Annotated in this window: 51 protein-coding genes, 1 tRNA gene and 1 pseudogene; 10 read left to right on the plus strand and 43 right to left on the minus strand. The window is 35.2% G+C overall.

The window, feature by feature from the left end; all coding sequences use genetic code 11:
- Positions 1–345: 345 nt before the first annotated feature.
- Positions 346–1,050 (plus strand): hypothetical protein, encoded by a 705-nt coding sequence (locus BMW29_RS10885; RefSeq protein ID WP_092653288.1) that lies wholly within the window; start codon positions 346–348, stop codon positions 1,048–1,050.
- A gap of 463 nt (positions 1,051–1,513) precedes the next feature.
- Here the strand turns inward: BMW29_RS10885 and BMW29_RS10890 are convergent, their stop codons facing one another.
- The 3 genes from BMW29_RS10890 to BMW29_RS10900 form a co-directional block, all read right to left on the minus strand.
- Positions 1,514–2,005 carry a YehS family protein gene (locus tag BMW29_RS10890; RefSeq protein WP_092653290.1) on the minus strand — a complete coding sequence of 164 codons (492 nt, stop codon included), beginning with the start codon at positions 2,003–2,005 and terminating at the stop codon, positions 1,514–1,516.
- Between the two features lie 24 nt (positions 2,006–2,029).
- Positions 2,030–2,794, minus strand: a complete 765-nt coding sequence (locus tag BMW29_RS10895) for a nucleotidyltransferase domain-containing protein (protein WP_092653292.1) — start codon at positions 2,792–2,794, stop codon at positions 2,030–2,032.
- Between the two features lie 206 nt (positions 2,795–3,000).
- The gene (locus BMW29_RS10900) at positions 3,001–3,846 is read right to left on the minus strand and encodes a YwqG family protein (protein WP_092653294.1); all 846 of its coding nucleotides are present in this window, start codon (positions 3,844–3,846) and stop codon (positions 3,001–3,003) included.
- 302 nt (positions 3,847–4,148) lie between these two features.
- On the opposite strand from BMW29_RS10900, the gene BMW29_RS10905 reads away from it, so the two are divergent.
- Both BMW29_RS10905 and BMW29_RS10910 read left to right on the plus strand, forming a co-directional pair.
- Positions 4,149–4,598: a MarR family winged helix-turn-helix transcriptional regulator gene (locus BMW29_RS10905; RefSeq protein WP_177165754.1), complete on the plus strand. Its 450-nt coding sequence runs from the start codon at positions 4,149–4,151 to the stop codon at positions 4,596–4,598.
- Positions 4,588–5,994 (plus strand): DHA2 family efflux MFS transporter permease subunit, encoded by a 1,407-nt coding sequence (locus tag BMW29_RS10910; protein WP_092653298.1) that lies wholly within the window; start codon positions 4,588–4,590, stop codon positions 5,992–5,994. The genes BMW29_RS10905 and BMW29_RS10910 overlap by 11 nt, the downstream gene beginning before the upstream one ends.
- A gap of 54 nt (positions 5,995–6,048) precedes the next feature.
- On the opposite strand, the gene BMW29_RS10915 is transcribed toward BMW29_RS10910, so the two are convergent.
- The 6 genes from BMW29_RS10915 to BMW29_RS13995 form a co-directional block, all read right to left on the minus strand.
- On the minus strand, positions 6,049–6,993 hold the full coding sequence (locus BMW29_RS10915) for an alpha/beta fold hydrolase (protein ID WP_092653300.1): 945 nt from the start codon (positions 6,991–6,993) through the stop codon (positions 6,049–6,051).
- A 6-nt stretch (positions 6,994–6,999) separates the two neighbouring features.
- Entirely contained in the window at positions 7,000–7,704 is a 705-nt protein-coding gene (locus BMW29_RS10920) for an ABC transporter permease (protein ID WP_092653302.1), read from the minus strand.
- The gene (locus BMW29_RS10925; protein ID WP_092653304.1) at positions 7,704–8,429 is read right to left on the minus strand and encodes an ABC transporter ATP-binding protein; all 726 of its coding nucleotides are present in this window, start codon (positions 8,427–8,429) and stop codon (positions 7,704–7,706) included. Before BMW29_RS10925 ends, BMW29_RS10920 begins: the two co-directional genes overlap by 1 nt.
- A gap of 75 nt (positions 8,430–8,504) precedes the next feature.
- On the minus strand, positions 8,505–9,143 hold the full coding sequence (locus BMW29_RS10930; RefSeq protein ID WP_177165755.1) for a TetR/AcrR family transcriptional regulator: 639 nt from the start codon (positions 9,141–9,143) through the stop codon (positions 8,505–8,507).
- 41 nt (positions 9,144–9,184) lie between these two features.
- Positions 9,185–9,760, minus strand: coding sequence for a GNAT family N-acetyltransferase (locus BMW29_RS10935; RefSeq protein WP_092653308.1), 576 nt, complete (start codon positions 9,758–9,760; stop codon positions 9,185–9,187).
- A 91-nt stretch (positions 9,761–9,851) separates the two neighbouring features.
- Complete coding sequence (locus tag BMW29_RS13995) at positions 9,852–9,998, minus strand: hypothetical protein (protein WP_177165756.1); 147 nt, start codon at positions 9,996–9,998, stop codon at positions 9,852–9,854.
- Positions 9,999–10,223: 225 nt separating this feature from the next.
- On the opposite strand from BMW29_RS13995, the gene BMW29_RS10940 reads away from it, so the two are divergent.
- Genes BMW29_RS10940 through BMW29_RS10950 form a run of 3 tightly spaced genes read left to right on the plus strand, consistent with a single transcriptional unit; the run spans position 10,224 to position 13,971 of the window.
- Complete coding sequence (locus tag BMW29_RS10940; protein WP_092653310.1) at positions 10,224–10,610, plus strand: YbaN family protein; 387 nt, start codon at positions 10,224–10,226, stop codon at positions 10,608–10,610.
- The gene (locus tag BMW29_RS10945; protein ID WP_092653312.1) at positions 10,607–12,325 is read left to right on the plus strand and encodes an ABC transporter ATP-binding protein/permease; all 1,719 of its coding nucleotides are present in this window, start codon (positions 10,607–10,609) and stop codon (positions 12,323–12,325) included. The genes BMW29_RS10940 and BMW29_RS10945 overlap by 4 nt, the downstream gene beginning before the upstream one ends.
- The gene (locus BMW29_RS10950; RefSeq protein WP_092653314.1) at positions 12,322–13,971 is read left to right on the plus strand and encodes an amino acid ABC transporter ATP-binding/permease protein; all 1,650 of its coding nucleotides are present in this window, start codon (positions 12,322–12,324) and stop codon (positions 13,969–13,971) included. The genes BMW29_RS10945 and BMW29_RS10950 overlap by 4 nt, the downstream gene beginning before the upstream one ends.
- Positions 13,972–14,038: 67 nt before the next feature.
- Here the strand turns inward: BMW29_RS10950 and BMW29_RS14000 are convergent, their stop codons facing one another.
- The 12 genes from BMW29_RS14000 to BMW29_RS11005 form a co-directional block, all read right to left on the minus strand.
- Positions 14,039–14,182, minus strand: a complete 144-nt coding sequence (locus BMW29_RS14000) for a hypothetical protein (protein ID WP_177165757.1) — start codon at positions 14,180–14,182, stop codon at positions 14,039–14,041.
- A gap of 71 nt (positions 14,183–14,253) precedes the next feature.
- Entirely contained in the window at positions 14,254–14,802 is a 549-nt protein-coding gene (locus tag BMW29_RS10955) for a hypothetical protein (protein WP_092653316.1), read from the minus strand.
- A 362-nt stretch (positions 14,803–15,164) separates the two neighbouring features.
- Positions 15,165–15,548, minus strand: a complete 384-nt coding sequence (locus BMW29_RS10960) for a DUF956 family protein (protein ID WP_092653318.1) — start codon at positions 15,546–15,548, stop codon at positions 15,165–15,167.
- Positions 15,549–15,684: 136 nt separating this feature from the next.
- A complete protein-coding gene (locus tag BMW29_RS10965; RefSeq protein ID WP_092653320.1) occupies positions 15,685–16,602 on the minus strand; it encodes a PTS system mannose/fructose/sorbose family transporter subunit IID in 918 nt (305 codons plus the stop codon).
- A gap of 21 nt (positions 16,603–16,623) precedes the next feature.
- Positions 16,624–17,439, minus strand: a complete 816-nt coding sequence (locus tag BMW29_RS10970; RefSeq protein WP_092653322.1) for a PTS mannose/fructose/sorbose transporter subunit IIC — start codon at positions 17,437–17,439, stop codon at positions 16,624–16,626.
- A 33-nt stretch (positions 17,440–17,472) separates the two neighbouring features.
- Positions 17,473–18,471: a mannose/fructose/sorbose PTS transporter subunit IIA gene (locus BMW29_RS10975; RefSeq protein WP_092653324.1), complete on the minus strand. Its 999-nt coding sequence runs from the start codon at positions 18,469–18,471 to the stop codon at positions 17,473–17,475.
- A 133-nt stretch (positions 18,472–18,604) separates the two neighbouring features.
- Positions 18,605–19,093 carry a PTS sugar transporter subunit IIB gene (locus BMW29_RS10980; protein WP_092653326.1) on the minus strand — a complete coding sequence of 163 codons (489 nt, stop codon included), beginning with the start codon at positions 19,091–19,093 and terminating at the stop codon, positions 18,605–18,607.
- A gap of 159 nt (positions 19,094–19,252) precedes the next feature.
- Positions 19,253–22,060 carry a sigma-54-dependent transcriptional regulator gene (locus BMW29_RS10985; RefSeq protein ID WP_092653328.1) on the minus strand — a complete coding sequence of 936 codons (2,808 nt, stop codon included), beginning with the start codon at positions 22,058–22,060 and terminating at the stop codon, positions 19,253–19,255.
- Between the two features lie 256 nt (positions 22,061–22,316).
- Positions 22,317–23,258, minus strand: a complete 942-nt coding sequence (locus BMW29_RS10990; protein ID WP_092653330.1) for a DUF4767 domain-containing protein — start codon at positions 23,256–23,258, stop codon at positions 22,317–22,319.
- 155 nt (positions 23,259–23,413) lie between these two features.
- Positions 23,414–24,154, minus strand: a complete 741-nt coding sequence (truA, locus tag BMW29_RS10995) for a tRNA pseudouridine(38-40) synthase TruA (RefSeq protein WP_092653332.1) — start codon at positions 24,152–24,154, stop codon at positions 23,414–23,416.
- 49 nt (positions 24,155–24,203) lie between these two features.
- Positions 24,204–24,683: a 23S rRNA (pseudouridine(1915)-N(3))-methyltransferase RlmH gene (rlmH, locus tag BMW29_RS11000; RefSeq protein WP_092653334.1), complete on the minus strand. Its 480-nt coding sequence runs from the start codon at positions 24,681–24,683 to the stop codon at positions 24,204–24,206.
- A gap of 64 nt (positions 24,684–24,747) precedes the next feature.
- Positions 24,748–24,930, minus strand: coding sequence for a CxxH/CxxC protein (locus tag BMW29_RS11005; RefSeq protein ID WP_092653336.1), 183 nt, complete (start codon positions 24,928–24,930; stop codon positions 24,748–24,750).
- Positions 24,931–25,126: 196 nt separating this feature from the next.
- On the opposite strand from BMW29_RS11005, the gene BMW29_RS11010 reads away from it, so the two are divergent.
- Complete coding sequence (locus BMW29_RS11010) at positions 25,127–26,053, plus strand: alpha/beta fold hydrolase (RefSeq protein WP_245706274.1); 927 nt, start codon at positions 25,127–25,129, stop codon at positions 26,051–26,053.
- A 43-nt stretch (positions 26,054–26,096) separates the two neighbouring features.
- On the opposite strand, the gene BMW29_RS11015 is transcribed toward BMW29_RS11010, so the two are convergent.
- The 7 genes from BMW29_RS11015 to yycF form a co-directional block, all read right to left on the minus strand.
- A complete protein-coding gene (locus BMW29_RS11015) occupies positions 26,097–27,272 on the minus strand; it encodes a S1C family serine protease (RefSeq protein WP_425431602.1) in 1,176 nt (391 codons plus the stop codon).
- A gap of 601 nt (positions 27,273–27,873) precedes the next feature.
- Entirely contained in the window at positions 27,874–28,266 is a 393-nt protein-coding gene (locus tag BMW29_RS11020; RefSeq protein WP_092653340.1) for a hypothetical protein, read from the minus strand.
- 161 nt (positions 28,267–28,427) lie between these two features.
- A complete protein-coding gene (locus BMW29_RS11025; RefSeq protein ID WP_092653342.1) occupies positions 28,428–29,240 on the minus strand; it encodes an MBL fold metallo-hydrolase in 813 nt (270 codons plus the stop codon).
- A gap of 107 nt (positions 29,241–29,347) precedes the next feature.
- Entirely contained in the window at positions 29,348–30,184 is an 837-nt protein-coding gene (locus BMW29_RS11030; RefSeq protein ID WP_092653344.1) for a two-component system regulatory protein YycI, read from the minus strand.
- Positions 30,174–31,496 carry a YycH family regulatory protein gene (locus tag BMW29_RS11035; protein ID WP_177165758.1) on the minus strand — a complete coding sequence of 441 codons (1,323 nt, stop codon included), beginning with the start codon at positions 31,494–31,496 and terminating at the stop codon, positions 30,174–30,176. Before BMW29_RS11035 ends, BMW29_RS11030 begins: the two co-directional genes overlap by 11 nt.
- Positions 31,493–33,328, minus strand: a complete 1,836-nt coding sequence (gene walK, locus BMW29_RS11040) for a cell wall metabolism sensor histidine kinase WalK (protein WP_092653348.1) — start codon at positions 33,326–33,328, stop codon at positions 31,493–31,495. The genes BMW29_RS11035 and walK overlap by 4 nt, the downstream gene beginning before the upstream one ends.
- Positions 33,329–33,334: 6 nt before the next feature.
- Positions 33,335–34,039 carry a response regulator YycF gene (gene yycF / locus BMW29_RS11045; RefSeq protein WP_092653350.1) on the minus strand — a complete coding sequence of 235 codons (705 nt, stop codon included), beginning with the start codon at positions 34,037–34,039 and terminating at the stop codon, positions 33,335–33,337.
- A gap of 272 nt (positions 34,040–34,311) precedes the next feature.
- Between yycF and BMW29_RS11050 the strand changes: the two genes are divergently transcribed.
- On the plus strand, positions 34,312–35,046 hold the full coding sequence (locus BMW29_RS11050; RefSeq protein ID WP_177165759.1) for a DUF5105 domain-containing protein: 735 nt from the start codon (positions 34,312–34,314) through the stop codon (positions 35,044–35,046).
- 39 nt (positions 35,047–35,085) lie between these two features.
- On the opposite strand, the gene BMW29_RS11055 is transcribed toward BMW29_RS11050, so the two are convergent.
- The 5 genes from BMW29_RS11055 to BMW29_RS11075 all read right to left on the minus strand — a co-directional run bounded on the left by BMW29_RS11055 (position 35,086) and on the right by BMW29_RS11075 (position 39,366).
- Positions 35,086–35,892 (minus strand): Cof-type HAD-IIB family hydrolase, encoded by an 807-nt coding sequence (locus tag BMW29_RS11055; RefSeq protein WP_092653354.1) that lies wholly within the window; start codon positions 35,890–35,892, stop codon positions 35,086–35,088.
- 74 nt (positions 35,893–35,966) lie between these two features.
- The gene (locus BMW29_RS11060) at positions 35,967–36,866 is read right to left on the minus strand and encodes a sensor histidine kinase (protein ID WP_092653356.1); all 900 of its coding nucleotides are present in this window, start codon (positions 36,864–36,866) and stop codon (positions 35,967–35,969) included.
- Positions 36,867–36,893: 27 nt separating this feature from the next.
- Entirely contained in the window at positions 36,894–37,697 is an 804-nt protein-coding gene (locus tag BMW29_RS11065) for a hypothetical protein (RefSeq protein ID WP_092653358.1), read from the minus strand.
- Positions 37,690–38,607: an ATP-binding cassette domain-containing protein gene (locus BMW29_RS11070; RefSeq protein ID WP_092653360.1), complete on the minus strand. Its 918-nt coding sequence runs from the start codon at positions 38,605–38,607 to the stop codon at positions 37,690–37,692. The genes BMW29_RS11065 and BMW29_RS11070 overlap by 8 nt, the downstream gene beginning before the upstream one ends.
- Positions 38,608–38,697: 90 nt before the next feature.
- On the minus strand, positions 38,698–39,366 hold the full coding sequence (locus tag BMW29_RS11075; RefSeq protein ID WP_092653362.1) for a response regulator transcription factor: 669 nt from the start codon (positions 39,364–39,366) through the stop codon (positions 38,698–38,700).
- A gap of 246 nt (positions 39,367–39,612) precedes the next feature.
- On the opposite strand from BMW29_RS11075, the gene BMW29_RS11080 reads away from it, so the two are divergent.
- Both BMW29_RS11080 and BMW29_RS14080 read left to right on the plus strand, forming a co-directional pair.
- Positions 39,613–41,688, plus strand: coding sequence for a WG repeat-containing protein (locus BMW29_RS11080; protein WP_092653364.1), 2,076 nt, complete (start codon positions 39,613–39,615; stop codon positions 41,686–41,688).
- Positions 41,689–41,719: 31 nt separating this feature from the next.
- Positions 41,720–42,328 carry a hypothetical protein gene (locus BMW29_RS14080; RefSeq protein WP_218139665.1) on the plus strand — a complete coding sequence of 203 codons (609 nt, stop codon included), beginning with the start codon at positions 41,720–41,722 and terminating at the stop codon, positions 42,326–42,328.
- Between the two features lie 123 nt (positions 42,329–42,451).
- Here the strand turns inward: BMW29_RS14080 and BMW29_RS11090 are convergent.
- The 10 genes and pseudogenes from BMW29_RS11090 to BMW29_RS13880 all read right to left on the minus strand — a co-directional run.
- Positions 42,452–42,524: transfer RNA gene (locus BMW29_RS11090), tRNA-Lys, on the minus strand.
- 370 nt (positions 42,525–42,894) lie between these two features.
- Positions 42,895–43,110: a hypothetical protein gene (locus BMW29_RS11100; protein WP_092653367.1), complete on the minus strand. Its 216-nt coding sequence runs from the start codon at positions 43,108–43,110 to the stop codon at positions 42,895–42,897.
- A gap of 85 nt (positions 43,111–43,195) precedes the next feature.
- Complete coding sequence (locus BMW29_RS11105; RefSeq protein WP_092653369.1) at positions 43,196–44,488, minus strand: adenylosuccinate synthase; 1,293 nt, start codon at positions 44,486–44,488, stop codon at positions 43,196–43,198.
- A gap of 219 nt (positions 44,489–44,707) precedes the next feature.
- A complete protein-coding gene (gene dnaB / locus BMW29_RS11110; RefSeq protein WP_092653385.1) occupies positions 44,708–46,096 on the minus strand; it encodes a replicative DNA helicase in 1,389 nt (462 codons plus the stop codon).
- Positions 46,097–46,640: 544 nt separating this feature from the next.
- A complete protein-coding gene (rplI, locus tag BMW29_RS11115; RefSeq protein WP_092653371.1) occupies positions 46,641–47,093 on the minus strand; it encodes a 50S ribosomal protein L9 in 453 nt (150 codons plus the stop codon).
- Position 47,094: 1 nt separating this feature from the next.
- Complete coding sequence (locus BMW29_RS11120) at positions 47,095–49,113, minus strand: DHH family phosphoesterase (protein ID WP_092653373.1); 2,019 nt, start codon at positions 49,111–49,113, stop codon at positions 47,095–47,097.
- Positions 49,114–49,274: 161 nt separating this feature from the next.
- The gene (gene rpsR / locus BMW29_RS11125) at positions 49,275–49,511 is read right to left on the minus strand and encodes a 30S ribosomal protein S18 (protein WP_092653375.1); all 237 of its coding nucleotides are present in this window, start codon (positions 49,509–49,511) and stop codon (positions 49,275–49,277) included.
- A 42-nt stretch (positions 49,512–49,553) separates the two neighbouring features.
- Positions 49,554–50,105 carry a single-stranded DNA-binding protein gene (ssb, locus tag BMW29_RS11130; RefSeq protein ID WP_092653377.1) on the minus strand — a complete coding sequence of 184 codons (552 nt, stop codon included), beginning with the start codon at positions 50,103–50,105 and terminating at the stop codon, positions 49,554–49,556.
- Between the two features lie 40 nt (positions 50,106–50,145).
- Complete coding sequence (gene rpsF / locus BMW29_RS11135; protein WP_092653379.1) at positions 50,146–50,445, minus strand: 30S ribosomal protein S6; 300 nt, start codon at positions 50,443–50,445, stop codon at positions 50,146–50,148.
- 333 nt (positions 50,446–50,778) lie between these two features.
- Positions 50,779–50,934, minus strand: a pseudogene (locus BMW29_RS13880) (IS110 family transposase); the annotation flags it as partial.

Raw genomic sequence — 50,934 nt, forward strand, 5'->3', positions numbered from 1 at the left:
AATATCAATACCAAGATAGAGCATAGAAACACCTTCTAAGGGTAAAATTTTGGATTGATTGCCACTCGTCTGAAAAGCGTCACTACCTTGTTCTAGATACGGAGTAAGGCATTAATACCTTCAACATCTAACTCATTCGCAAACAGCCAATCAGAGAGAGGTGCCAGTCTTTCGAGAACGAGTTCAAAGACTCAAGGAATGAACGGCACAACCTCTCAATCCAATAGTTATATTATCTCAGATGAACTGAGTTAATACCAAATGAAAATTACAATGGTTCATAAGGTTCTCCAATTATAATCGGAAGATAAAAACCTTAAATATAATATACAAGGAATGAAGATGATGAATTTTTTTAACCTTTCAAATGCCACAGAATCTCAAAAAGAAAATTTTTATTCACAATTTGATAATATTTGGCAGAAGAAACACTTCGTTAAAACCATCAACTACAAAGTGAATCCAAATTTTGACATTTCAATTGATTACTACCACTACACTGAACAAAAAACAGCGAATTTTTGGCGTTCTATAGATTGCCAGCAAATCACACTATTTAAAAATAAAAAGAAAATCTATCTCTATAAAAATTATGATGGATTCATAAAATTCTCTCTTATCACAACACCCCAAGCAAATCTGATATTTGGTACAAGTGATTTGTCTGCTTATTTTTTATTTGATTTAAATAGTGAAAAAGGCTATGAGTACTTAGCAAAATCTGTGATTGATGGTGAAGGTATCCCCATTGATTATTGGAAAATTGATGAAATCGTTTATAACGAATCTAACAAACTACTGTTTATTAATGGTAAGGATACAATGAATTGTGCAACTACTTCTATTGTTAATCTCAGCATGTTGTACCAGCTACCCTACCCAGTTTATGACATTCCTACTTATGTTCATCAACAATATAATGAGTATGCTTGTACAGCCATTCGTTGGGAAAATAATACAACTCTACAGCTTGAAATTGGAGAAGAAAATCAGTTAACAACAGCATTATCAATTTCAGAAATCATCAACCACTGTGATAGGTATTCATAAAAGAAACACACAAAACCACTGAGCCACATTAGCTTCCATCGTTAGATATTTCAAGTATTTTTACATTACTAGCTAATAGACAACTACTTCTTTGGAAATTACCTCTCTTTGACAATTTTATTTCGCCATGATATGATGATGGAGAAGAGAAGAATTTAATGCGATAAACACCAAAACACTCAGAAGGCTTTTTCTGAGTGTTTTTTTGGCGTGTCGCCTTCATTATTCCTTGCGGTTGTTCAAATAGTATTCGAACAATGCAATGATGGTGCCAGAAATCAAAGCAACCGCAAACGGAGCAAGAAAAGAATTTAGCACGATAAACACCTCCCCTCTGTCGCAGAGGGATCAGGCGACACTTTATCTTAGCATCTTTTCATTGTGAATTATAGACGATTTCTCTTTATTTTGTTGAGGATATTTTCACGAATTTTCCAATATCATGCGTACTTACATTGTTTGATTAATCACGATAACGCAATGCTAACCCTTTAAGGAAATTCCTGGCATAACGGTCACCGCATTCTTTAAAGTTGCGATGCCCTTCTTTCCTTAACACCGCACTTAATTCACTATTTGAAATCCGGACACCTGCTGAATCTAGAATCTCCAGCATATCTTCACTTGTTAATGTCAACGCAATCTTCATTTTTTTCAATAATACGTTGTTCATATATTTGATTTCACCAGTTGGTTGTGGTTCTTTATCTGATTTACCACGTTGCGAGATAATCAAGCCATTGAGAAAGGTATCCAGTGTTTCATTATCGCAATCTCTTACATAAATATTTGGTGTATGAGTTTCTTTACGTGCATTTTCTACTTTTTTTGCCAGCATTTCTTTCACTTCTGGTTTGGTCATTTCTTTTCCTGCCATTTTGAAAACCTCTACCATATCTGCATCAGTTAGGCTTAAAGCATATCTTAATCGGACTAATCTATCATTATTATTCACAAGTTTCCCCCATTTTTTAGTGCCCTACTCAGCTATATATTTTCTGAATAGGCTATCTAATTCTTTGATTTCAATTTTTTCATTTTGCGCAACGGATGCTGCATACTGTTCATAGTGTGCAATTTTTTCTTCTATAAAATGATTTAATACACCATTTTTAGGTGCTAAATCTAGCTCTTCACTTGCTAACTTTTTATCTAATAATACTTGAATTTCTTGTAAAACAAGTGCGGGTATATCATTCTCTGTTAATAAATCCTGAAATAAAATAGGTGGATTCTTTTGGTATTTTTCAATAGACATACAAGCCAGTATTGGACGTAAGACATAAAAATATTTTTTCATCTTCACATTTTCTTTTTGTAGATATTCTCTAAAATTACCTTTTGCCATGCTTAAATAGTGATAAACCAAGTGCTTTAATGAAATATGCTGTGCAACAAGCTCCCGCATTTCAACCTCTAACGTATTTGAGGCCTTGTAAACAATTGGCGAATGCAACCATTCTATTAAGGAAGGATTACTTTTTTGTAGCAATTGTAACGCTTTTCTTAAGTCCCAGCCATTAATATCTAGCAGATCATTAATAGGGTATTCTATCACATCTCTTTGATCAAATACGGATAAATACCATTCTTGCGGGTGGGTATAGATAAAACGAACATCATAATCACTATCTTTTGAAGGAAATCCCCAAGCGCGACTACCTGATTCAACAGCATACCATATTTTAACCTGTTGCGCTTTTTCGATGCGCGCAATTTCTTTTTGTATTTCTGCTTTTTCCATTCATAATCACCTCTTTTTTGCTTTGTTATTAACACTTACCTAGCATTTAGTAGATTGAATCCTCTTAAAAGTATAAACTGAGTCACTTATTTTTATATTATCGCATATCTGGTTAATTTGACAATCATTCATCCAAAATAATAGAAACGACAAAAAAGATTAAATACAAATTTTGTACTTAATCTTTTTACCCATAAGGCTGATCATCAATAGCATTGTAAAATAAGCCAACTATCATCAAATTGTTTGTTTTTAAGATTTTCTTCTGTTATCCAAAGATAGAGCTTTCCACTATCCCCCCAGAACATCCCTAACTCTTCATTACTATCAATTTGTAATAACAATGTCCAATTGGTGATATTTTTTTCAAGTTTTTCTCTTTCAGGACTATTATAGCCACTACTATCCCCACAATATAGCCCATTTGTTACCAGTTCACATTCTAATTCCATACCATCTTGTATATTGTTTGAATGACCTAAAACTTTATTTTCTACATCATCCATTACTTCTTCTTTCAATCGCCAATAGTCATCATATCCGTCTGCTGACAATGATTGTTTACTCACTAAACTACTTGTATAATCCGGTAACTCCATTTGTGTATAAAAAGAAAGTTTCGCTACCTCAAAAAGACTATCTTCTGCTAGATTTTTTCTTTCTAATGTGTCTAAACTTCCTTCATAAAAAAATATTTTTCTTCCAACAACATCCTTAGGATCATATCCCCACGACATCGCATCTTCACTACAATCATAAAACAAATAAAGGATCCCTTTTTCAGGTAATTTATCTGCTGTATCAAAGGGCTTTAGTTCTGCAAAATTCAGTTGTGCAATAAACGCCATTGGATTTTTTGTTTCTTCATTGTTAAACCAGTCTACATCTTTAGGTAAATCAGGTAAGCCACCAATTTTTGAGGCACCTATTTCTATATTGTTTTCTTCAACTTCCATCATTTCTATATGTATTGCATTTTTTGCATGAGATTTTATTTTGTCAAAATAACTGCCCAACTCATAATCTTGATATAACTTTTTTAATTTTTCCATTTAGATTCCTCCTTTTTTTATGCTAAAAATCGTTAAATCTATGCTATTTATAAACAATCTATCTTCTATTATTCTACCATTTTTCTCTATTCATTTGAACAAAAAAAGAAATCTTTCAAACTAGGCTCAATCTGTATCATGTCTCTAAAGGTTAAAACCCCTAAGAGGAAAAAGTCTTTTATTTTTTTTAAACGAGCAAAATATTAGCATCTTGCCCAGTTTTTTATTGACAAATTACCTCCTTTACCTATAAAATAGTTCTTACACGAACAATTCGCATAAGAACTATGAAGGAGAAAATCATGGAAAACCAACTCATCCGCGATATTTTAATAACCTCAAGAGAGTTTAGAAAGCTGACCCAGCATTTTTTAGAAATCCAAGCCTCAAAATGGAACATCACAACAACGCAGCTTCTTGTTGCAACCATTCTAAAAAAGAATCCCACTTTAACATTAAATGAGCTAGCTGATAGCCTTAATTTAAGTAAAAGTACAACTTCAGGTGTGGTCGACCGCATGGTAAAGGGCGGTTATTTGAGTCGTAAACAAGATGAAAATAACAAAAGATTTGTGCAAGTTACCCTCACACCATCAGGAGAATTCATTGCCAATCATGTCTATAACAACTATTTAGACGGCCTCACACCTATTTTAAATATCTCCAAAGAAGAACTAGAGCAGATGCTGGAAACCCAGCGCAAAATGATTACGTTATTAAAGGAAAGAAAGAAGGAATTGGATGATCTCTAATCATCAGCGAACAAAAGTTTTATTTATTTTATTATTTGGGACATTTTTAACGGCCTTAAATCAAACCGTTATGACCGTAGCTTTACCAACAATTATGAGGGATTTCCATATTACAGCTGGACAGGGACAATGGCTTTCCAATGGTTATATGCTAGTCAACGGCATTATGATCCCCGCTACAGCTTTTTTAATTGAACGCTTTAAAACCAGACACCTCTATATGTTTGCCATGTTTGTCTTTACAGCAGGTACAATTGTTGCAGGCCTTGCACCAAATTATACCTTTTTAATCGCAGGACGCATGATTCAAGCTATTGGCGCGGGAATTATTGCACCACTATTAACTGTGGTTGTGTTAAACCTTTTTCCACCAAATAGACGCGGGATTGCCATGGGTTATATTGGCTTAGCCATGAACTTTGCACCAGCGATTGCGCCGACATTATCTGGTTGGATTGTGCAACAATATAATTGGCGCTATTTATTCTACATTGTTTTTCCTCTTGCCATTATTAACCTGATTGCTGCTTATTTCATTTTACAAAACGTCGGGAAGCAGACTTTCCCTAAATTTAATGTATTAGGAATTATTCTTTCAACTATCGGATTAGGCTCGCTATTACTTGGCTTCAGTAACGCTGGAGATACAAACTGGATGAGCTTTAATGTTCTTGGTTATATTTTAATCGGTACAATTGTCACAGCCTTATTCATTTTCCAACAGCTTAGAAGTCATACCCCACTGCTCAACTTTTCTGTTTTTAAATTCCATAGCTTTAGTTTAGCTGTGATTATTAATTTCTTTGTGATGATGGGGCTATATGGCGGTATGCTATTACTACCAATCTTCTTACAAAATGTTAAAGGCATTTCTCCACTGATTTCAGGCTTAGTGATGTTACCTGGTGCCTTATTAATGGCAATTCTATCTCCAATTGTTGGTGGTCTATTTGACCGAATGGGCGCCAAAATCTTAAGCTGTACCGGCTTAATCGTGGTGGCTTTTGGGACCTTCCTATTTAGCCTAGTTGATGCCAATACAAGCATCCTCTATGTTTGCTTAGTCCAAACCTTGCGTTCTGTCGGATTGGCTTTTGTGATGATGCCACTACAAACAGAAGCGTTAAATGTCTTACCATTAAAATTAGCTGCACACGGATCTGCGATGTATAATACCATCAGACAAATTGCTGGTTCTATTGGAACAGCTGTCTTAATTACAGTTATGAGTCGGACTGCGATTAGTTATTCTCATACAGCGATTGCAACGGATGCTGGTACCATTCATGGGATAAAAGTAGCTTACCTCGTTTCAGCTATTTTACTTTTAGTAGGTGCATTTTTAACATTACGATTGAAAAAAGTAAAAGAAACCGTTATAGCAGAAAATCATTAATCATCAAAGAGCACTAAGAAAAATCATGATTTTTCTTAGTGCTCTTCTCTATTATCAAACTAATTTCATAAACTGTTTCTTTCCTTCCAAGTGGGGTGAATGTGCTGCATTTGGAAAAATGACGAGCTGCTTATCAGATGACTTGATGTGATGAAAAAAATCCGTCACAGTCTCTTTGGAAACCTGTAAATCCTTCTCACCATGAATCAAATAGATAGGAATATCAAAATCCAATGTTCCCTCATACAAATTGGCTTTCAGCAAAGCCGGAAACAGCATACGACCAGAATAAAGCAAACCTCTCAAATAATTCATTTTTTCACCTAAAGTATAGCCTTTAAAACGAAATAAGCGCTTCAAAAATTTAAATTTAACTTGCGAATTAAAAAATACACCGCCATGATACCTTTCTACCAGCCTACTTTTCACTTTTCCAATATAATCTTGTGATGGAAAACTACTTTTCTCTTTCATCGCTGTTAGCTGCTTCAACACTTTTACATTTTGTTCTGCTGCTGCCAACTGATATAATTCCTGATAAAGTGCTTCTTCTGATAGACACACATCCACGACTTGACTAATCCCATAATAAGCAGAAAATTCAACTTGACCAGCTTGAAGCACCTTCATCCCAATATAACTCCCATAAGAATGTCCCATTAAAATCATTTGGTCCATTTGATATTTTTCTTTTAAATAGGTAGCTACTGTTGCTACTTGTTCAACTAGCAAAGCTTCCGTCACTTCTTTTGTGGTAAATGATAAACCTGAGCCAAGAAAATCTAGATAGCAAATCGCATATTTTTCATCCAAAAATCCATCTAACAATTCATTTTCAAAAATAGAAAACTCAGGACTACCTGGCCCTCCATGTAAAAATAAAATAATTTGTTCTGCTTGCGGATTCTCAACAAAAAACCAACCACTTTGATAAGCACCAAACCTTACCTTTTCTTTTACCACTTTCTTTCCTCTGATTTCTAACACTTCATTTACCATATTTTGCTACACCTCCAATGCGTTAATTTTATTCCCTTGAAAATAAACAACAACTACTGCGATACAACAAACAGCAACAACACTTATGAGAGAAACCATTAAGTTATCTAGCACAAACATATTTGATAAAACGGCTGCAAAAACAATCGCACTACTCACAGTAACTGCAATTGAACGTTTATATAAACCGATGGCCATTGAAAAAATACCAACCATTGCCGCTAAAACTGAAATGATCAACAAGCTCACTGCTAATTTTAAAACTAAACTACTATCAAATGTATCAGGAACGATTGAAAAAAGTGATTCGCTAAAATGGAATAGAATAAAGGTCAATCCAGTTCCTACAATTGTTAAAAGAATACTGACAACCATACCAACAATCGTTTTCACTAAAAAGAGATGCTTTCTATTTACTGGATAAGAAAATAACAGATACGTTTTTTCAGTTGTATACTCTTCTACAATCAAACGGCTATTAACAATTGAAGAGACTACCGAGAAAATACACAGCGCCAGAAGTGTCCCCATTTGATAAATAAATTGATACGTGCCAATCTCAGAATTATTTTTCACCTCTTCTGGCTTTGCAAGAGAAACACCAGCAAAGAAATACATAAATACAAGCAATAAAACCATACAGATAGGTAACATCTTCAAACAACCACGTACATTCACTTTTTTTATTTCACCTTTAATTATATTCATCATTATTTTACATCCTCCATTAGATAGATTAATTTTTCTCTTAACTGTTCACCATAAGTTGCTTTAAGCTGTGTCAAAGCTTCATCCACCACAATATTTCCACCATTTAGCAATAAGACTTTATCCGATATTTCTAAGGTCTGATGAAGCAAATGACTGGAAATAATAAAGCTCATTCCTGCTTTTTGTGCAAGCTCTTTAATTAATACACCAATATCGTCTATACCTTTTGGGTCAAGTCCGTTAAATGGTTCATCTAGAATAACAAACTTCGGTTGATGAACGATTGCGCGTGCAATGGCTAATCGTTGCTTCATGCCTAATGAATACTCTTTTAAGCGCATATCCTTTTTGGCTAATAATCCAACTTGATCTAAAACTTCCTTTACTTCACTTTCGGTTTTCTTAACCCCCATATATGTAAGATGCAGCGCTAAATTTTCTTGACCAGATAGGTGTTCATAATATTTGGGATTTTCAATTGAAAAACCTAGCTGACTTAGCGAAGCTGGAAAAGCCTCTTCAATAGCGCGCCCCAAGAACTGAATGTCTCCCGAATTTTTTTTATTCAACCCTGCAATCATTTTTAATAATGTTGTTTTTCCTGAACCATTTTTCCCCAGTAAGGTGCAGACAGTTCCTACACCAATTGAAAAACTCGCTTTTTTAATTACCTCTGTTTGTGTATAATTCTTTGATACATTCATTACCTTTAATATATTTTCCATTTTTCTCTCCTTTTCTCTAAATAGACTAACGGTCTATTTAACTGTTATTAAAAAGTATTAAATCAATAATACTTTTTAACGACTCTTTATTTTTTGATAAAAATACTGTAACTCATTTAGAAGCTGGTCATCTAGCAATGCCATCCCTTGGGAAGCAAAAACTTTTTGATAAAAAGATAGTTTCTTTTGAAATTTATCAGCTTCGATAAAATAGACTTGAAGTCCCAACCAAATACTAAAAAATTCAACAATTAATTCTGAAAGCTCATTAGGAAAATCAGATTGGATAGAACCATCTTCGATTCCTATGTTTACCAATATCTCAATATTGGGCACTTGATATTTCATATTCATTAAATAAATTTCTCCAAAGATTTTTGGCTCAGTAAACAAAGATTTTGCTGAACACATAAGCTCAATTTTTCGTTCATTTTTCAAAGTCAGTTCTAATAACTTTTGAATTTTGGCTAACCCTGATAAGCTGTCATCGTTCATCACTTGTGTGAAATCTTGTGCTGTTGTATCAATGTTTGACATAATCTTTTCGAAAATTTCTTTCTTTGATTTGAAATGATAATAGATAACGCCTTTACTTAGCCCTTGATTCACAATATCTTGCATTGTTGTATGATCGTAGCCTTTTTCAAAAAATAATTTTTGTGAAACTTCTAAGATTTTTTCGATGGTCTTTTCTGGATATTTATTTCTAACCATAACTTCCCTCCTAACGTATTTCATTCAAACAAACCGCCGGTCTATTTGAATGATAACATGCATTTTTTAAATGTACAACCTTTTTTTGTCTCTTTCCATTCATCCCTTAAAATAGAATAGTTCTCTAAATTTTGAAATTTTCCAAATCTAAATATTTCATTGCGCAAAGATCCTTCATGTTGAAATCCAAGTTTTTCATAAAGCTTGATTGCTTTTTTATTAAATGAAAACACTTGAAGTTTAATCTTTTCCATTGGTAAATAGTAGAAAATAAAATCAATCACAAGCTTGATACTCTCAAAACCAATCCCAAGATTTTGGTAGTTTTCAGAAATTGATAGACCAATCTCACAATTTAAGTTTTGTAAATCAACATGATAGATTGAAATGTTTCCAACTATTTGATTATTTTCCTTTAAATAAATACCAAACACTCGCTCTGGATCTTCTGTATGTATAAATTTTAGCAGAGATTCTTTTGTTCTAGGGTAAGGTACTTCATCATCACCTAAAATAATGAGCGAAGATTGATTTTCTATCTCTAGCAATGCATCTACATCGTTTTCGCTGATTGATTTTAATATAATTTTGTCTCCTGTTAAATAAGGATATTTCATTGTATTCACTCCTAGCTGTCTAATTTTATAAGCTTACCGTTTTTTGTATTATCTTTAAAGGAACTGCAATTTCTTAAAGACTCTCTTATACTCATGATAGGTACTTTGAACCAGCTTCATAAACAATATAACCATTCATTTCTACACCTTGCTTCTCCAAGCCTTCCACTGGTAACGTGACACTTTCACTACTTTTACCTTTTCTAATGCTTCTTTTTATTTTTTTCGTTATGCCCACCTCAACAGTCACTCTAATTGTCCATTATCATATCATTCTTTAACGGTGATGTGAATCTTTTATTTCATTGATTTAATCATAGCAAAATCACAATTCCTCACTGAGAATCATTATCATTATTTTGATTTTCTGTTATACTAAGTAAAGTGCTTTTTAAGGCATTTTATTTCAATTATTCATATAAACTCACGATAAAATAGATTATCTCTAAAGGAGGCATACACTTTGAAAAAATATCTCTATATTGGTTTAGGCTTTCTAAGCTTTGGGCTTGGCACAATTGGCTTATTTTTACCGATTTTACCAACAACACCTCTCTATCTTTTAACTGCTTTCCTTTGGCTTCGCAGCTCTGAAACGTTACATCAAAAATTTATTCAATCTGACAAATATAAAAAATATGTGGGGGATCCTTTGGTGAAGAAAAAAATGACAAATAAAGGCATGGTCAAAATGTTCGTAATGATGCTGATTGTCTTCGCTATTCCAGGTATCTTAGTCGATAATACCATAATGCGTATCAGCTTAGTTGTGGTTTATCTGGCGCATTTAATTTTCCTCACCTGGTATTTACGTCGCAAGGATAAGGTGAAGGTTGGTGAAGCTGAATGATTGATAAACGCTTGTTTCAATTAGTAGATAAAAAACCATTGTTTCAATTGGTCGCTTTACGTCTCGTTCATTTACTGCTCTCAATGAGTACTTGGCTATGCTTTGCATTTGGCATTGCACAGTTAATCGAAAAACAGCAGTTATCTCAACCAGTATTATTAGGTGCTAGCATTATCCTTTTGTTAGCAGGCAAAACCGTTCTTCATTATTTAATGGAAAAACGAGTCTATGACTCTTCTGCTCAGTTACGTTTAAATATGCGTGAAAAGGTTATGGCGAAAGCTTTCCGACTAGGGGATACAAATGGTCAGTTACCTGCTTCTACGCTATCACAGCTCGCAATTGACGGGATTGAACAGCTAGAGATTTATTATGCACGCTTTTTACCGCAATTATTTTATTGTGTATTTGCTTCATTGATTATTTTCTGTACCCTAGTCTTTTTCGCTTGGCAACCAGCAGTGATTTTATTAATTGGGATTCCGTTGATTCCAGTGACCATTATGTTGGTCATGAAAATTGCGAAGAAGATTTTACATCATTATTGGGGGAAATATACCAATTTAGGCGCAAGTTTCTATGAAAATCTACAAGGCTTTCGAGTGTTAAAGGCGTTTAACTTTGATGGTATAAAAGAAGCTGAAATGGTGCAAGAGGCAGAAGGTTTCCGGAAGATTACCATGCGCTTACTCTCTATGCAATTAAATTCGATTACAATTATGGATTTAATCTCTTATGGTGGCGCAGGCTTAGGTATCGGCTTCGCATTGAAGGCTTTTATTCAAGGTCAAACAAGCTTGATGGGCATGCTCCTCTTTATTTTACTCAGCGCAGAGGTTTTCATCCCAATGCGTCAGCTAGGCTCGCTGTTTCATGTGGCAATGAATGGCATTAGTGCTTGTGGTCGCTTATTTGATTATTTAGAAATTCCTGAAGTGACCTATGGTACGCAGCACTTAACTGAAACTTTAACGACCATTTCAAGCGAAAATCTTTCTTATGGTTATGAGGAAGTAGATACTGCGCTAGCAGACATTGAACTGACTTTGAAAAAGGGTCAATTTACTGCTTTTGTTGGAAAATCAGGTAGTGGAAAAAGTACATTAGCTAAAATCTTAGTGGGGCGCTTTTTAGATTACCAAGGAAACTTACAATGGAACCAAACTGATATTCATGCCTTTAGCCGAGATACTTTGCGTAACAAAGGTGTCTTAGTAGATAGTCATGCTTATTTATACCCAACTACGATTAAAGAAAATTTGCTCTTAGCAGATGCCACTGCATCAGATGAACGATTAGCGTCAGTCTTAACTCAAGCTGGATTATTGGATGAAATAATGGCTATGCAAAATCAAATGCAGACGCTGCTTGAGGAAAATGCAAGCAACTTATCTGGTGGTCAACGTCAGCGATTAATCGTTGCCCAAGCCTTGCTTAAAAATGCTGATTTTTACGTTTTTGATGAAATTACTTCTGGTGTGGATCAAAAGAGTGAAGAACAATTACTAGCAACGGTTCATGCATTGAGTAAGGAAAAAATTGTGCTGTTTGTTTCACATCGATTATATAATACTTTAGATGCAGATCAGGTTTATGTCCTTGAAAGCAGTAAGATTGTCGCTCATGGTACACCACAGCAACTATTAGAAAAAGAAGGCTTTTTCAAGGAATATTTCCACTCAGAAAATGAACTTTTAAGGGGGCAAAGCAGATGAATAAATGGCGTTTATTAACCTGGTTACTCGGCTTTGTGAAGCCTTTAAAGGGCAAAATGGTCGTTGCAATTTTACTAGGAATTGTGAGCAATCTTGCAATTGTTGCGATTCCAGTGATTGGGTTCCAGCAGGTTATCTTGTACCTAAATGGGGGAACGATTCAGGTTGGACCAGTCATTTTCTTATTAGTTGGTTTGGGCATTTTACGTGGAATTGCGCGATATGGGGAGCAATATTGTAATCATGATATTGCCTTTCGTTTGTTAGCCTTACTGCGTCAAAAAATGTTTCACCAACTGCGTTTATTAGGTCCTGCTAAGCTAGCTGGGGTAAAAAGTGGAGATTTTATTACCACGATCACATCAGACGTTGAAGCACTAGAAGTCTTTTTTGCTCATAGTGTATCACCATTCTTTATTTTCCTAGGTACAACTCTTGCTACAGTTGGCTTTCTAGCAACACAGGCTTGGCAATTAGCTCTTGTTTTAGTCCTTGCTTTATTGATTGTTGGGCTGCTGATTCCTTTAATGAGTTATAGACGCTATGAACAAGTCGCTGCAGTTCATCAGCAACAATTTGTTGCCTTAAATCAGCAGGCGATGGAAAGTATCACAAGTCTTAGTAATATCGAGCAGTTTCATTTGGGAGAGGCAAAATTACAAGAGATGCACCAAACAGGTGAGGCATTAAACCGCTCCTATGGCCAAAAATTACGTCAAGGAACCCAGCTTTTAGTGAGTAATGAAATGCTGCTGACACTGACCGCACTCTTGATTTTTCTAATCGGGTCTCTGTTTCAGGTAAATGGAGAATTGATTGGGCTAGGCGTGATTTTATCCCTTAGTGCGTTTGGTCCTGCTTTTGCTTTGTCTGGGCTTGGGAACGCACTGTTAACAACCTTTGCAAGTGGTGAACGAATTTATCAGTTATTTCAGGAAGAACCACAGGTTCTTTTTCCGACACAGTCGGAAAAAGAAGTGTCTACGCTTGAGCAAGTAACTTTTGAGCAGGTAGATTTTACTTATCCAGATAGCGATAAAACGATTCTTAGCAACATCGATTTATTAATTCCTCAGGGAAAAACAATAGGCATTAGCGGGCCATCTGGGATTGGAAAAAGTACGTTGATTAAGCTTTGTATGCGTTACTGGGATCCGAAAAGTGGGAAGATTATGCTAAATCAGAAGGAGCTAAAGCGTTTCTCCGAGGAATCTATTCATCGCTTAGAAGGATTTTTTGAGCAGACAACGTTTTTATTCGAGGATACAGTTGAAAATAATATTCGGATTGGTAAGGAAAAGGCTTCTATGGAAGAGATTCAGCAGGCAGCTAAGAAGGTAGCAATTCATCCATGGATTGAAAGTTTGCCAGAAGGTTATCAGTCTAAAATTGGTGGCTTAGAACGTCAGGTTTCTGATGGGGAGCGGCAACGGATTGGTTTAGCTCGCTTATTCTTACAGAATGCCCCTTTACTTTTACTTGATGAACCAACAAGTAATTTGGACTTTTTAAATGAATTGGCCATCTTGGAAAGTTTTAAAGTCTTACAGGATAAAGCAATTCTTGTTGTTTCCCATCGCGAGACCACTTTGAGTATTGCAGATGAGTCGTTTGAGCTGGTTGAAGGAAAGTTAAACAAAATATAGGTAGCGTAAAACCACATGGTCCTAATTTATAGGCCATGTGGTTTTTTTATGATACCTAAAAAACACTTTATTTTTCTTCTAAATAGATAATCAATTCATCAATACTTATCTCATTTCTTTCTAAAAAAGAATTGAGTGGGTTTCGCCATTTTTTTATACCAGAAGATTCTGTATGCCATTCATCCTTTAGGATATCATAAGTAGTTGTCATTTTTGTCCCATCACCTATTATTTTATGATACGCAATTATTTCAGCTGGCTTTCCTTTTTTATATCTTGCTTCTAGCCAAATCCGCTATTATTTAGTGAATGGGGATCATCTTTTTTAGTAATCATAAATTCTCCGGGACTATCTCTGATTGTATATTCTGTGTATTCTTCTTTATTTAATTTATCTAACACTTTTTCAACTTTTTTACTAATTACTTTCCGGCTATCTGGTAAGTCTTTTCTACCAAAATTCGCCATTTTTTCTGAAATTTGCTTTTCATTCAACCCCAATTGCTTAAATACTGACTGAAATTTTTCTTCATAAATTTTCTTTCCTTTTTTTGAATTCTCATATATTTCAGTATAAGATGACTTAGTCTTTAATGTGTTACTAGTTGGCTTAGTACCATTAATATAATAGATACTCATCTCAACATCGTCTTCTTTTTGTATTTCCTCGAAAATATACATTTCTTTTCCATTATTGAGCCAACAATAAGAAGTATCCCCGCTTTTAGTAGTTAATTGGAGCTCAAGAATTTGGCCATACTTATTCATATAAGCAATAAAATAATAGTTATGTAAAGCAGAATGATTATTTTCTTCCTGGTCTGGCTCCAAAGTGATAATAATCTCTGAGCCATTAAGATTTTCTAACGTATTACCTATACCAAATGACCAATTTTTGGGCGGTTTTTTTCTTCTAGATGATTATAATAAAGTAAAGTACCTAAGAGAATACTTAATACAATAGCTATACTGATTTTTTTCATATTATCCCCTTTTTATTTTTTGCTGACTACATACATGACATTTTGCGATTGATTTAAAAAAAATTTCTATTTTATCTTTATGATATCATGTTTTTAATTACCACATAACTCACCTAAAAATACCCGCCAAAAACCTTCTGTTTTTGGCGGGTAGATTGATTCATATTAAAAGCGGAGAATTGGTCTCTAGTCAATCATCATAAAGAAGAGTTAGCTAGATTTTTTTTTATTTCCCTTTGATTTAAAAGCACGTTTGATAATATCCCAGAAGCTTAGGGACTGGACCATATGCGCAGGATCAACATATTCACGGATGGCTCTTAGAACTTTTTTTGGCTCTTTAGAAGAAAAAGTAAAGCTACCATTTTTCTTTGTTTTAATGGCATATCTTGGAATCCATTTTCCTTTAAACATCACAGAAGCAATCACTTGATCGACTTCCTCCCACGGAATTTGAATAAATTTCCTTTTATCACGGGCATTATAAAATTCAAAGCCTTGATCACCAATCATAATTTTCCCATAGTCTGTGAGACCTGTAAAAGCAGTGGCATCGATGACTAAATCGACTTTGGTATTGATTGACTGAACCATGAAATCCGCTCCATTTCTTTTATCTGATTTTATGCTTGCAATAAAACTGGCTACTAGCTAAAGTGATCCAAACTTTTTAAGGGAGCTAACATTGGATGTAACAGTCTAGCAACTTTAGTATAGGTCACACAATTTTTTATAGAATTAAGAAGTAATGTCCAACCACACCTACGATAAACAAGCCAAGAATGATTAGGATTGGGCTGACTTTTTTCTTAAGCAACCACATACATAAGAAAGTTAACAATAACGCAGCTAATCCTGGGATTAATTGGTCTAAGTTATCTTGTAAGGATGTTACTTTTTCAGCTGTCATTGATAAGCCAGCATTGACTTTTTCAAAGGCTAGACGGATACCTTCGCTACCACTTGGTAATTCATCCCAATGAATATAAGCTTTTTCATCTAACTGAACGGTAGATACGATTGGCAAGAATTTAATCGTTACCCATCTTTGAACCAGCCCTGCGAGTACAAACATTCCGAGGATTGATGCACCTTTTGTGACATCTTGTAGTACACCACCAGAAAGATCTTCTGTAATTTTTGAACCTGCTTTATAACCAAATTCTTGTGTATACCACATGAATCCCCAACGAATAATATTCCAAGCTAGGAAGAAAATAATTGGTCCAAGAATGCTACCACCCATTGCAAGTGATGCACCTAAAGCACCTAACATTGGACGAACTGTAAACCAGAAAACTGGATCACCAACACCTGCTAAAGGTCCCATCATCCCAACTTTAACCCCTTGAATCGCTACATCATCAACTGGCGCGCCATTAGCACGCTCTTCTTCAAGCGCTAATGTTACCCCAAGAATGGGTGAAGCAATATATGGATGGGTATTAAAGAATTCTAAGTGACGTTTTAAAGCTGCAGAACGATCTTCTTTTGATTTATATAATTTTTTAATTGCTGGAATCATTGAAAATGCCCAACCACCATTTTGCATCCGTTCATAGTTCCAAGAACCTTGGATAAATGTAGAGCGCCATGCAACGGCTAAACGATCTTTTTTCGATAAATGAATTTTTTCTGTTTCTGCCATTTTTCTTTTCCTCCTCTAAATTTAATAATCGTTTAGGATGTCACCAAGTGGATCGCCAGAGTTTCCCCCACCGCCATTTGAAGAGCCACCCATTTTAGATAGGTTCAAGTAAATAAGTGCTAAAGCGACACCTATCGCACCAAGTGCAATCAGTGTTAATTGTGAAATAGCTGCAACAACAAAACCAAGAATGAAGAATGGCCATACTTCTTTTGTTGCCATCATGTTGATAACAAGTGCATAACCAACGGCTACAACCATACCACCACCGATAGCCATACCTTCAGTTAACCATTCTGGCATCGATTCTAATGCAGTTTGTACGGTTTCAGCTGGAATGAATAAAAGTGCTGCTGCTGGAAGTGCAATACGAATTCCTTGCATACATACAGCTGAAATGTGTAACCATTCAATTTTTCTAATATTTCCTTCTTCTGCTGCGCTATCCATCATATGAACAATTGGAACAGCTAGTGTACGAACGATCATTGTTAAGAATAAACCTGCTACTGCAAGTGGTACTGCGATTGCGATTGATGAAGAAACGGCATCTTTAATTGAAATGCTTTCTGCACCTAAGGCTTTCACTAAAATAATTGCTGATGCTACGGATGCTAATGCTGCATCTGGTGCTACTGCTGCACCAATGTTCGCCCAACCAAGTGCGATCATTTGTAAGGTTCCACCTAAGATAATACCGGCTTCTAAATTACCTGTAACTAAACCGATTAAAGTACATGCCACTAACGGTTGGTGAAACTGGAATTCATCAAGAATCCCTTCCATCCCTGCTAGAAAGGCAATTAAAATTACTAAAACAATTGATATAATAGACATGATGAGCCTCCTATTTTCATTTAAATTTTTGTCTTATTTTGATGATGCTTCTGCTAACTCATTCTTCGCTTTTTTAAGAATTTCATTCATATTCGCACTCGAATCATTTGGTACTTTACGAACATCGAATTTAACGCCTAATGCTTCTAATTTTTCAAAAGCTTCAACATCTGCTTGTCCCATAGACAACACTTTGCTGACAACCACTTTACCAACTGAATGCGCCATAGAGCCAACATTTACTTCTTTGATTTCTACGCCACCTTCTACTACTTTTACCACATCTTCTGGATTTTCAAATAATAATAAAGCTTTAGTGTTGCCAAAACGTGGGTCTTTAGCAATTTCAATCATTTTGCTAATTGGAATCACATTTGCTTTGACACCTGGAGGCGCTGCTTGCTCAATTAATTTTTTACGCAGGTCATCTTTTGATACTGCATCTGAAACGACAATAATACGGTTTGGTAACACTGATTTTGTCCAGGCTGTTGCCACTTGTCCATGTAATAAACGAGAGTCTACACGTGCTAAAACAAATTTAATTTTGCCATCCCCAACAACCGTTCCTGCTGGTAATGCACCTTGTGGTTGTGCATCTGCAACTACTGCTTTTGGTGCTTCTGCAGGTTCTAACTCTTCTGGTTTGATTCTTACGCCTTCCTTAGCTGTTTCAAGGATATGCGCTGCAATTTCTTGCGCTGATGTCATTGAAAAACGAGAGGCATATGCTTCAATCACCATTGGTAAATTCATACCTGCAACAATTGCCCATTTATCTTTGTGCTCTTCATACAAGCTATTTGCCTGATTGAATGGTGTGCCACCCCATAGATCAACTAAGAATAATACTTCATCTTGATTATCAAAAGACGCAACTGCTGCTTCCATTTTTGCTTTGACATCTTCTGGGCCTTCACTTGGCATTAAAGTAATCGCTGCAACATTTTCTTGCTCTCCAAAAATCATTGCGCCAGATTGTTTAATCCCTTCAGCGAATTCGCCATGGCTTGCTAGGATAATTCCTACCATCTCTCTACCTCCTAAATAATTTGTCTTTACTTTTCCCTGAGTTTTTGCTTGTTTTAATAAGGAATTGTTTTCCCTTAACAAACCGCCCCCTCTCAATGTTAGCCACTATCCAATAGATTAAAACGTCTCTTTTTTAATACTTTTTCAGCACGCTCATCAAATTTTGCTTACTATCTGTAATAACTTTACGAATCTCCAGCTCTATTCCTTGTTTTTCTAAATAGTTAAATGCTTCCAAATCAGCTGCATCAACGGCAATGGTATTGGATATCATTTTCTTGCCTGTGGTGTAACCCATTGCGCCAATATTGACACTTGGAAAAACAACCCCTGCTTTGACAACCGCGGCAACTTCAATTGGATTTGTAAACAGCAAAATCACACGAACATTGTTAAATAATTGATTTGAATAAATTTCAATCATTTTAGCAACGGGAATCACATTTACTTTAATTCCAGGTGGTGCTGCTTGCTGGAGTAGGGTTTTTCGCAAATTATCTTTGGTTACTGCATCGCTTACAACAATGATTCGCTGAATATCTAGTCGCTTTGCCCAAACAGTTGCAACCTGTCCATGGATTAGCCGGTCATCAATTCTGACTAATCGGATATCAATCCCCATTAAGCACTCCTCCTTTATTTGATTCACTGTACTATAATTATTAGCAATTTTCGTGCCAACTCTAGTGTATTGTTATAAAAGCTTTTAATAGCCGGATTTTAATTAGTAGTACAACAAAAAAACAATACACTAATCAGTGTATTGTTTTTTGTTGATACGCTATTTTCTTTCTGTTGCTAGTGTATTATTGATAATCTGCCAGATATAGTAGATTTCTCCTGGAGGAATGGTGATAAACAACAATTCCTCAAGTTTTTTGGCTACTTGCTCGACTGCTTCAACATGTGGCAGGACTTCACTTGTTAGCTGATCTTCGGTAACAGTTAAAACATCTTGACGTAAAACTCGTTCTACTACACCACCTAAATGGGTGATTAAGTTAATCGTAAATGCTTGATTGGCTTCTTTTAGAAAAAGAGTTGTCAGCTCTTCTACAAATGTCCAAAAAGGAGCCATTACCTTTTCTGGATTGATAAAAGTAAAGTTAGCACGTAAATATTCTTCACAAATTTGCCATGTTTTTTCTTCATCTAAGACAAGAGGTTCAAAATGATTTTCAGCATCTAGTAACAGCTCTTGAATTAACTGCTTGGCTTCTCCTGAAAATAGTAGCTCCATTGGGATATATTGAACATCAATTTTAGGATCAACAATCCCTGTTACTGCAATTAACTGATAGTCTGTCTGTAATATCTTTAGGACTGAGGCCATTTCAACAATGGATATAGGCAATACTTCTAGATCCTTCTCTCCAATTTCCGCTAAACAATTTTCAATGATTTCCTTCATTCGCTTCGCTGTTCCTTTTCCTGAAGCACAAATTGCCACAATGGCTCTCTTTAGGTCTGGATTTTTTTGCGTTTGAACAAGTTCAACACCTTGATTTAAAGCATTACCGTATCCTCTAAAGCTTTTCAATGAGTGAAAGAGCTTATCTAAATCTGTATCCAGTAATTCCGTCTTTCTTGCCACTTCTAAAACCAATGCTGTTGTGACCATATCAATGGTTCGAACCTGAATCCCTGTACGTCTATGAATTTCTTCACTAAAGGTACCTAATGACCCCATGTCCACTAATAGAATCACACCACTACCATGATTAACTAATTCTGTAGCCTTGATAATTTCTTCTAGAGCAACCCGTGGCTTCATTTCAATGGGCATATCTACTGCTACTAGATTATCACTGCCAAACAGCTGCTTCACCACTTGAACCATACTCGAGGCAGTGCTATTGCCATGAGCAGCCACCACAATCCCAATTCGACCAGTTGCTTTTTCCTTTTTCAAAGAAACCAATAAAACCGTTAAATAGTCTACTTCTTCAAGTGGAATCGTGATTTGATAGTCTTCAAAAATTAAGTCTTTAATCATTAAAGCTACTTCATATTCATCTGGATATTCTTTTACCATTTTACGAATACTATCATTACTGCTTAATTCACCATGACCTTCTATTTGATGACGTTTTAAAAACGAACTAATATGCAAGCTCATCGCATAAATAAAGTTTACCTGAAAGCTATCATTTAACTTATTTTTTGCCATTTCATAGATTTTTTTGGTTAAATCAATGACTTTTTGCTCGACGATTTCAGCTAATTTATTTTCAATATCAAAGGTTAAACGATGGTCCTTATAAAAGGATTTCAGATGCACATTAATATCTGTCATAATAAATTGATTAATAGACTCTTGGTCAACACCATCATCTTTTAATAAGGCCGCTTTTTCATCAATTATTTCATATAAATTATAAGGCAACTCATAGGAATCCACTAAGGGACGTAAGACATTTTGATCAGGATAAACCTCCATAATAGGCTCTAAGCCTTGAGCTAAATCTGCCAGAATTTGACGATCATCAGCTAATTGACTTAAGCCAACTTTAATTTCTTCAGTTAAATCCTCTAGCGTAATTAAAATATCATCTTTGTCCATATGACTTAAAAAGCTTCTCGCACAAATCAACTGAATATTTGATTTGAGTTGACCCACATTTCCATAAGTGACACTGCCAATTAAGGCTTTTACCACATCTTCTGTTAATGAAATTTTACGCTGAATTCGTTCCGCTTCAATCCCAACCATCAGTCTTACCAATTCAACTTTTTCTTGGGTTTGTCGTTGATTAAAGCTAGGAAGATGAATGCTAATCGGGATACGGCGTACAAAGGTACTTAATAAATAAGAGCTCGCATCTTCTGAGGTTGCACAAATAATACGCACATCTGCTTGTTGTTCCTTTGCCGATTCACCTAATTTACTATAACGCCCATTATCCATAAAATAAAAAATCATCTCTTGCCCTTCAGGAGGCAAACGGTGAATTTCATCTAAAAAGAGCATGCCGCCATCTGCTTTAGCGATTAAGCCTTCTTTTTCCTTTGTTGCACCAGTAAAAGCCCCTGCTGCATAGCCAAAAAGGTGGCTCATAAGCAACTCTGAGTTATGGGCATAGTCCGCACAATTAAAGACAACAAGCTCTTGCTGATTCTGAATGAGTCCTTTTTCCTGCGCAAATTCAAACATAATATGAGCAAAATGCGTTTTCCCAGAACCAGTAGCACCTGTTATCAAGCAGTTCAATCCTTTAGGAGGATATAAAATAGCTGCCTTCGCCTGTTCAATAGGGACTTTCATACTACCTTTTCCACCAATGATTTTTTTAAATACATCTGTTTCATCTTTTACATGAGGCGTTCCTGCTGCTCCTTGCATTGATTGTTGTTGATGAATATGTGGTACTAAACTGCTGTCAATATACTGAACGGGTCTGCCCCCAACTTTAACTAATAAGCCATCTTTAACGAGTTCATTTAAATCCTTGCTTGCATTTGTACGTTGAATGCCAAAAGCTGCTGCTACTTCTTTGGTTGTAATGCCAAATCCTGAAGCTATCTCTTCTTTACCGAGCTCCTTTGATTTCTGACTCACAAATAAAAAAACCTTCTCTATTCGCTTCATTCTTCCCCCACCCTCATTTCAAGCATCATTCCTCATCTACAAACTTGATACAACACCTATACCCGTCTATCCTACCATATCCTTGTGGCGATTTGAATTAATAAGTAAAGCATATGCGTTTATTACCTAATCACTCAATCAAGATGAACTCAAAAAATCGTAAATTTCAGCTTTAAAAATTTACGATTTCCTATGAATTATTTTTTTAATAACAAACACCGTTCTGAGCATCAAGGCCCTACATCAAAAAATTTTCTTACTCTGCAATAATCTGAGCAAACCCATTTCTCAACTCTGTATTTTGTGTTTCCGTAAAATAAATGAGATTTTCAGCATTCCCCTGATTCTGCATCGTAATCAAGACCATTGGTTGCCCATTCACAAGAGTAAATAAATACAAATGACGCTCCATATTTGTAGTTGTTTCAACATCTGAATAAATCGCAACAACATTGTAGACATTATTTCCAGTGCCATCTCCAGACCAATTGATAGCTGCACGAGCGCCATTCACAGCAATATTATTTTGTGCAAAGGTACTTGGAAAATTCACACCATAGAAATTCACATCTGCTCCTGGGGAATATTCAATATAAGACTGCCCCATTTTTTGTCCCCAAGTATTCATATAGGCTGCTAAAGCTATTTTTTTCTGAGAATTCCAAGGCATATATGTACCATTTGTAGCTGGCTCTGGCGCCTCTATTTTGGCTTGTTCCTCTGCCTTAGCTTTCTCCGCTTCTTTTTCTTGTTTTGCTTTCTCCGCTTCTTTTTTACTTTCATCACTTTCTTTGATAACAAGTTGTGTGATTTCTTTTTTTAATTCTTTTGCGTACTGTTTAAGCTCTGGCGATCCATCCTTAGTATCAGCTAAGGCTTCTAATCTATCAATTGCCTTTGCATATTCCTTTTTCTCATTGAAAAAAACACCATCTCTATATAATTTAGCTTGTACAATTAGAGCTTCAGCTTCCTTGTTACCTTCTTTATATTTAAGTGCCATTTGAAAAGCTGAAATAGCCTTCGTCATATTCTTATCAATCAGGGCTTCCTTACCTTTTTTCATTGCTGCATCATACTCTTTTGAGGTTACCTGACTACTTGTTTCAGCCTCATCTGTTTTCTTTTTATCATTAGAAGAACAACCTGTGATGCCAATCAATAAAAACAAACTGACACCAATTATTAACTTTTTCATTTGATACACTCCTCGTATAATACGAACTTTTCTCTCCTTATATTATCTATGAATTGTCTGGTTAAAACAAGGTTCATTTTAAGCTGTTTATTCCAAGTCCTCTGTCATCAAAAAAAGATGTATCTTTTTAATGAGATACATCCTTTCTTGGCGATTTATTCATAATAAACTTCATCAAGAAAAAGTCCTTGAGAAGGGACTGTTTCCCCTGCATTTTGTCTTATCTTATGTTCAAATATCTCTTCAATAGCTTCTAACTTCATCTCGCCTGCACCAATTTCTAAGACTGTGCCCATGATAATTCTGACCATATTATATAAGAAACCATTACCTACAAAAGTAAAATGGAGGAGACTCCCTTCTTTTTGAATAGAAAGTTCATTGATGGTTCTAACAGTTGATTTTTTCGTCTTTTTAAGAGAAGAAAAACCAAGAAAATCATGCTTTCCTACTAATTTGCGACAAGCCTCATTCATTTTAGCAAGATCTAATTCTTGAGGATAATGGAAGCTATAATAGCGTTCAAAAGCTGAAGGAATCACATCATTCCAAACATAATAGCTATATTGTTTGCTACTTGCATTGTACCTAGCATGGAATCTTTCTGGAACCTCTTCTACTTTTTTGACAACAATATCCTGTGGTAAATAACGATTCAAAAATGCAATCATTTTGGCTGCATCCATCGTTGTATTTGTTTTAAAATTTGCCACTTGACCTCTGGCATGAGCTCCAGCATCTGTTCGCCCCGAACCAATCATTTCAATTTTTTCTCCGGTCATTTGTGTTAAAATATTTTCGATTTTCCCTTGAATTGTGTTATCAGAATCGCCAAGTCTTTGCCAACCTAAATAGCGTTTTCCATCATATTCAATTGTTAATTTTATATTTCTCATCTTTTTTATTTTCTCCTCTTATTCTTCTTTTCAATTTTAGAAAATCTCATCACTTATGATAAGCATGTCCATTCACAATTCGGTACCCGCGATAAATCTGCTCCACTAAAAATAAACGCATCAGTTGATGTGGAAAAGTCATTTTTGAAAATGAAATCTGGGCATGACTGCGTTTCATCACTGCTTCACTCAACCCTAAAGATCCACCAATTACAAAAACAAGCTGACTTTTCCCTTGAATCCCTAAACCTTCTAACTCTTTTGCAAAAGCTACTGAATCACGTTGCTTTCCTTCAATCGCTAGTGCATAAACATAGGCATTTTCAGGAATTTTGGCTAGAATCCGCTCGCCTTCTTTCTCCTTGACCTGCACCATTTCAGCCTCACTTAATTTTTCTGGTGCTTTTTCATCGCTCACCTCTACAATTTCTATTTTACAATAGGCGCCCAGACGCTTCACATATTCTTCAATTCCTTGTTTTAAATATTTTTCTTTTAACTTACCCACACATATCATCTTGATATTCACAGTTTTCCTCCTAAATCCACAACTTATCCACAAAAGTTATCCACATGTCCACAATTTAAATCCCTTATTTTGTGTCCGAATGGATGTTCGTCACTATATATATACTTTCTTGTTCACAGTAGGCACATTTCATCCCCAGCTTATCCACATCTGAAACCACGTTCATTACAGGCATAGCATTCTCTTCAAAAACAGCATCATCTAAAGCTTCTTCAATATGATTTTCACATACAAACTTCTCTTTCATCCACAGCTCCCCCTTATTTTTGTGGATAACTTTTCATTCCACTTTTCCTGTTATTTCATATAATACATTAGTTATCCCCAACTTGCGAGTGACTTTTCAAAATTTTATCCACATTCTTAGAATTTATTCACTCCCTTTGTGTTTTTTCTCTTTATCCTTTAAAATGGAGAAAACAGTTATTCAGGAGGCGTTATTTTTGACGAAAAAAATAAATTTAGCTTACCCTTCATCTAATGGTATCGATGAAATTGCTGGAACAGCTTGGTATCCTGATACCGAGCCAATAGCTATTCTACAAATTTCTCATGGAATGGCAGAGCATATTGAACGTTATCAAGATTTTTCGAATTTTTTAAATACCTTAAATATTCTGGTCATTGGAAATGATCATCTTGGTCATGGTCGTTCTGCACGTTCAACAGACTTGTATGGTTATTTTTCTGAAGAGGATGCAGCTCAACATGTTATCAATGATGTGAAGCAGCTACATGATTATTTTGCACAGAAACATCCGAATCTGCCTTATTTTTTACTAGGTCACAGCATGGGGTCTTTCATTGTCAGAAATTATGTCCAACAGTTTGGTGAGGAACACCTTACTGGCACAATCTTTATGGGAACAAGTGGACCCAATCCACTTGGCTCAGTTGAATTACAAATTGTTAACGCTCTTGCACACCAAAATCCAATGCAGACTAATCCACATGTGGATAAGTTAGCTTTTGGTTCTTTTAATAAGCGCTGTCCTGAGCAACGCACTGGTTTTGACTGGCTCACAAGAGACACAGAAGTTGTGGATTGGTTTATTGAACAGGAAGATACTGGTTTTATTTTTACCAACAATGGCTTTAAAACTTTATTAACATTACAGCAAAATGCGACAAAAAAAGGCTGGACAGATAGGATTCCTAAAGCTTTACCGGTTTTAGTGATTTCTGGTGAAGCTGACCCTGTAGGACAATATGGAAAAGGGGTCTTAAAGGTATTCAAACAGCTTGAACGAGCTGGATTGGAAGATGTAACTTATGTCTCTTATACAAATATGCGCCACGAAATTTTGATGGAAATTGATAAAGAGCAGGTTTACGAAGATGTTTCTGATTGGATTTTAAAACGAACATGAAAAATGACAAGTTTTGGTCAACACACCAAAACTTGTCATTTTTTTATAAATCTTCTTGCGCTGCTTCTAAAGTTACTTTTGTTGTTTCAAGCTTTCCATCACGATAGTACTTAATCTCAACTTTTTTACCAACACCGGCTTTATAAAGCACTTTACGTAAGGTCATGCTATCAGGTGTTGCTTCTCCATTGATTTCAACAATGGTATCATATTTTTCAAGCCCTGCTTTATTAGCTGAGGTATCTTTTAATACTCTAGTTACAACGACACCATCTGTAATATCCTCTGGTAAGTTTAGAATGGATTTTTGTTGAATGCCTGAAACACTGGCTACATCTCTTAACTCAATTCCTAATACTGGTCTTGTAATCTTACCATTTGCTTCCAATTGGTTGATAATATTGACCACATCATTACTTGGAATTGCAAAGCCCATTCCTTCAACTAAATTATCTGAAATTTTCATCGAGTTAATCCCAATAACTTGTCCTGAAATGTTAATCAAGGCACCACCAGAATTCCCTGGATTGATGGCTGCATCTGTTTGAATGGCATTCATATCCCAATCTGCGACACCATCTCCATTAATATCCATATCAACTAAACGGTCTTTAGCTGAAATAATCCCTTGGGTAACAGAGCCTGCAAAGTTAGAGCCTAATGGTGACCCAATTGCAATGGCTGGTTCACCTTGTTTAATGCTGTCAGAATCGCCAAATTCTGCCACAGTCTCAATTTCTTTTGCTGATACAGAAAGAACTGCTAAGTCTGTCCACTGATCTGTTCCAACTAATGTTGCTTCCAATTTTGTGCCATCTCTTAAGGTAACTTCAATTGCATCAGAGCCATCAATGACATGATTATTGGTAACAATATAAGCTTTGTCACCATCTTTTTTGTAAATCACACCACTACCTTCACCAACTGTTTCTAAATCATCTTCAGAGGATTTAGTGGTTTCTCTGCTACCATAAAAATTGAGATTATTAGATTGCGCCTGTAAATTTTTGATTGAGACAACAGCATCTTGAACTTTTGCTACAGCTGTTGTTGTATCTGTTGTCACATCTGCACTAATTTCACTTTTTTGGGTTGGATTTTTTAACGTTGTTTCCCCATTATTTCCAGGGTTTCCTCGTAAATCATTAAATGGTGGAACAAAAGTAATTAACGAAGCTGTTACAACTGCACCAACTAGACCTCCTGTCAGCCCTGCCATGAGACCTGATTTTTTCTTTTTAGCTCGTCTTGGTGGCTCATCTCCACCACCACCATTTCCAGCTGTTGCACCACTAATTGGAGGTGGATTATGATTGCTTCCGCCTCCACCATCAGATGTAGTGTGTTGGATGATTGGTTGGGGTTCTTCTGTAGCTGTATCTGTTACAATTGGTGCTTCTTCTTCGTGAAAAAGCGGCTCATCTATAATCGGCTCATCTGTTTCAGCTGATGTTCCTTGAATCAGTACACCATCTTCTCTAAATCTTGGTTTTTCTGTTAGAATAGGTCCCGCTTCATTAAGTACTCTCTTTCTCTCTTCAGTGCTACCTACTATTTCATCGCTGACTTGCTGTACTGCTGAAACCTCTTCTTGAATGTCAGATGCTCTTACTACATCTATTGGTTCATTATTGACTAAATTCATTTGCTCATTTTCAGTTGTATGAGATGCATCTTCATGATTGGATTCAAGAGGGTTATTGACTAAGTCTTTATTTTCTTCGCTCATTTAGAACTCCCTACTTTCTCTTATTTATATAACTAGTTTACAAAAAAGATTTGAATATTTTATGAATAATGTTTGGAAAATTTGGTTATTTTCAAGATAATGGCCAGAATTTTACCAGTTGTGATAAATTTTCTGCTAAAACAAAATGTTGTAAGGTTGTGAAATCTGTTTTGGAGAGGCCTCTTGTATCAATCATTACATTTTCTTGCTCACTTAAGCTTTTTTGGATACTTTTAATCATTTCAGCGATTTGATTTTGATTGCTTTTAAATAAATAAGATTGATAAGCCTTCACATCCCATTTCTGACCCTCACTATCAATAAAATCTGCTTTTCCACTAGGTTCTCGGCTGATGTCCTGCACTTCTCCCAAAGCCTCCAGTGCCAAGCCAACTTCCCGCTCTGCTTTAGTTTTCTCTGTGATACGAAAGCCTATTGCTGGATCCGTTGCAAGCTTTTCTAATTCAATAGCTGTTCTCTTCACTTGCGACACCTCAATTCTAGCTTTGATAGCTTCATTTTATAACAGTTTTGGTATTTCTACAAAAAAAGATGACTTAACTTCTTTAAAATAATAAAAAAGTGGATAAAATAAAACTCCATGAGCTTTGCTTTATCCACTTATTGGTTTGATTAATTTTTATTTTATACTGTAAATAAGGAGCCTGCTTGAATCGGATCCGTATCATATATACGAAAAGCCTCTTCAACACCTGTATCTTTCTGTTTCAGCACATCGGTAACAGTCATCCGAGCAAGTTCCTTCATATTGTTATCTTGGCTTAAATGCCCCAAATAAATCCGTTTGGTTGCATCTCCTAAAACCTCTGCCATAGCAATCGCACCATCTTCATTTGACAAATGTCCTTGATCACCTAAAATACGTTGTTTTAAATGCCATGGGTATTGCCCCATGCGTAGCATTTCAATATCATGGTTACTTTCAAATAAATAGGCATCTGCATTTTCAATCACGCCTTTGATGCGGTCACTAACATACCCTGTATCGGTTAACATCACAAACTTTTTATGATTTTTGTGAAAAGCATAAAATTGTGGTGCCGCTGCATCATGAGAAACACCAAAGCTTTCAATATCAATGCCACCTAAAGTCATTGTCTGGCCCATTTCAAAAATATGTTTTTGCGCAACATCAATTTCACCAATAATCGGTGTCATAGCACGCCAAGTTGCTTCATTGGCATAAATATCCATTTTATATTTTCTAGCTAAAACCCCAACCCCTGCTACATGGTCTCTATGTTCATGGGTAACCAATATGCCATTTATATCTGACATATCTTTACCGATATCATTTAACAAATTTGTTACTTTTTTACCACTTAGCCCGCTATCAACAAGTAGTTTTTGTTCGCCGGCTTCTATATAAGTCACATTACCAGAGCTTCCACTGGCTAAAATGCTGACTTTTAATGGATTTTCGTTCACTTGTGGCATGTGCTTCCTCCTCTATTTGCTGTCCCTATTCTACATCAAAAATGCGCTAAGTTCCAGTACCCTTTTGAGTCCCTTCTCCTTAACGCATCTTGATAAACTAGAAACAACTAGTTTGAGCTGTTTACTTCTACTTCTTCATTTGTTTTTTGTGGCTGGATAACTTTACCTTCAATTGCATTGACCATTTTTTGTTCTGAGATGTCATTTTTCTCAACGGTTACAAACCAAGCCGGAATATAAACATCAGAATTTTGTAAATGGAGCATTCTCATATAGCCTAAATCAACTTTAGTAATTGTGCTATCAGCAGGTAATTCATCATTTTTATATAATATCTCAATGGCCTGTTGTGCACTAACCAATAATTCTCCATCTCGCAAATAAGTGACTTTATTAGCATAGGTTTGTTCATATGATAACACTTGACTGGCACTATCTACACTATTTTCTTTTAAGCTAATCATTACCTCTGCTGTCCCATCTAAAATAGGAATACCTTTATACTCTTGAACATAAACAATTTTTTTATTTTGATTATCACGCTTAAAGAAACGATATTCTGCACCCTTATAAGCCTTTTCATGAACAAAGTTAGTCAACTCTTTAGTGGTTCCTTCATCAGTTAGCAAAATTTGTTTTTGAACCGTACTATACAATGAACCATCTGCTTGAGATACAACATATTGGTCTTCATTACTTAATTCTTTTGCAATATCCTTTGTAAATTCCATTTTTTCAGCCTTAATGTAAGTTGCTTTCTCTACCCCAGAAGGTAGATTATCTGGAATGCTAATCTTATCTTCTTTCATTTGCTCGACAATTGTTGTATTCTCCTTGACCGCATCATAGGTCACATTCTGCTTTGTTTTTAGTGTGACAAATAAGAAAATATCTAAAATGAGAAACGCCACGACAAAAAAGATTTCTGTTTTTCTAAAGTCCATTTTGCTGCGCCTCCCGTTCAAGAGTATCTAATTTATACCATTTTGTTCCATCACCCTTATCAAGTAACACATACCAGACAGGATCAATATCAATCACTTGCTGAGAGCCTTCATCATTTTTCTCCCAACAATAACCGACTTCAATATTTTGTATCACATTATTGTAATAGCCCAGCTGATTCAGTCGTTCCATTACGTTAACACCAGAGGGTAATTTCTTCGCTGGTTTATCTGTAGGAATCGGAACTTGCATATTAAAAACAACACGCTGGAGCTTTCTTAAGCCTGTATCTCCTAGGGTTATTTGCATACTACCAGTTTTCTCATCACTAAATACAGGATAGCCCTCAACATATCTGCGATATGAAATTTGGTTTTCTTCAGCATTATACTCAAAGTAGCGCATACTACCAGACCAACCACCTAATTGATTAAAATATGAAAAGCTATTTAATAAATCATCATTTTTACTTCGCTTATTTTCTGAAATTTTTTGTTCAGAAGGATTAAAGAAGGTTAACATCTCTTTTTGAGGCCAAACTTTCAATACTGATTTTCCATCATCATACTGATCATAGCCATCCACCGTATCATGCTTAACAGCTAACGGGTCGGAAAACAGTAGCTCAAGAAAGCTGGGAATATTTTGTTCTTCAATCAAATAACTCGCTCTAGGAATACTAAAATCTTCTTGTGTTAAATAAAGGAAGTTTTTAGTCAGCGCATAGGGCGTTACTTTTTTAAAGTCTTCTTCATTTTCAGATAAAGCGGTTTGAATGGCTTTAAAATCAACATTACTAATGGTTGCACTATACATGGTATGCTCTTCATCATTAAAGAAATAAATCGTAGAAGGGGTATCTAGCTGAATCACAATACGATTAAATGACTCTGTTTCATATTTGGATAACTTAAATTGATATTCCTCTTGAAATAAACCAAATGTAACGGCATCTGGATAAACCAGCTCAATTTGATTATTGACCATGAGCTTCTCTCGATAAGTATCCGCTGAGAAGGAAGCCTCATCATTCACTAAACGATCAATTTTCCACTTACTGACTTCATGCATCAAAATATTTAAGGTACTTTCATCATGAGAGGCAAGAGATTGGTTATCTACATGATAAATCAAGCTTGTTGGTAAAAAGACATCCCGCATTTCCTTATCTAATGAAACGGAAATCTTCTTTTTATCCTTCACAGAATCTGTATCATATTGCCTTGGTCGTGTCCAAATGGCCCATGACAAGACTAAGCTGATACCTACTAGAATAATTAATGAAAAACGTATGATTTTATCAAATTTCATTCCCATTCCACCTCCTCATAAGGTTCATACGGTAGCGAAATATAGAAAGTAGAACCTTTTCCTTCTATACTTTCCAACCAAATTTTCCCTTTATGGGCAAGAATCACTTCTTTAGAAATTGCTAAACCCAAACCTGTTCCACCCATTGACCTAGCTCTTGCTTTATCTACTCTAAAGAAGCGGTCAAAAATATGCGGAACATCTTTCTTTGGAACACCTAAGCCTTGATCAGAAATACTAATCACAACGGAGTGCTGCTGTTCTTCTAAATGGCATGAAATGATCCCACCATCTGGAGAATACTTCACAGCATTGTTCATAATATTATCTAATACTTGAATGACTTTATCTGCATCAATCTCTACCCAAATATCTCGTTTTGTAAATTCCCGTTCAATTCGGTAACGTTTCTCTGTTTCTTCATTATTTTGCAGCATCATATCAAAACGATTTAAAACATGACCCACTAATTCATTTAAATTCACAAATTCTAGCTCCATTTTGCCTTTTCCAGCATCCATCCGAGATAAGTTCAGCAAATCATTAATTAAACGAATCATACGCTCTGTTTCATCCTGTGTTACTTCTAAAAATTGTGGTGCAATATCTGGGTCTTTCCAAGCACCATCGCTTAGCGCTTCTAAATAACTACGCATACTTGTCAGTGGTGTACGCAGCTCATGAGAAACATTCGAAACGAACTCTCTTTGTTCACGTTCTGTCTTTTCTTGCTCTGTAATATCATGTAAAACACAAACCGTTCCACTAATAAAACCCGTTTCACGTTGAATAAGAGAGAAATCAGCACGTAAAATGAGCTCTTCCATTGGTGTTGAAAAGTCTAAAGTTAATTCATTTTCAGTTTCAAGCAATTGTCTAAATGTATATTCTGCTTCAATATCTAATATTTCTAAAATGGATTTACCAAGAGCTTCCTCCATTGTTATTGAAAGTAATTCACAACCTGTTTCATTAATAATAATGACACTACCACGACGATCTGTTGCAAGAACACCATCTGTCATATGTGCTAAAACAGAGTCTAAGCGACGACGTTCAGCTTCTGTTGAATCTTGTCCTTCTTCTACTTTTGTCGATAAATCATTAATAGCCACTGCTAATTGACCCAATTCATCTTGTCCATAGATTTTAACTTCTCCTGAAAAATCACCCTCAGCAATCCGAATGGCTTGTTTTTTCATTTCCGAAATTGGCTTCGTAATCGTTCTTGAAACAAGTAGAGCTAACAGAATGGTTAACAGAGCTGCAATCGCAGAGCCTGTGAAGAAAATTAATGTAATATTATTAATTTGTGTATAAACACTTTCTATATTAGTTTTCAGATAAATCACACCAATTGTATTGCCATCATCTGAAAAAATAGGGCTCACTAGACGCCAAACTCTTTTGTTGGTAGTTTTATCTGTATAAGTTTGCTCTCGTTGATTTCCCAACAAGGCCTGCTTAATTTCTGTATTGGGTGTTTTTTGACCTACTGAGTTTTGATTTGAAATGTCACTTGTCCCCACAACTTTCCCGTTACTATCAACAGCTTGTGCTTCAATAATATTACTTCCTGAAAAGTCAGTTAATAGGCCTTGTACCTCTTTTTTCTTTTCTTTTTCATCTGTATTTGTTAAAGAGGTTTTCAAATTATATTCTAATAAAACAACACGGTCATGAACCTCATCTTTAAAATTACTCACCATTTGTTCCTCTAATTGGCGAATAAAATAGGCCCCGATAATTTCCAGGGCCACCAAAAGAAGCAACACAAAAATCACGGCAATTTTAAAGTGAATGGATTGAAAAAAGCGGATTTTTTTGTTCATTTTAACTTACTCCTGTTCAGGATTTTTCAAATAATAACCGACACCACGTCTAGTAATTAACCAGCTTGGATGACTTGGATTATCTTCGATTTTTTCACGTAAACGACGAACGGTCACATCTACTGTTCGAACATCACCAAAATAATCATAACCCCACACGGTTTGAAGTAAGTGTTCACGTGTCATTACTTGCCCTAAATGCTTAGCAAGATAATGCAATAATTCAAATTCTCGGTGGGTTAGCTCAATATTTTTACCTCTTTTAGAAACAGTATAAGCACTTGGTTGAATCGTTAAAGCGCCTACTTCAATTTCATTGGTTCCTTCTTCTTGAACAACTGTTGAAAGATTCCCTTGACGACGTAGATTCGCCTTCACACGTGCAATCAATTCTCGGTTTGAAAAAGGTTTCGTTACATAGTCATCTGCGCCTAACTCTAATCCTAATACTTTATCAATTTCAGAATCTTTTGCGGTTACCATAATAATTGGCATATCATAATTTTTTCTGACCTCACGACAGACCTCAAGCCCATCTACTTTAGGTAACATTAAATCTAATAAAATTAAATCTGGTTCTACTTCTGGTACCATTTCAATTGCTTGTTCACCATCATAAGCGGTATAGACTTCATAACCCTCTTTGGTTAAATTAAATTTCACAATATCTGAAATCGGCTTTTCGTCATCTACGACTAGTATTTTCTTCATTTGCGTTCCCCCTAAAAAGAGTCTGTTTATATTCATAGTTTTGTCTTTAGTTTCAATGCAATATACTTCTATTATACCCTAAGGAACCCATTCAAAGCAAAGTAACCCAGAAGAAAAATAAAAAAGGATGTGATTTCATCAATTTAAGCTTCTTTTTAGTACCAAATAAGAAACAATTCTGCGCATTGAACCACCCCTCTTCTATTTGTATTTTATAAAAAATATGTTAAGCTATTTAGTGTATAATGCTACATAATTTAGGAGGATGTAAAATGAAAAAAGGATTAATTGCTTTCGCTTGTGTATTTCTATTAGCAGGCTGTAGCTTAGGCCCTTCGAAAAACAACAAAGAGGATGCAAAACAAAATGATAAAACAGCTCAATCAGATAAAAAAGAGGAAAAATCGTCTCGTATAGATCCTAAAAAAGCTGTAGAAGCTTTAATAGATGGCGTTGTCTATGAAAAGAATTTAGATCAATTAGAAGCAGCTTTTGATGTTGATCCCTCTGAGTTAGAAGGTTTAATTGAATCATCATTCGTTTCTGGTTTTATGGAAAGTACAGATAACTCTGAAGCTACTACAAAGCAAGCTCATGATTTATGGGCGACTTTAGTAGCACAAGTAAAAGCAAAAGCAACCTATGAAGTAACTGTTATAAAAGATGATGTGAAAAAACCAGTCGTAAAAGTAACGGTTAAAGGAATTAATATGAACTCTATTGAAAAAGCACTTCAAGATAGAGTCGTAAAAGAAGTCTTGGCAAATCCTTCACTTGCTGATGATGATGCAGCTCTAACTGCTTTCGTTTTCGATATTTATCGTCAAGAATTAGAGAATGTGAAAGCAACTGATACCGCTAAAAGTTTTGAACTCAAACTTTCACCTGATCCATTAAATAAAAAAGTATGGACTTTTGATGGTGATGATGATGCATTTAGCGATATGTTAGCCTCTTTCTTTTTCTCAGAAATTGATGAGCTTGATTTAGATGATGATGACAAATAAAAAGAAAAAACGGATTTTTTCCGTTTTTTCTTTTTTATTTTATACATATTTTCCTACTAAAATCTGATCAATAGTTGCTAGTACCCCATCATGATTATTAGATGCGATTTGATACTTTGCTGTTTTTTTAACAGCTTCACTACCATTAGCCATCGCAAAGCTGGCATGAACATGGGCAAGCATTTCAAGATCATTGCCATTATCACCAAACGCAGCCGTTTCTTCATCCTTCACTTGCCACAATTTTTGTAATCGCTGAATACCTGTAGCCTTATGTAAACCTGGAATAATCAGATCCATATCTCCATGACCACTTGAAACAGGGGTTAGCATCTGACCAATACTCAATTGGAGTTGCGCCAAGATTGATGAACTTTCATTTTCTGGTACACTTAACCCAAATTTGAACAGGGTATCTTCCACTTGATAAAGGTCTTCTACACGTTTTAATTGATGATAATACCGCTGTGCATATTGAAAGAATGCTTCAGATTCACCTGCTTGAATATAGGCACTATTTCTACCACACAATACCACTTTTATAGATGCATGCTGTTCTAAAACCTTTAAAGTATGCTGAATATGTGCGCGTTCCATTTCTCCAACAAAAATATCCTGCTGTTGATTGACAACATAAGCACCATTTTCCGCTACAAAAGCGATTTCTGCTGCGATTTCTGGGAAAAAGGAGGCTAATTGTGCATACTGATTGCCACTAGCCACTACAAAATGAATGCCTTGTCTTTTCATTTCTTGATATTGTTCCATAAAACGTGACCGATTATAAGTTTTTTGATCATTTAAAAAGGTTCCATCCATATCTACTGCAATTAATTTTATCGCCATATTTTTAGCTCCTTTATCTTGATACATTTCATTATACCAGTTGAAATACATTACAGGTCAACCAAAAAGAAACTTTAATGAATAATTGGAAAAACCAAAGAAACAATAAATAATTGATTGCTGACTTCTGCCTCAATCTGACTATTCATTCTTTCCAAAAATTCTTTCACAATATATAGTCCCAAGCCCGTCGAATTTCCTGTTCTTGACTGATCTGACATATAGAATTGATTAAAAATTTGTGTCTGATCTATTTCATCCTCAGCATCAATCTTATTTTGAATCTTGATAACTGCATGGTTTTGCTGCTTTATTAAACTAATTTTAAGGTCTCCTTTACCATGATCCAGACTATTTTTTAATAAATTAAAAAAGACACGATTCAGGGCAGCTGTATTTGCTAAGACAAAAATTGGCTCTTCAGTAATGAATACTTCTGGCTCTAGTTTTTCATTTGAAGTCGCTTGATAAAAATTAAAAAGAGCATCATACAGCGTTTGATTCAGCTGCGTTTTTGCTAACTGAATTTCATAAGCATTATTTTGAAGTTTTGTATAAGTAAAAATGGTTTCTAGTAATTCATTGAGTGCTTGAATACGGTTTTCAATAATCGCAATATACTGTTCCTGTTTCGCTGGCTCTTGATTTTTAATCAATAATTGAAAATACCCATCAAGCGAGGTTAAAGGTGTACGAATATCATGAGCTAAATTCGTAATGGAATCTTTTAACTGCTGATCCTGCTGCTTAAATGCAATTTTTTGCTGTCGTTGCAAAATGAGCATTTGATTGAGCAACGACAGTAGTTTATTTAATTGCTTACTATTTAGCTGCTTGGTTAATAAGAGGTTGCTATCATGCTGCTGAATAAATTGTAATTGTTGATTAATTAATTTCAACTGTTGGCGATATTGAAATAAGCGAAACAGTAAAAATAGACAAATCAAACCAAACATAATGATAGCAAATTGCATTTAAAAACCCCCTTATTTCTGCCTTTTTTATTGTACATCTCTCTTTTGTTTCATTGTCACACTATAGGTTAACATCACAATAATAAACGTTAATGATACCACCAGGCTTCGAATCATTATTCCAGTAGCAGTATGTGTTGAAACCGTTGCAACAATGCCTGTTACCGTATAATCCATGATATTAAATGCATCTGATCCAACTAATTGATGAATGCCATCATTTATTGCTTGATAAAAAAAAGCAAAGCCACCCATTGGTAGTAGCATTCCTATTAACGTACTCACAACCGCTTGTTTGATTAAAGTAATAATCCCTAACATCAGCGCTAAAAAAGCAATATGGAAAACAAATTGTAAGCCCACTTCTTTTAGTAAATCAAAAATATTCCCTAATGTAATCGCATCAAAAAATAAATTTCCCACAAAAAATAAAACCGCTAATCCTACCACAAAATTGAGTACGACATAGACACTTAAACTAACAAATTTAGAGAGAGCTAGCATGCCTCTATTTTGAACTTGTCCTGCAATATTTTTAGTAAACCCTGACGCTTCTTCACGCTGAATAAACAAAACACTAAATATTGCAATGCCAAGCATAAAAACACGGCTACCTGCCATCGCTTGGAAAATGGTTTGTAAGCTCATCGTCTCACTCAATAATGCAGGATTATTGCCAATCCCAATAATAACTGGATCAACTTCCTTGCCAATTGAACCATGCATATTCTGGATCATAAAGGACATAAAAGCCAGAATCCCTAGCAACACCAAATACGTACTTCTTGAGCGAAACATACGATATAAATCCATTTTAATCACATTAAGCATGCGTTTCACCTCCTGTTAAGTTCAAGAAATAATCCTCTAACGAAACTCGTGAAATCGTCATTGAACGAATCCCAATATTGGCTTTTGCAAGTGCTAAATTTATTTCACTATTTCTAGCTAGTTGTTCATAAACTTGAATAGTCTGCTGATTCACTACTTTGTAATCTGTAATCCCCATTTGATCAAGCACAGGAGTGGCAAGACGTGGCGCATCAAATTGAATTTCAATATACTCTTTACACTCTTTCATCAATTGGTCATGAGAAATTTCTTTAATCAGCTCACCTTTATGAATAAAACCATAAGCCGTTGCCATTTTAGATAATTCTTCTAAAAGATGACTTGAAATCATAATCGTGATATTTCTTTCTGCTGCTAATCGCATTAAAATCTCTCGTACTTCTACAATACCTTCTGGATCCAAGCCATTGATCGGCTCATCTAAGATTAATAAGTCAGGTTCGCCAATTAAAGCCATCGCAATTCCTAGTCTTTGTCTCATACCTAATGAGAAATTTTTGACTTTTTTATTGCCCACATCAGCAAGTCCTACCAATCTTAATAAAGAAGGAATATAATCCTTTTCCTGTAAACCAATGCCAATTTTCTTTAATGTTAAATTATCCGCTGCACTCATATCTCCATATAAACCGGGTGCTTCGATTAGGACACCAATTCGTGAGAAATAAGTTTTTACTTTTGAGCCCATTTCCCCAAATAAAGAAATTTCTCGACTGGTAGGCGTTGCAAGCCCACTAATCATTCGCATAATGGTTGTTTTACCAGCACCATTTTTCCCTACTAAGCCATAAATTTCTCCACGCTTAATGTGTAAATTAACATTCTGAACAGCAAAATAATCTTTATATTTTTTACTTAATGCATTTGTCTCTAATAAATATTGACTCATCCATTTTTCCTCCTTCTTTTTCTTGCTACATTCATTCTATTTGATAAGTACAAATCCATCGCAAAAAAAAGTTAAAGAAAAGTTAAAGTCCTAACTTTGCAAAGTAAAACCTACTCCCCAGACTGTTTTAATCCATTCTTCTGCTGTTTCCTTTTTAATTTTCTGACGAATATTTGAAATATGCACATTCACCGTTTTATCTTCACCAATATAGAACTCATCCCAGGCATACTCGTAAATCTCTTGTTTGTTAAAGATTTTTTTGGGATAGGATAAGAGTAATGCCATAATTTTAAATTCTCGATGTGTCAGTGGAATCTCTTTACCTGATACAAGCAGTGCATTTCTATCTTGGTTCAAAGTAAGTGTTTGAAAAGTGATAAGCTGCCCTTGATGGGAATTTTTCTTTCGTAATTGTACTTGAATCCGTGCCAATAATTCTTGGATTTCAAAAGGTTTCGTCATATAGTCATCTGCCCCAACTGTTAATAAATCAACTTTGCTATCTAGTGCATCCTTTGAAGACACCACGATAATAGCCGCATGACTTCTGTCTTTAATCATCGGGACTAATTGCTCACCAGAAATACCTGGTAACATCAAATCCAATAGAATGAGTTCATAGTTTTCCTTTTCTAAACAAAGTAATGCCTCTGTTCCTGAAAAGGCTTGAGTACATGTATAAGCCTCTGATACTAATGTTTCATAGAGGAGATGATTAATATAAGGGTCATCTTCTACAATCAGAATCTGGGTCATTTGCTTCACTCCTTTATTTTTTTAACCATAATCATTTATCGTTCATCTCATGATATTTATACATAAATATTCCTTCTAAAAACAAGTTTAGTGTAAGTATATCAAATCATAACTAGATAACAAAAGGACTTTTTAACTTCTTACTGATGTTCAATCATTTTTATTTACTGATTGATAATTTTTAAACTATCCATTACAATTAAGGTAGACGCTATGTAGTCTATCTAAAAATTAGGAGGATATCACATGAACAAGAATATACCATATGAGATTCAAAAAGAAGGCAATGAAGGATACATATTTGTTAAAGAACAAGATACAAGAGATGCCTTATGGGCGATTTTTAAAGAGGATGGTACACAGCAAACACCTTTTCAATATGATCGGCTAACCGAATTTAAATTTGGCTATGCATCTGCCCGTGTTCCATTAGAAGTGATTGGTGAACATCGTTTTGTACCCAAATGCACCGAAATAGATAAGAGTGACAATGTTGTGATTTATGGAGATGAAGATTCTTATTCAAAGAAATATGATTGCCTCTTGGATAAAGATTTAAATGTTTTACATCAATGTTATTTTTCTGATATTGACCCATGTAGTGAAGATGGGTATCGCATCATTACAGATGGCGTACGAAAACGAGGCTTCTTTAAAGATGGCGAATTTAATATCCCAGCATTTGATTTTATTTTTGGTACTTTTACAGAAGATGACAAAAGAGTGCAGTTTGTAAATGGCTTAACGAAAGCACGATACTATTTTGAAGCAGATAAAGAAAAATTTGGTAGCTATATCACAAGAAATGGTTATCTCAATGAAAAGTATGAATGGGTAGTTGAACCTAAATATCATCATCTTACTGAATTTAAAAATGGGCTTGCTAAATTTTATCAACATGTTGAAGGAAATCCCTATGACTATCTTTGGGGCTATGTTGATCTGGCTGGGAATGAATACTTACCTACACTAAAAGATCAAACGATCCTCTTAAGAAACCAGCATGGGGAAGTCGGTCCACTAAAATCCATTGAAGATTTTTATGATATCGGCGACTCATTTCGTTATTTATTTGAAAATGGCAAATATGGTTTCTATGATAAAAAGGGACATGTTTTTGTTGAAGGTTTGTATGATGATGCCTCAACCATTATTTGGGGCGATATTGGCTATGTCAAAAAAGGAGAGAAATGGGCTTTTATCAATAAAACCGGTACTGAAATCACTGATTTTCTCTATGACCATGTCGGCTTTATTTCTCCAGGCTACGCCCAAGCACTGATTGGAGAGACAATGTATTTAATTGGTAGCAATGGAGAAATTGCAAAGAAAAAAAATGGTTATTTTGGTTACCGCAAAAAATTAACTCATTTCCAGACTGGAGAAACACGCAATTCATGTGGCTTTTACTTGCAATATCATTTTAATAAAAATGATAAATTTGATAAAAATTATTGGATTGGAATTGATGAATTTGATAAGGAAATCCGTGGCAATGAACCTGGCATGAATACACAATTCCCAGCAGATTGGAGCTACAATTTTGATGTCATTGAACACCATGAGCCTAGCGATACCTATTATTTTAAAACGGGAAATAAATACGGTGTAGATACAGATGGAAATAAAGTCGTTCTAGCAGATTTGAAAGAAAAATTCCCTGATGTTGATAATACAGATTTGTTAACAGACCTAAAAATCATTTATCAAAATAAGGAAGTACCTGCATTATGGCAAGACTTAATAAGACAGGGTTGGGCTTGGGAAACACCAAGAGAAGGACATGCTGATTGTAGCTTTAGCCGAGGAATTGCACTCACGCATTCAACATTAGAGGATGTTCAGATGTGTTTAGAACCAATGTGTGAAGATCCTGAAAAATATCTAACAGAAATGTTAAATACGTTTTATTATATTGCACAGGCTGATGGCACAGGGGCTGCTTATTATTACTTTATGTGTCACCCAGATCAACCAATTGAAGAAAATCCAATTGTATTTATTGGTTCAGAAGGGGAATGCAATCTTGTTGCTAGTAACTTGAAAGAACTCCTTCAATTATTAGCGACTGATACTGAACCAATGGGCGAATTTGAAATGGAAAAAGAACAAACACTCTCATTCTATAAAGATATGGATGAGCAGGAAACAACCTATTTACCAGATTATGTAGCTTGGTTAAGTGAACATGGCATTGAAGGAATTGTTGTGGAAGAAGAATTTCCTGATCAAGACCCACGTGCTCAAAAAATTGTTGATCGAGCAGTTGAAAAATACTTCGATAGACTTTATGCCTTTATGGAAAAAATTGGATTTATTTAAGGGAAAAGCAACTAGATAAAGGAGAACTCATATGAATCTGGAAAAATTCAGAAATGAAATGGAGCAAAACGATTATTTTATGAGTGAAGATAGCCATCAAGCGCTTCAAAATTTGAAATTTGAAACCCTAAAACCAGAAGATTATGATTTTTTAAAAGAACTCTATAAAAGTACAGATGGTCTATACATTAGAAATCAAATTCTGAAAGCTTTTGTACTCCAAGAAGAAGCTTATCCTTTAAAAGATTTTTTTGAAATGTCCTTTAAAAAAGAGCGTTATTTAGATATGCGCTTTCTTGCACTCCGCGGTTATTGTCGTTATGCAAGTGAAGAAGAAGTAGAGCCTTTTGTCATCAAATTCCAAGAGATTCTCCTAAAAAGGGAGCAAAGTACGCCTTATCATTATCAAGAATATGAGCCTCTTCGTTCTATTTTTGGGTTTCCTTATCTCATTAAAACCTATCAGTATAACTGTTTAATTGATTTGTTCAATCAACTAGAGCAGCAGTATCAGCATCTGCCTGACGCATTTAAAGGAATTTATACATTTGATGAGAATGGGACACAGGTTTTACTACGGAGCCCAAAAGAATCAAAACAAAGAATGGATGCTTTTTGGAGAAAAAAAGGAATGAGATAAATTTGATAGTGGTCGTCACAGTATCATCCTTTTAAACATTTTAGTAATATCAGATAGCGAAATAAAAAAACGTAGCGCTATTTAAGTGACTTATCACTGGATAGAACTACGTTTTTCTTATGATGGGTTGTGAGGGGATCGAACCCGCGACCCGCAGATTAAGAGTCTGCTGCTCTACCAACTGAGCTAACAACCCAATAAATTTTAATACATTTATTATAGCACAAACCTCAAAATTTGCACATAAAATCTGTTTTTTTTATGCTACCATTCATTTAATCTTTTAGTTAATTTTGTCATCGAGCGCAAATTTTTCATAGAATGATTGCACCTCTAGTATTTCACCGGCGTAAGCTTCCTTTATTTCAAATTGTTGAAACTGCTCGATTTTCTGATGATTTTGGCTCTTTTCATATTGATTTAAATAATCATAGAATTCCTCACACTCAAATTTTGTATAGAAACAACCATCCACATACATTCCTGATTGTAATAAAAACTGCGTCCATGATAGCTGTTTTGCTCATATTTCAAAAACAAACAAACAATATAAAAATCATCTATACTTAACGCTTCAAAATTTTGAAAAGGTTCTGAAAAACGTATTTTCGGATAATTCTCACTGCTTTGTCTTGATTTTTTTCAACTGAAAGCTCAATCACCCAATAAGGTGGCTCTTCTAGCGCTTCAATCATTTGATCACACCACTTGTAATAACTTTGATAGTCAATGAAACCAGTCTCTATTAAGACACTTAATTGATAGGCTTCTTCTTTGTTCATCCTCAACACCTCCACTTCATCTTGTCTATATGTAAAAAAAAGTAAAAGCTAAGTATGAATTGATACTTAGCTTTTACTCTATTTATTAAGCTTGTGCCCAAACACTTTCTAGCACATTTGTTTGATCTCTATCTGGACCGACTGAGAAGGTTGAAATACGAACGCCAACTAATTCAGAAACACGTTGTACATATTTCTTAGCATTTTCTGGTAATTCATCTAACGTACGGCAACCAGTAATATCTTCACTCCAGCCTGGTAATTCTTCATAAATTGGTGTGCATTCAGCTAATTCTTTCAAACTTGCTGGATAATGCATGATTTTTTCACCATTACGTTCATAAGCTGTACAGATTTTCACTGTTTCTAAGCCACTTAATACATCAATAGAGTTTAAGCTTAAATTTGTAAGCCCTGAGACACGTTTGGCATGACGCATCACAACTGAGTCAAACCAACCTACACGACGAGGACGGCCTGTTGTTGTACCATATTCACGACCAACTTCTCTAATTTGCTGACCAACATCATCAAATAATTCTGTTGGGAATGGACCATCACCAACACGAGAAGTATAAGCTTTACAAACACCTACTACTTTATTGATTTTAGAAGGACCCACACCACTACCAATGGTTACACCACCAGCAACTGGATTTGAAGAAGTAACAAATGGATAGGTTCCTTGATCAATATCAAGCATGACACCCTGAGCACCTTCAAATAAAACACGTTTACCTTCATCTAATGCATCATTTAAGATCACAGATGTATCACAAACATATTTTTTAATTTGTTGACCATACTCATAGTACTCTTCAAAAATGTCTTCAAAAGCAAGCGCTGATGAATCAAACATTTTGGTAAATTGACGATTTTTTTCTTCTAAATTAATACGTAAACGTTCTTCAAAAATTTCTTTATCTAATAAGTCTGCGATTCGAATTCCTACACGTGCAGCTTTATCCATGTAGGCAGGGCCAATTCCTTTAATGGTTGTCCCAATTTTATTCTCACCTTTCGCATCTTCTTGCAGTTGATCTAATTGAATGTGGTAAGGTAAAATCACATGGGCACGATCAGAAATACGTAAATTGTCAGCTGTCACGCCTCTTTCAGCTAAATAAGCTAATTCTTTAATTAAAGATTTAGGGTTTACAACAACGCCATTACCAATCACACTGATTTTATCTTTGTAAAAAATACCTGAAGGAATTAAATGCAATTTATAGGTTACACCATCAAATTGAATCGTATGACCCGCATTATCTCCACCTTGATATCGTGCAATTACTTCAGCATTTTCACTTAGAAAATCTGTGATCTTTCCTTTTCCTTCATCTCCCCATTGCGTACCTACTACTACTACAGAAGACATACGAACACCTCGTTCATTGTTTTTATTTGTTAAACTCAAACACCTATCTATCTTATCAGTTTTTACCATTTCAAGCAATAGAATCCCCTGCTTTTTTTAATTTTTTCTGGATAAAAAGGAATAAATTTCTTTTAGATGCATCTGATTGTTCGTGATTAGCTATTTTTGACGAAAATGTGCAAAAAAAGTGCCAATTTTCATTAGCACTTTCCTTAACTTTTAGCCATGTGGAATATCATCTGGCATATAAGCCAATGAAGAAAACTTATTGTATTCTTTTACAAATAATAATTTAACTGTTCCACGGGCACCACTTCTATTTTTCTCAATAATGACTTCAATAATATTATCTTGACTCGCACTATCGTAATCATTATTGTCATCATCTTCTCCGCCTTCTCGATCATAATAATCATCACGGTATAAGAAAGCAACAATATCCGCATCTTGTTCAATAGAGCCTGATTCACGAATATCACTTAATACAGGCCGTTTATCTTGTCTTTGTTCCACACCACGTGATAGCTGAGACAAGGCGATAACTGGTACTTTTAACTCTTTGGCTAGCTTCTTCAATTGACGAGAAATTTCAGAGACTTCTTGTTGCCTACTTTCTCTCCCAGTTCCCTCAATTAATTGTAGGTAATCAATCAAGATTAAGCCAATGCTGCCTTTTTCCTGTTTTAAACGACGACATTTAGCACGAATCTCTGTAATTTTAATACCAGGTGTATCATCAATATAAATATTTGCTTTAGACAAGCTGCCCATTGCGACAATCAAGCTTTGCCATTCTTCTTCTGATAAGCTACCTGTTCTTAAATGGCCAGCATCAATACTGCCTTCAGCACATAACATCCGGTTAACAAGTGATCCTGCCCCCATTTCCAAACTAAAGATGGCAACATTTTCATCTGTTTTCGTTCCAATATTTTGTGCAATATTTAAGGCAAAGGCTGTTTTCCCAACCGCAGGACGCGCAGCTAGAATAATCAATTCTTCACGCTGTAAACCAGCTGTCATCTTATCTAGTGCAGCATAGCCAGTTGGTAAGCCTGTTATCTCTTCATCATTTTGGTATAATTGATCGATTTGTGCAATCGATTCATTTAAAACATCTGAAATAGCTTTAAAGCCACTTGTGTTTCTTTTTTCAGAAACCTCTAAAATACTTTTTTCAGCTTGATCTAAAATACTTCCCACATCATACTCTTGCTCATAGCCTTGTGAAACAATATCAGTTGCTGTATAAATCAGTTTTCTTAAAAGCGACTTTTGCTCAATGATTTTCGCATAATATTCCATATTAGCAGCTGTAGGAACAATGACTGCAAGCTCTGCTAAATAATTCATCCCGCCAACATCTTCTAACTGATTTTTCGCTTCTAAAGCATCTGTAATCGTAATCACATCAATTGCTTCATTGCGATCATTTAACTCAATCATTACTTGAAAAATGAATTGATGGGCGCGCCTATAGAAATCCTGTGGTTCTAAAAATTCTAAAGCTGAGACAACTGAATCTGGTTGCAAGAAAATAGCCCCTAAGACCGCCTGCTCTGCTTCAATACTTTGTGGTGGCACACGATCCTGAAATGATTCATTCATCACACACAACGTCCTCCTCTTATCTACAATATTAAAAACATGTACTTTTATCCTATCCCACCTATTTTACATCAAATAAATCAAGAGTACAACGTTGTCATGTCTCTTGTCATGCCTCTTAGGATTTGTCATGCCTCTTAGGATTTTTAATCCTTAGAGACATGATACAGATCAAACACCGTTTGACTCTGAACCTTTGTCTATCTTAGAGACATGATACAAATCGAACAACGTTTGACTCTGAACCTTTGTCTATCTTAGAGACATGATACAGATCGAACTTGTTCGACTCTGAACCTTATCCCTACCCTAAACCTAGCACCAGTATTCCTTAATCACAGCATCCAAATCAAATAATCTTCATTTTTTATCCTTTATTCTCTACTCTAACTCCCAGCAATTCTATTCCCTATCAATAAACCAAACAATACAGCAATTAAGGAGACGAGATAAAACTCAAAAGTCTTATCTCGTCTCCTTATTGCTTCTAAAAAACCACATATTGCCTCCATAAAAGGTAACCAAAAGACAGGTTCTTTCTATTCTATTGTGCCACGACTTGGACTTTAATTGTTGCAGTAACTTTAGGATGCAATTTTGCAGGAACCTTTGTCACACCTAATGTGCGAATTGGTTCTTTTAATTCAAGCTTACGTTTATCTAATTTAATATCAAATTGCTTTTTAACTTCTTCAGCAATTTGTTTAGAAGTAATTGAACCAAATAAACGACTATCTTCCCCTGCTTTAGCTTGAATGGTCACAATCGATTCTTCTTTTCCGAATAGGTCTGCTAACTTTTGAGATTCAGCTAAGACTTCCGCTTCTTCACGCTCTTGCGCACGTTTTTTACCTGCTAACTCACTCATAGCTGCAGCATTTGCTTCTTGTGCTAAACCATTTTTGATTAAGAAGTTTTGCGCATATCCATCTGCTACATTTTTAGTTTCACCTTTTTTTCCTTTACCTTTTACATCTTTCAAAAAAATTACTTGCATATTATGACTTCCCTTCTACATATTCATCAATTGCTTTTTCTAATTGTTTTTTTGCTTCTTCTATTGTAACATTTTCTAACTGTGTTGCGGCATTAGATAAATGACCGCCTCCACCAAGTTTTTCCATAATCACTTGGACATTAATTTCACCTAAGCTTCTTGCACTAATGCCTATTTTGCCATCACTTCTACAGGTTATCACAAATGATGCCTCTACAGCTGCCATAGACAACATAGTATCTGCTGTTTGTGCTGCTACCACTGAATCATAAATTTTCTCTTCTTCACCACAAGCAATAGCCATATGATCAGAATAAAGAGTGAGTGTTTCAATTAAATGACTTCTTAAAAGATAGGTATCAACATTTTCTTTAAGCAAACGTTGGATTAAAACTGAATCTGCTCCTACTGATCTTAAATAACTTGCTGCATCAAAGGTTCTTGAACCTGTCCTTAAGGAGAAGCTATTTGTATCAACAGTCATTCCAGCTAACATAGCAGTTGCCTCTATTTTATTAATAGGTGCACCATCACTAGGCTGGTATTCAAATAATTCTGTAATTAATTCGGCTGCTGATGAAGCATATGGTTCAATATAAACCAATACAGGATTCTTAGGAAATTCTTCCCCTCTACGATGATGATCAATAATCACAATTTTTTTGGTTTGTTCAACAATCTCTGGCGCTACAGCAATAGATGGCTTATGAAAATCAACCATTATTAGTAAACTATCTGCTGTAATCATGGTTGATGCCTGTTCTGGTGTAATGATTGCATCATGAATGCCATGATCTTTTTCTATTTCTACCATCATACGTGAAACATCATTTTTAAGTTGATCTTCTTTCAAAATAATTGAAGCTTTCTTTCCATTCATTTCTGCAATTCTACGAATTCCTAAACAAGAACCAATTGCATCCATATCTGGATAACGATGTCCCATTACAAAAATTTCGTCAGATTGCTTAATTAATTCTTGTAGCGCTTGACTAATCATCCGAGAACGAACGCGCGTTCTCTTTTCCATAGGATTTGTTTTCCCACCATAAAAGCGTGCTTCACCATCAACTGATTTCACTACAACTTGGTCTCCACCTCGTCCAAGAGCAAGATCTAAATTACTCTGTGCAACATTTGCTAATTGAGATAAATCCGGATCTCCATAAGCAATCCCAATACTTAATGTTAATGGGAAATTTTGCTTAGAAGTTCTTTCTCTTATTTTATCAACAATACTAAATTTACTGTTTTCTATTTTTTCTAGTGATTTAGCATACATCAAACAAATAAAGCGATCTTCAGCGACACGTTTTAGATAAACTTGATATTCTTTTGCCCAACTAGTTAATTGTGTTGTAACATAACTATTTAAATTAGATGTTTTTCGATCATTCATACTTTGAGTAATCTCATCATAGTTATCAATAAAGATATTACCAATTACAATTTGCTGTTCCTGATAAACCTCTGCAATGTTTGCATAATAAGTGATATCCATTAGATAAACAACACGAATTTCTTCTTGCACAATAATTTGAAATTTCTTTCCATTCCAAGAAACTGTTTTTATTTCTGAAGATTCTTTTGAGTTATTCTTAATGACTTCCCCTAATTCTGGGTCAATATCTGATATTTTTTTACCTAGTACAAGCTGGTTACCTAGATATTTTTGCATATATGGGTTATTCCACTGCAACTCAAACTGTTCATTATAGAGCATAATACCAATCGGCATTTCAATAAGTGCATCTTGTTCTCCTCTTTTTATCCGATATGATAAATCTGAGATATAAGCAGTGGTTCCCTCTTCTATCTTTTGAACAGATAAATAGATTGTTCCAATGAGCACAACATATAAGAATAAAAGAATTAAACCAAATAGTAAATTGATAAAACAGGTTGCGATAATGAGTACAAATAGACTAAACCCAGTTATCAATACAGTATATAATATTTTAGGTTCCTTTAGAAATAGAGGAATCTTTGCATTCTGTACCTTTTTTTCATCTTTCCCCATAACTGCCCCCTTTCTAACACGCTTCACTTCTTTATTTTACCATATTTCATACTAAATATATAGTTTAAATAGCTATCAAGTCTTTAAAATGTTTCACGTGAAACATTAAAAAAAGGAATCAATTCTTGAACAAACAAGAATTGATTCCTTTATAACTAATATTATTCAGATACTACGAATGGTAGTAAGCCCATAATACGAGCGCGTTTGATTGCAACTGTTAATTTACGTTGCCATTTAGCTGAAGTTCCAGTTACACGACGAGGTAAAACTTTACCACGTTCTGAAATGAAACGTTTTAATAACTCAACATCTTTATAATCGATACGTTCGATATGATTAGCTGTAAAGAAACACACTTTACGGCGTTTTTTCCCGCCTCTGCGTTGTTGTGCCATCATAATCCCTCCTCTTTATATTATCCATTTATTTAATGGATCCTAGAATGGTAAATCATCGTCTGAAATATCAATTGGTTGTCCATTATTTGCAAATGGATCCGCATTTCTTTCAAAACTTTGATTCGTTGTTTGAGGAGCTGCTTGGTTATATTGTTGTCCTTGCGGAGCAGATGGTTGTTGCATGCTTGGAGCAGCATTACCACCACCGTAGTTATTACTTGGCGCTTGGCTTTGATTTCCGCCGCCACTACCTTGTCTTTGTTCGCTTACAGATTTTGATTCTAACATTGAGAACGTATCAACTACTACTTCTGTAACATAAACACGTTGTCCTTGTTGGTTATCATATGAACGTGTTTGAATACGTCCTTCCAAACCAACTAACGAACCTTTGCGTGTAAAATTAGCTAACGTTTCAGCCGTTTTTCTCCATGCAACACAGTTAATGAAGTCAGCTTCTCTTTCACCATTTTGATTGGTAAACTGTCTGTTTACTGCAACAGTAAAAGACGAAACAGCTGTTCCACTTCCTGTATATCTTAAATCAACATCTTTGGTTAAGCGACCAACTAATACAACTCGGTTAATCATATTTCCAGGCTCCTCTCATGAATGTTTCACGTGAAACATTTTAATCTTCTTCTCTGATTGTCATATGACGTAAAATATCGCCATTGATTTTCGCTAGACGGTCAAACTCGTTGATAGCTACAGCATCAGTTGCTGATACTTTTACGATATGATAGATTCCTTCTCGGAAATCTTTAATTTCGTAAGCTAAACGGCGTTTAGACCAGTCTTTTGATTCAATTACTTCTGCACCATTGTCTTTTAAAATATTATCGAAACGCTCTACTAAAGCAGCTTTTTCAGCTTCTTCGATATTAGGACGAATAATGTACATAATTTCGTACTTAGTTGCTTGACTCATTGACTGTTCACCTCCTTATGGACTTAGGCTCTTTATACGTTAAAGAGCAAGGAGAGCATTCTATTTCTAGATTACTCACGTTTGTTAATCATATCATAAAAACATTGATACTGCAATACTTTTATCGATTTTTTATTTATAAATTTACAAACAAACTCTATTCTCTTTTGTTGATTACTTTGTTTTTTTTAGATAAACAGGTATACTGAGAATAAACATTTTTAGAAAGACTAACTATATAAAGTCAAGCCAATATACTGAAAAATGAGTAAGCAGAATAATAGAAATAAGTGCACAACAAATAGACCTTGCTAAGCAATAATTTAAATTGTTCTATTGCCGAATTTCATAGGCTTCATTTTTCTTTAAAATGGCAAAAATAATATAGCAGAGCTTTCTAGAGACAGCGCCAAGTGCTGTGAGATGATGTTTTCCTTCGGAACGTTTCTTCTCATAAAAAGCTTTCAAGACAGGATCATGTTGTGAAGC

The organism is Isobaculum melis, assembly GCF_900111355.1.
GTDB classification, from domain to species: Bacteria; Bacillota; Bacilli; order Lactobacillales; family Carnobacteriaceae; genus Isobaculum; species Isobaculum melis.

What these genes read in the sequence shown, in the direction of transcription:
- BMW29_RS11075 (WP_092653362.1), bottom strand. Translation starts at nt 39,366, where the DNA reads ATGACCCAGATTCTGATTGTAGAAGATGACCCTTATATTAATCATCTC.
- walK (WP_092653348.1), bottom strand. Translation starts at nt 33,328, where the DNA reads ATGAACAAAAAAATCCGCTTTTTTCAATCCATTCACTTTAAAATTGCC.
- BMW29_RS10960 (WP_092653318.1), bottom strand. Translation starts at nt 15,548, where the DNA reads ATGGTTCAGTCAATCAATACCAAAGTCGATTTAGTCATCGATGCCACT.
- BMW29_RS11055 (WP_092653354.1), bottom strand. Translation starts at nt 35,892, where the DNA reads ATGGCGATAAAATTAATTGCAGTAGATATGGATGGAACCTTTTTAAAT.
- rpsR (WP_092653375.1), bottom strand. Translation starts at nt 49,511, where the DNA reads ATGGCACAACAACGCAGAGGCGGGAAAAAACGCCGTAAAGTGTGTTTC.
- BMW29_RS10935 (WP_092653308.1), bottom strand. Translation starts at nt 9,760, where the DNA reads ATGAAATATCCTTATTTAACAGGAGACAAAATTATATTAAAATCAATC.
- BMW29_RS11060 (WP_092653356.1), bottom strand. Translation starts at nt 36,866, where the DNA reads ATGCAATTTGCTATCATTATGTTTGGTTTGATTTGTCTATTTTTACTG.
- BMW29_RS11070 (WP_092653360.1), bottom strand. Translation starts at nt 38,607, where the DNA reads ATGAGTCAATATTTATTAGAGACAAATGCATTAAGTAAAAAATATAAA.
- BMW29_RS10900 (WP_092653294.1), bottom strand. Translation starts at nt 3,846, where the DNA reads ATGGAAAAATTAAAAAAGTTATATCAAGATTATGAGTTGGGCAGTTAT.
- BMW29_RS10905 (WP_177165754.1), top strand. Translation starts at nt 4,149, where the DNA reads ATGGAAAACCAACTCATCCGCGATATTTTAATAACCTCAAGAGAGTTT.
- BMW29_RS10950 (WP_092653314.1), top strand. Translation starts at nt 12,322, where the DNA reads ATGAATAAATGGCGTTTATTAACCTGGTTACTCGGCTTTGTGAAGCCT.
- BMW29_RS11050 (WP_177165759.1), top strand. Translation starts at nt 34,312, where the DNA reads ATGAAAAAAGGATTAATTGCTTTCGCTTGTGTATTTCTATTAGCAGGC.
- BMW29_RS11035 (WP_177165758.1), bottom strand. Translation starts at nt 31,496, where the DNA reads ATGAAATTTGATAAAATCATACGTTTTTCATTAATTATTCTAGTAGGT.
- BMW29_RS11030 (WP_092653344.1), bottom strand. Translation starts at nt 30,184, where the DNA reads ATGGACTTTAGAAAAACAGAAATCTTTTTTGTCGTGGCGTTTCTCATT.
- ssb (WP_092653377.1), bottom strand. Translation starts at nt 50,105, where the DNA reads ATGATTAACCGAGTTGTATTAGTTGGTCGCTTAACCAAAGATGTTGAT.
- BMW29_RS10915 (WP_092653300.1), bottom strand. Translation starts at nt 6,993, where the DNA reads ATGGTAAATGAAGTGTTAGAAATCAGAGGAAAGAAAGTGGTAAAAGAA.
- BMW29_RS10945 (WP_092653312.1), top strand. Translation starts at nt 10,607, where the DNA reads ATGATTGATAAACGCTTGTTTCAATTAGTAGATAAAAAACCATTGTTT.
- BMW29_RS10925 (WP_092653304.1), bottom strand. Translation starts at nt 8,429, where the DNA reads ATGGAAAATATATTAAAGGTAATGAATGTATCAAAGAATTATACACAA.
- rpsF (WP_092653379.1), bottom strand. Translation starts at nt 50,445, where the DNA reads ATGAGTCAAGCAACTAAGTACGAAATTATGTACATTATTCGTCCTAAT.
- BMW29_RS11120 (WP_092653373.1), bottom strand. Translation starts at nt 49,113, where the DNA reads ATGGGGAAAGATGAAAAAAAGGTACAGAATGCAAAGATTCCTCTATTT.
- yycF (WP_092653350.1), bottom strand. Translation starts at nt 34,039, where the DNA reads ATGAAGAAAATACTAGTCGTAGATGACGAAAAGCCGATTTCAGATATT.
- BMW29_RS11105 (WP_092653369.1), bottom strand. Translation starts at nt 44,488, where the DNA reads ATGTCTTCTGTAGTAGTAGTAGGTACGCAATGGGGAGATGAAGGAAAA.
- BMW29_RS10980 (WP_092653326.1), bottom strand. Translation starts at nt 19,093, where the DNA reads ATGGGGATTGATATCCGATTAGTCAGAATTGATGACCGGCTAATCCAT.
- BMW29_RS10910 (WP_092653298.1), top strand. Translation starts at nt 4,588, where the DNA reads ATGATCTCTAATCATCAGCGAACAAAAGTTTTATTTATTTTATTATTT.
- BMW29_RS10990 (WP_092653330.1), bottom strand. Translation starts at nt 23,258, where the DNA reads ATGAAAAAGTTAATAATTGGTGTCAGTTTGTTTTTATTGATTGGCATC.
- BMW29_RS11065 (WP_092653358.1), bottom strand. Translation starts at nt 37,697, where the DNA reads ATGCTTAATGTGATTAAAATGGATTTATATCGTATGTTTCGCTCAAGA.
- BMW29_RS10985 (WP_092653328.1), bottom strand. Translation starts at nt 22,060, where the DNA reads ATGAAGCGAATAGAGAAGGTTTTTTTATTTGTGAGTCAGAAATCAAAG.
- BMW29_RS11005 (WP_092653336.1), bottom strand. Translation starts at nt 24,930, where the DNA reads ATGAAAGAGAAGTTTGTATGTGAAAATCATATTGAAGAAGCTTTAGAT.
- BMW29_RS14080 (WP_218139665.1), top strand. Translation starts at nt 41,720, where the DNA reads ATGAATCTGGAAAAATTCAGAAATGAAATGGAGCAAAACGATTATTTT.
- BMW29_RS14000 (WP_177165757.1), bottom strand. Translation starts at nt 14,182, where the DNA reads ATGACAACTACTTATGATATCCTAAAGGATGAATGGCATACAGAATCT.
- rplI (WP_092653371.1), bottom strand. Translation starts at nt 47,093, where the DNA reads ATGCAAGTAATTTTTTTGAAAGATGTAAAAGGTAAAGGAAAAAAAGGT.
- BMW29_RS11080 (WP_092653364.1), top strand. Translation starts at nt 39,613, where the DNA reads ATGAACAAGAATATACCATATGAGATTCAAAAAGAAGGCAATGAAGGA.
- BMW29_RS10975 (WP_092653324.1), bottom strand. Translation starts at nt 18,471, where the DNA reads ATGGTAGGAATTATCCTAGCAAGCCATGGCGAATTCGCTGAAGGGATT.
- BMW29_RS10930 (WP_177165755.1), bottom strand. Translation starts at nt 9,143, where the DNA reads ATGGTTAGAAATAAATATCCAGAAAAGACCATCGAAAAAATCTTAGAA.
- BMW29_RS11100 (WP_092653367.1), bottom strand. Translation starts at nt 43,110, where the DNA reads ATGAACAAAGAAGAAGCCTATCAATTAAGTGTCTTAATAGAGACTGGT.
- BMW29_RS11025 (WP_092653342.1), bottom strand. Translation starts at nt 29,240, where the DNA reads ATGCCACAAGTGAACGAAAATCCATTAAAAGTCAGCATTTTAGCCAGT.
- BMW29_RS10885 (WP_092653288.1), top strand. Translation starts at nt 346, where the DNA reads ATGAATTTTTTTAACCTTTCAAATGCCACAGAATCTCAAAAAGAAAAT.
- BMW29_RS10920 (WP_092653302.1), bottom strand. Translation starts at nt 7,704, where the DNA reads ATGATGAATATAATTAAAGGTGAAATAAAAAAAGTGAATGTACGTGGT.
- BMW29_RS10895 (WP_092653292.1), bottom strand. Translation starts at nt 2,794, where the DNA reads ATGGAAAAAGCAGAAATACAAAAAGAAATTGCGCGCATCGAAAAAGCG.
- BMW29_RS11015 (WP_425431602.1), bottom strand. Translation starts at nt 27,272, where the DNA reads ATGGCAGGGCTGACAGGAGGTCTAGTTGGTGCAGTTGTAACAGCTTCG.
- BMW29_RS10970 (WP_092653322.1), bottom strand. Translation starts at nt 17,439, where the DNA reads ATGTCTATTATATCAATTGTTTTAGTAATTTTAATTGCCTTTCTAGCA.
- truA (WP_092653332.1), bottom strand. Translation starts at nt 24,154, where the DNA reads ATGAGAAATATAAAATTAACAATTGAATATGATGGAAAACGCTATTTA.
- BMW29_RS10965 (WP_092653320.1), bottom strand. Translation starts at nt 16,602, where the DNA reads ATGGCAGAAACAGAAAAAATTCATTTATCGAAAAAAGATCGTTTAGCC.
- dnaB (WP_092653385.1), bottom strand. Translation starts at nt 46,096, where the DNA reads ATGAATGAATCATTTCAGGATCGTGTGCCACCACAAAGTATTGAAGCA.